The sequence below is a fragment of the Streptomyces sp. NPDC031210 genome (assembly GCF_055570395.1).
In genome coordinates this window covers 1-57,671 of record NZ_JBVIHH010000012.1, presented here as the reverse complement: position 1 = coordinate 57,671, position 57,671 = coordinate 1, and the positions used below count along the sequence as shown (strand labels likewise).

General features: G+C 70.0%; 48 protein-coding genes (1 of these 48 running past the window's edge). 20 read left to right on the top strand and 28 right to left on the bottom strand.

Annotated elements, in window-relative coordinates:
• The 8 genes from ACZ45Z_RS22095 to ACZ45Z_RS22060 all read right to left on the bottom strand — a co-directional run.
• Positions 1-1,193, bottom strand: partial view of an amino acid permease gene (locus ACZ45Z_RS22095; protein WP_468364953.1) — the 5' portion only. 340 nt of this gene lie to the left of the window's left edge; only the first 1,193 of its 1,533 coding nucleotides appear in the window; it begins with the start codon at positions 1,191-1,193; its stop codon lies beyond the left edge, outside the window.
• 275 nt (positions 1,194-1,468) lie between these two features.
• The gene (gene argF, locus ACZ45Z_RS22090) at positions 1,469-2,473 is read right to left on the bottom strand and encodes an ornithine carbamoyltransferase (RefSeq protein ID WP_468364950.1); all 1,005 of its coding nucleotides are present in this window, start codon (positions 2,471-2,473) and stop codon (positions 1,469-1,471) included.
• Positions 2,474-2,609: 136 nt separating this feature from the next.
• Entirely contained in the window at positions 2,610-3,845 is a 1,236-nt protein-coding gene (locus tag ACZ45Z_RS22085; RefSeq protein WP_468364948.1) for an arginine deiminase, read from the bottom strand.
• 565 nt (positions 3,846-4,410) lie between these two features.
• Positions 4,411-5,334 (bottom strand): LLM class F420-dependent oxidoreductase, encoded by a 924-nt coding sequence (locus ACZ45Z_RS22080; RefSeq protein WP_468364945.1) that lies wholly within the window; start codon positions 5,332-5,334, stop codon positions 4,411-4,413.
• A 144-nt stretch (positions 5,335-5,478) separates the two neighbouring features.
• Positions 5,479-5,934 carry a DUF6099 family protein gene (locus tag ACZ45Z_RS22075; protein WP_468364943.1) on the bottom strand — a complete coding sequence of 152 codons (456 nt, stop codon included), beginning with the start codon at positions 5,932-5,934 and terminating at the stop codon, positions 5,479-5,481.
• A 351-nt stretch (positions 5,935-6,285) separates the two neighbouring features.
• Positions 6,286-6,702, bottom strand: coding sequence for a nucleotide pyrophosphohydrolase (locus ACZ45Z_RS22070; protein WP_468364940.1), 417 nt, complete (start codon positions 6,700-6,702; stop codon positions 6,286-6,288).
• On the bottom strand, positions 6,699-8,312 hold the full coding sequence (locus tag ACZ45Z_RS22065; RefSeq protein ID WP_468364938.1) for a biotin transporter BioY: 1,614 nt from the start codon (positions 8,310-8,312) through the stop codon (positions 6,699-6,701). The genes ACZ45Z_RS22070 and ACZ45Z_RS22065 overlap by 4 nt, the downstream gene beginning before the upstream one ends.
• Positions 8,313-8,367: 55 nt before the next feature.
• A complete protein-coding gene (locus ACZ45Z_RS22060) occupies positions 8,368-8,760 on the bottom strand; it encodes a cell division protein SepF (protein ID WP_468364936.1) in 393 nt (130 codons plus the stop codon).
• A 220-nt stretch (positions 8,761-8,980) separates the two neighbouring features.
• Here ACZ45Z_RS22060 and ACZ45Z_RS22055 point away from each other — a divergent pair, with 220 nt between their 5' ends.
• Positions 8,981-10,138, top strand: a complete 1,158-nt coding sequence (locus ACZ45Z_RS22055) for a magnesium and cobalt transport protein CorA (RefSeq protein ID WP_468364933.1) — start codon at positions 8,981-8,983, stop codon at positions 10,136-10,138.
• Positions 10,139-10,371: 233 nt separating this feature from the next.
• Positions 10,372-10,878, top strand: coding sequence for a hypothetical protein (locus ACZ45Z_RS22050; protein ID WP_468364931.1), 507 nt, complete (start codon positions 10,372-10,374; stop codon positions 10,876-10,878).
• Positions 10,879-10,949: 71 nt separating this feature from the next.
• On the opposite strand, the gene ACZ45Z_RS22045 is transcribed toward ACZ45Z_RS22050, so the two are convergent.
• Positions 10,950-11,534: a hypothetical protein gene (locus tag ACZ45Z_RS22045; RefSeq protein ID WP_468364928.1), complete on the bottom strand. Its 585-nt coding sequence runs from the start codon at positions 11,532-11,534 to the stop codon at positions 10,950-10,952.
• A gap of 417 nt (positions 11,535-11,951) precedes the next feature.
• Here ACZ45Z_RS22045 and ACZ45Z_RS22040 point away from each other — a divergent pair, with 417 nt between their 5' ends.
• The 3 genes from ACZ45Z_RS22040 to ACZ45Z_RS22030 all read left to right on the top strand — a co-directional run bounded on the left by ACZ45Z_RS22040 (position 11,952) and on the right by ACZ45Z_RS22030 (position 17,010).
• The gene (locus ACZ45Z_RS22040) at positions 11,952-12,500 is read left to right on the top strand and encodes a hypothetical protein (RefSeq protein WP_468364926.1); all 549 of its coding nucleotides are present in this window, start codon (positions 11,952-11,954) and stop codon (positions 12,498-12,500) included.
• A gap of 329 nt (positions 12,501-12,829) precedes the next feature.
• Positions 12,830-13,246, top strand: a complete 417-nt coding sequence (locus tag ACZ45Z_RS22035; protein ID WP_468364923.1) for a hypothetical protein — start codon at positions 12,830-12,832, stop codon at positions 13,244-13,246.
• Complete coding sequence (locus tag ACZ45Z_RS22030; protein WP_468364920.1) at positions 13,243-17,010, top strand: caspase, EACC1-associated type; 3,768 nt, start codon at positions 13,243-13,245, stop codon at positions 17,008-17,010. The genes ACZ45Z_RS22035 and ACZ45Z_RS22030 overlap by 4 nt, the downstream gene beginning before the upstream one ends.
• Before the next feature lie 409 nt (positions 17,011-17,419).
• On the opposite strand, the gene ACZ45Z_RS22025 is transcribed toward ACZ45Z_RS22030, so the two are convergent.
• From ACZ45Z_RS22025 to ACZ45Z_RS22005, 5 genes are all read right to left on the bottom strand, one after another.
• Entirely contained in the window at positions 17,420-17,572 is a 153-nt protein-coding gene (locus ACZ45Z_RS22025) for a hypothetical protein (protein WP_468364917.1), read from the bottom strand.
• On the bottom strand, positions 17,573-18,715 hold the full coding sequence (locus tag ACZ45Z_RS22020) for a hypothetical protein (RefSeq protein WP_468364914.1): 1,143 nt from the start codon (positions 18,713-18,715) through the stop codon (positions 17,573-17,575).
• 707 nt (positions 18,716-19,422) lie between these two features.
• Complete coding sequence (locus ACZ45Z_RS22015) at positions 19,423-19,857, bottom strand: hypothetical protein (protein ID WP_468364912.1); 435 nt, start codon at positions 19,855-19,857, stop codon at positions 19,423-19,425.
• Positions 19,858-20,088: 231 nt separating this feature from the next.
• On the bottom strand, positions 20,089-20,634 hold the full coding sequence (locus tag ACZ45Z_RS22010; protein WP_468365402.1) for a CHAT domain-containing protein: 546 nt from the start codon (positions 20,632-20,634) through the stop codon (positions 20,089-20,091).
• Positions 20,635-20,781: 147 nt separating this feature from the next.
• Positions 20,782-23,064 carry a hypothetical protein gene (locus ACZ45Z_RS22005; RefSeq protein ID WP_468364910.1) on the bottom strand — a complete coding sequence of 761 codons (2,283 nt, stop codon included), beginning with the start codon at positions 23,062-23,064 and terminating at the stop codon, positions 20,782-20,784.
• 752 nt (positions 23,065-23,816) lie between these two features.
• Between ACZ45Z_RS22005 and ACZ45Z_RS22000 the strand changes: the two genes are divergently transcribed.
• Complete coding sequence (locus ACZ45Z_RS22000) at positions 23,817-24,086, top strand: CorA family divalent cation transporter (RefSeq protein WP_468364907.1); 270 nt, start codon at positions 23,817-23,819, stop codon at positions 24,084-24,086.
• 22 nt (positions 24,087-24,108) lie between these two features.
• Here the strand turns inward: ACZ45Z_RS22000 and ACZ45Z_RS21995 are convergent, their stop codons facing one another.
• From ACZ45Z_RS21995 to ACZ45Z_RS21980, 4 genes are all read right to left on the bottom strand, one after another.
• Positions 24,109-24,348, bottom strand: coding sequence for a hypothetical protein (locus tag ACZ45Z_RS21995; protein ID WP_468364904.1), 240 nt, complete (start codon positions 24,346-24,348; stop codon positions 24,109-24,111).
• Positions 24,349-24,422: 74 nt separating this feature from the next.
• Positions 24,423-25,097, bottom strand: coding sequence for a DUF6766 family protein (locus tag ACZ45Z_RS21990; RefSeq protein ID WP_468364902.1), 675 nt, complete (start codon positions 25,095-25,097; stop codon positions 24,423-24,425).
• Between the two features lie 135 nt (positions 25,098-25,232).
• On the bottom strand, positions 25,233-25,589 hold the full coding sequence (locus tag ACZ45Z_RS21985; RefSeq protein ID WP_468364899.1) for a hypothetical protein: 357 nt from the start codon (positions 25,587-25,589) through the stop codon (positions 25,233-25,235).
• Between the two features lie 322 nt (positions 25,590-25,911).
• The gene (locus ACZ45Z_RS21980) at positions 25,912-26,322 is read right to left on the bottom strand and encodes an ATP-binding protein (RefSeq protein ID WP_468365399.1); all 411 of its coding nucleotides are present in this window, start codon (positions 26,320-26,322) and stop codon (positions 25,912-25,914) included.
• Between the two features lie 473 nt (positions 26,323-26,795).
• Between ACZ45Z_RS21980 and ACZ45Z_RS21975 the strand changes: the two genes are divergently transcribed.
• The 5 genes from ACZ45Z_RS21975 to ACZ45Z_RS21955 all read left to right on the top strand — a co-directional run bounded on the left by ACZ45Z_RS21975 (position 26,796) and on the right by ACZ45Z_RS21955 (position 33,824).
• Positions 26,796-28,889, top strand: a complete 2,094-nt coding sequence (locus tag ACZ45Z_RS21975) for a SpoIIE family protein phosphatase (protein ID WP_468364896.1) — start codon at positions 26,796-26,798, stop codon at positions 28,887-28,889.
• Between the two features lie 80 nt (positions 28,890-28,969).
• Positions 28,970-31,645 (top strand): SpoIIE family protein phosphatase, encoded by a 2,676-nt coding sequence (locus ACZ45Z_RS21970; protein ID WP_468365397.1) that lies wholly within the window; start codon positions 28,970-28,972, stop codon positions 31,643-31,645.
• Positions 31,646-31,738: 93 nt separating this feature from the next.
• Positions 31,739-32,356 (top strand): RNA polymerase sigma factor, encoded by a 618-nt coding sequence (locus ACZ45Z_RS21965; protein WP_468364894.1) that lies wholly within the window; start codon positions 31,739-31,741, stop codon positions 32,354-32,356.
• On the top strand, positions 32,353-33,159 hold the full coding sequence (locus ACZ45Z_RS21960; protein WP_468364892.1) for an MGMT family protein: 807 nt from the start codon (positions 32,353-32,355) through the stop codon (positions 33,157-33,159). Before ACZ45Z_RS21965 ends, ACZ45Z_RS21960 begins: the two co-directional genes overlap by 4 nt.
• Before the next feature lie 110 nt (positions 33,160-33,269).
• Positions 33,270-33,824 (top strand): methylated-DNA--[protein]-cysteine S-methyltransferase, encoded by a 555-nt coding sequence (locus tag ACZ45Z_RS21955; RefSeq protein WP_468364890.1) that lies wholly within the window; start codon positions 33,270-33,272, stop codon positions 33,822-33,824.
• Positions 33,825-33,841: 17 nt separating this feature from the next.
• Here ACZ45Z_RS21955 and ACZ45Z_RS21950 read toward each other — a convergent pair whose 3' ends face one another.
• The 7 genes from ACZ45Z_RS21950 to ACZ45Z_RS21920 all read right to left on the bottom strand — a co-directional run bounded on the left by ACZ45Z_RS21950 (position 33,842) and on the right by ACZ45Z_RS21920 (position 42,556).
• A complete protein-coding gene (locus ACZ45Z_RS21950) occupies positions 33,842-34,495 on the bottom strand; it encodes a LysE family translocator (RefSeq protein WP_468364887.1) in 654 nt (217 codons plus the stop codon).
• 121 nt (positions 34,496-34,616) lie between these two features.
• Complete coding sequence (locus ACZ45Z_RS21945; protein ID WP_468364885.1) at positions 34,617-35,891, bottom strand: ATP-grasp domain-containing protein; 1,275 nt, start codon at positions 35,889-35,891, stop codon at positions 34,617-34,619.
• Positions 35,892-35,989: 98 nt separating this feature from the next.
• Positions 35,990-36,319, bottom strand: coding sequence for a Rieske 2Fe-2S domain-containing protein (locus tag ACZ45Z_RS21940; RefSeq protein ID WP_468364883.1), 330 nt, complete (start codon positions 36,317-36,319; stop codon positions 35,990-35,992).
• Positions 36,310-37,728 (bottom strand): iron-containing redox enzyme family protein, encoded by a 1,419-nt coding sequence (locus ACZ45Z_RS21935; protein WP_468364879.1) that lies wholly within the window; start codon positions 37,726-37,728, stop codon positions 36,310-36,312. The genes ACZ45Z_RS21940 and ACZ45Z_RS21935 overlap by 10 nt, the downstream gene beginning before the upstream one ends.
• Before the next feature lie 39 nt (positions 37,729-37,767).
• On the bottom strand, positions 37,768-38,853 hold the full coding sequence (locus ACZ45Z_RS21930) for a 50S ribosomal protein L11 methyltransferase (RefSeq protein ID WP_468364876.1): 1,086 nt from the start codon (positions 38,851-38,853) through the stop codon (positions 37,768-37,770).
• A gap of 416 nt (positions 38,854-39,269) precedes the next feature.
• Positions 39,270-40,334, bottom strand: a complete 1,065-nt coding sequence (locus ACZ45Z_RS21925) for an IS701 family transposase (RefSeq protein ID WP_468365394.1) — start codon at positions 40,332-40,334, stop codon at positions 39,270-39,272.
• A gap of 1,025 nt (positions 40,335-41,359) precedes the next feature.
• Positions 41,360-42,556: an FAD-dependent monooxygenase gene (locus ACZ45Z_RS21920; RefSeq protein ID WP_468364874.1), complete on the bottom strand. Its 1,197-nt coding sequence runs from the start codon at positions 42,554-42,556 to the stop codon at positions 41,360-41,362.
• Between the two features lie 338 nt (positions 42,557-42,894).
• Here ACZ45Z_RS21920 and ACZ45Z_RS21915 point away from each other — a divergent pair, with 338 nt between their 5' ends.
• From ACZ45Z_RS21915 to ACZ45Z_RS21885, 7 genes are all read left to right on the top strand, one after another.
• The gene (locus ACZ45Z_RS21915) at positions 42,895-43,734 is read left to right on the top strand and encodes a 2-amino-3,7-dideoxy-D-threo-hept-6-ulosonate synthase (protein ID WP_468364872.1); all 840 of its coding nucleotides are present in this window, start codon (positions 42,895-42,897) and stop codon (positions 43,732-43,734) included.
• The gene (locus ACZ45Z_RS21910; protein WP_468364870.1) at positions 43,731-44,849 is read left to right on the top strand and encodes a 3-dehydroquinate synthase II family protein; all 1,119 of its coding nucleotides are present in this window, start codon (positions 43,731-43,733) and stop codon (positions 44,847-44,849) included. The genes ACZ45Z_RS21915 and ACZ45Z_RS21910 overlap by 4 nt, the downstream gene beginning before the upstream one ends.
• Positions 44,850-44,937: 88 nt before the next feature.
• A complete protein-coding gene (locus tag ACZ45Z_RS21905; RefSeq protein WP_468364868.1) occupies positions 44,938-46,416 on the top strand; it encodes an amidase in 1,479 nt (492 codons plus the stop codon).
• A 6-nt stretch (positions 46,417-46,422) separates the two neighbouring features.
• A complete protein-coding gene (locus ACZ45Z_RS21900) occupies positions 46,423-47,655 on the top strand; it encodes a class I adenylate-forming enzyme family protein (RefSeq protein ID WP_468364866.1) in 1,233 nt (410 codons plus the stop codon).
• A 174-nt stretch (positions 47,656-47,829) separates the two neighbouring features.
• The gene (locus tag ACZ45Z_RS21895; protein WP_468364864.1) at positions 47,830-48,354 is read left to right on the top strand and encodes a cupin domain-containing protein; all 525 of its coding nucleotides are present in this window, start codon (positions 47,830-47,832) and stop codon (positions 48,352-48,354) included.
• Positions 48,355-48,466: 112 nt separating this feature from the next.
• Positions 48,467-49,987: an MDR family MFS transporter gene (locus tag ACZ45Z_RS21890; protein ID WP_468364861.1), complete on the top strand. Its 1,521-nt coding sequence runs from the start codon at positions 48,467-48,469 to the stop codon at positions 49,985-49,987.
• Positions 49,988-50,056: 69 nt separating this feature from the next.
• A complete protein-coding gene (locus tag ACZ45Z_RS21885) occupies positions 50,057-50,800 on the top strand; it encodes an SDR family oxidoreductase (RefSeq protein WP_468364859.1) in 744 nt (247 codons plus the stop codon).
• An 81-nt stretch (positions 50,801-50,881) separates the two neighbouring features.
• On the opposite strand, the gene ACZ45Z_RS21880 is transcribed toward ACZ45Z_RS21885, so the two are convergent.
• The 3 genes from ACZ45Z_RS21880 to ACZ45Z_RS21870 all read right to left on the bottom strand — a co-directional run bounded on the left by ACZ45Z_RS21880 (position 50,882) and on the right by ACZ45Z_RS21870 (position 54,064).
• Positions 50,882-52,372 (bottom strand): FAD-binding oxidoreductase, encoded by a 1,491-nt coding sequence (locus tag ACZ45Z_RS21880; RefSeq protein ID WP_468364857.1) that lies wholly within the window; start codon positions 52,370-52,372, stop codon positions 50,882-50,884.
• A 637-nt stretch (positions 52,373-53,009) separates the two neighbouring features.
• Positions 53,010-53,591 (bottom strand): DNA-3-methyladenine glycosylase I, encoded by a 582-nt coding sequence (locus ACZ45Z_RS21875; protein WP_468364855.1) that lies wholly within the window; start codon positions 53,589-53,591, stop codon positions 53,010-53,012.
• Positions 53,592-53,776: 185 nt separating this feature from the next.
• Entirely contained in the window at positions 53,777-54,064 is a 288-nt protein-coding gene (locus ACZ45Z_RS21870) for a metal-binding protein (RefSeq protein ID WP_468364853.1), read from the bottom strand.
• 652 nt (positions 54,065-54,716) lie between these two features.
• Between ACZ45Z_RS21870 and ACZ45Z_RS21865 the strand changes: the two genes are divergently transcribed.
• Complete coding sequence (locus ACZ45Z_RS21865; RefSeq protein WP_468364850.1) at positions 54,717-55,610, top strand: hypothetical protein; 894 nt, start codon at positions 54,717-54,719, stop codon at positions 55,608-55,610.
• A 1,284-nt stretch (positions 55,611-56,894) separates the two neighbouring features.
• The gene (locus tag ACZ45Z_RS21860; protein ID WP_468364847.1) at positions 56,895-57,584 is read left to right on the top strand and encodes a transglycosylase family protein; all 690 of its coding nucleotides are present in this window, start codon (positions 56,895-56,897) and stop codon (positions 57,582-57,584) included.
• The last annotated feature ends 87 nt before the right edge of the window (positions 57,585-57,671 follow it).

The window sequence follows — 57,671 nt, the reverse complement described above, 5'->3', positions numbered from 1 at the left end:
ACCACGTCGAGGGGGACGACCGCGGCGGGGACCGCGAAGACGGCGGCGACGATCCAGGTGTTGGCGACAGGGGTGGCGGTCCGGGGCGAGATGCGCTCGAAGATCCGCGGGATCAGGCCGTCGCGGGACATCGACATCAGGATGCGGGTCTGGCCGTACATCACGGCGACGACGACGGAGGCGATGGCGACCACCGCGCCGAAGACGATCACACCCCCGCCGAAGGCCGAGCCGGTGACCCGGTTGACGATCAGGGACAGCGCGGCCGGCTGGTCGGCGACCTGGTCGGAGGAGAGCGCGCCGATGGCGGCGACGGCGACCAGGCAGTACAGGACGGTGACCACGCCGATGCAGATCATGATCGCCATGGGGACGTCGCGCCGCGGGTTCTTGACCTCCTCACCGGCCGTGGTGATCGCGTCGAACCCGATGTAGGAGAAGAACGCGAGCGAGGCACCGGAGGTGACGCCGGCGACGCTCTGCGGCGCGAACGGCGAGAGGTTTCCGTCGCGGAAGGCGGTGAAGGCGATGGCGCAGAAGAGGATCAGCACCGCGATCTTGAGCACGGCCATCGCGGCGGTCGCCCGGGCACTCTCCCGGATCCCGCGCACGAGCAGCAGCGCGGCGAGGAGCATCACGAGGACGGCCGGGATGTTGACGATGCCGCCCTCGTCGGGCGGGCTCGACAGCGCCGCGGGCAGTTCCCAGCCGAGAAGGCCGCCCAGCAGCTCGTTGAGGTACTGGCCCCAGCCGACGGCGACGGCCGAGGCGGAGACGCCGTATTCGAGGAGGAGGCACCAGCCGACGAGGAAGGCGGTGCGCTCGCCGAGGGTGGCGTAGGCGTAGGAGTAGGAGCTGCCGGAGACCGGTATCGCGCCGCCCAGTTCGGCGAAGGAGAAGGCGGTGAAGACGCAGGTGGCGGCGGCGAGCACGAAGGAGACGATGACGGCCGGGCCGGCTTCGGCGACGGTGTCGGAGAGGCCGACGAAGATGCCGGTGCCGACGATGGCGCCGATGCCGAAGCACACGAGCTGGAAGAGCCCCATGCTGCGCTTGAGGCCGTTGCCTTCGAGGTCCGCGCCGGATTCGGCGACGAGGAGGTCGGGGGACTTCACGCGCAGTCCGGACGGACCTGCGGGAGGTGCGGCGCGCAGCGCCTCCGTGGGGCGGTGGCGGGCGACGGGCGGGCGCATGCGGTGCTTCTCATCTCTGGTGGTGCGGTGCGCGCGGCGGGGGTGGGCCACACACAGCCGGGGCCGGACCGGTGGGTCCGACCCCGTGAGGCGGCTCGATGGTAGCCGCTTTGACCGCATGATCGCCCATTTGGGCGTATGGCTATGCGGTGGCGGGCTGCGCGGTGCGCGCGGGGCTGCCCGGTGCCGGCGGGCTTTTGCGGTGCCGGCGGGGCGTCGTGGTGTCCGCGCCGGGGCGCCGCGCCGGGGCCGGAGCGCGCCCGGGCCGCTTGACCTCAGCCCGCCATCGTCGCGACCAGCACCGCCTTGATCGTGTGCATCCGGTTCTCCGCCTCGTCGAAGACCACGGAATGCGCGGACTCGAAGACCTCGTCGGTGACCTCCAGCGACGACAGGCCGTGCCGCTCGTGGATCTCCCGGCCGATCGCCGTGCCCAGGTCGTGGTAGGCGGGCAGGCAGTGCAGGAACCTCACGTCCGGCTTCCCGGTGGCGCGCAGCACGTCCATCGTCACGGCGTACGGCGCGAGCAGCGCGATCCGCTCGTCCCAGACCTCCTTGGGTTCACCCATCGAGACCCAGACGTCGGTGGTGACGAAATCCGCGCCGCGCACCCCCTCGGCGACGTCCTCGGTCAGCGTGACGCGTGCGCCGCTCTTGTCGGCGAGCGCCCGTGCCTGGGCGACGACCGACTCGTCGGGCCACAGCTCGCGCGGCGCCACGATGCGTACATCCATGCCGAGCAGCGCACCGGTGACGAGGTAGGAGTTGCCCATGTTGTTGCGGGCGTCACCGAGGTAGGCGAAGGCCGTCTCCTCCAGGGCGCGGCCCGCTCCGTGCTCCACCATGGTCAGCACATCGGCGAGCATCTGGGTCGGGTGCCAGTCATCGGTCAGCCCGTTGAAGACGGGCACACCGGCGTGCGCGGCCAGCTCTTCCACATCCGACTGACTGCTGCCGCGGAACTCGATGCCGTCGAACATCCGGCCGAGCACCCGGGCGGTGTCCTTGACCGACTCCTTGTGCCCGATCTGAGAGCCCGAGGGGTCGAGGTAGGTGGTCGAGGCACCCTGGTCGGCGGCCGCGACCTCGAAGGAGCAGCGGGTGCGGGTCGAGGTCTTCTCGAAGATCAGGGCGATGTTCTTGCCCTTCAGCCGGGCGACCTCGGTTCCTGCGCGCTTGGCGGCCTTCAGCTCGGCCGCCAGGTCGATGAGTCGGCGGAATTCCTCGGCGCTGAAGTCCAGCTCCTTGAGGAAGTGGCGGCCCGTGAGGTCTATCGCCATGGTGGGCTCCTGATTCGCGGCTATCGGAAACGTACTCGAACCCTGGAAGCATATACGAGCTGACGCATTCCTATACGGATACCTGCCCGCCTCCCCTTCCTCACACTCCACTCCCTCCTCTCCCCCTCCCCCTTCCTCACTCCGCTCCAGGTACCGCGTCCCGCACCACCGGACAGCTCATACAGCGCGGCCCGCCGCGTCCCCGTCCCAGCTCACTCCCGGGAATCGTGATCACCTCGATGCCACGCTTCCGCAGGAACGTATTCGTCGTCACATTTCGCTCGTACGCCACGACCACGCCCGGCTCCACAGCCAGGACGTTGCACCCGTCGTCCCACTGCTCCCGCTCCGCCGAGTGCACGTCCTGCGTCGCGGTGAGCACACGGATCTCATCCAGCCCCAGCGCGGCCGCTATGGCCCGGTGCATGTGCTCCGGCGGATGGTCGGTGACCTTGAGATCCTGAACCCCCGACCCCGGCTCGATGGTGTACGAGCGGACCATGCCGAGCCCCGCGTACTGCGTGAAGGTGTCCCCGTCGATCATGGTCATGACGGTGTCCAGGTGCATGAAGGCCCGTCGTTTCGGCATGTCCAGCGCCACGATGCTCCGCGCGGAACCCGCCGCGAACAGCCCGCGCGCCAGCAGCTCCACGGCCTGCGGAGTGGTGCGCTCACTCATCCCGATGAGCACCGCCCCACTGCCCAGTACGAGGACATCGCCGCCCTCGATGGTCGAGGGAAAGTCCGCCTGCCCCTCGGACCAGACGTGGAAGCTCTCGCTGCGGAACAACGGGTGGTGCCGGTAGATCGCCTCGTAGTGCACGGTCTCGCGCTGCCGGGCGGGCCAGCGCATGGAGTTGATCGACACCCCGTCGTAGATCCAGGCGGAGGTGTCGCGGGTGAAGAGGTGGTTGGGCAGCGGTCCCAGCAGGAAGTCGTCCAGATCCATGACGTGGAAGCGGACGGAGGTGGGCTCGGGGTTGCGTTCGAGGAACTCGCGCTTGGTCATGCCGCCGACCAGCGCCTCGACAAGCTCGGGTACGGGCAGCTCCTCGAAGGCGGCCCGCAGGTGGTCCGTGGCCAGGGGGCCGTATTCCTTCTCGTCGAAGACCCGGTCCAGGATCAGCGTCCGGGCTTCCGGCACCTGCAGGCTCTCGGCCAGCAGATCACCGAAGAGGTGCACCTCCACACCACGGTCGCGCAGCACGTCCGCGAACCCGTCGTGCTCCGCGCGGGCCCGCCGCACCCACAGCACGTCATCGAAGAGCAACGCGTCCTTGTTGGTGGGCGTGAGCCGTTTCAGCTCCAGATCCGGGCGATGCAGGATGACCCGGCGCAGGCGCCCGGCCTCGGAGTCGACATGGAATCCCATCTCCCCATCTTGGCCGCTCCCGCCCCCCGACGAACGTCCTCACCCGATGTGGAGGAACATCGGCGGGATATCGGGGCGGGAAAGCGAGCCTAGTGGCCCAGACGGCCTCCCCGCAGGCACGAGGATCCCGGGGCCGGCTCACCCGTGACCGCAGATGATCCGCCAGGAACTCACCACCCCGGCCACCCCGGCATGCGAGGCCCGCTCCCACGAGCCCCGACCACCCCCACGAGCCGACCACCCTCCTGCCGCATCACCGCCCGCACCGGTCTCCCCACCCTGCCCGCACCCCTGTCGGCGGCCAGATCCAGCCACCACGCGACCCCCACCAAGACCGACGCCTCGCGTCGGGTGGCGTCGCCGAGCCGGGTGGGGGTGGGGCTGGCGGGAGGGAACCAGCGAGTGCGGGCCGGTGGGTACGGGCCGACGGGTGCGGCTCGTTGGCGTACTACCCGAGCGCCGGACCCTGCGCCTCGCCACCGGCTCCGCCCCGGCCCCGACGGACCAGGGCGATCGGATCGGCCTCCAACAGCAGGGCTGCTGCCGGGACCGCTTCCCCTCCGCGTTAGCTGAGCTGTGACTGCACCTGCGACGAGATCAGCTCCAGGTGGTCCAGGTCATCGAGGTCGAGCATCTGCAGATAGACGCGGGACGAGCCGAGGGCCGCGTACCGCCCGATCTTGTCCACGACCTCGGCGGGCGAGCCCGCGAGACCGTTGACCTTCAGCTCTTCCACTTCCCGCCCTATGGCCGCGGCCCGCCGCGCCACCTCGGCGTCGTCCTTGCCGACACAGGCCACGAGGGCGTTGGAGTACACCAGGTCGTCACCCTTGCGCCCGGCGGCTTCGGCGGCCGCCCGTACCCTGCCGAACTGGCGCTCACTGTCTTCGAGCGAGGCGAAGGGGATGTTGAACTCGTCGGCGTACTGTGCCGCCAGGCGCGGTGTACGTGTCGCGCCGTGTCCGCCGATCAGTACCGGAACCTTGCGCTGTGCCGGCTTGGGCAGCGCGGGCGAATTCTCCAGCCGATAGTAGGTGCCGTCGTAACTGAACTCCTTTCCCGGCTCGGTGGCCCAGAGGCCGGTGACGATCGCTAGCTGCTCTTCCAGCCGCGCGAACTTCTGCTTGGGGAAGGGAATGCCGTATGCCTTGTGCTCGTCCTCGAACCAGCCCGCGCCCAGTCCCAGCTCGACCCGGCCGCCGGACATCTGGTCGACCTGCGCCACCTGGATGGCCAGCACACCCGGGAGGCGGAAGGTGCCCGCCGTCATGAGGGTGCCGAGGCGGATGCGCTTGGTCTCGCGTGCCAGGCCGGCGAGCGTGATCCAGGCGTCTGTGGGGCCGGGCAACCCGTCGGCATGACCCATGGGCAGGTAGTGGTCGGACCGGAAGAATGCGTCAAAGCCGAGGTCGTCGGCGGCCTTTGCGACCGTGAGAAGCGTCTCGTAGGTGGCCCCCTGCTGAGGCTCCGTGAAGATTCGTAGATCCATACCTCCATCCTGCACTCTCGACGGCGGACGAACCGTCAGCGCGGGGCGGGGCACCGGGTGTCGGGTATCGCTGGTCTCTTACGCGCCGGCCGGCCGGCGGAAGAGACGGTGGGAGACGGTGAGGGCAGATTTCAGCGAGCCCGGTCAGGCGGGGTCCCGGTCGCGCACCTCCAACTTTTCGAGCATTCCTGTCACGCGGTCTCTCGATTCGTCGGCCGTGTCCATGGCCTCGACGCAAGTCCAGTACATCCCCTCCTCGTCAGCCGAGCACACGACGCTCACCAGCGCCTCGCACACTTCTCGCAGCAGTCGGCACAGGCCGGTTAAAGCGGCCTTGACGTCGCGCACTTCGGACAGTTGAGCCGCCCGCAGCCCACCGGTTGCCGGCGCCGAGCACAGCAGTCCCCCGCTGAACCGCCCGCCCGCGTCGCCCAACCCCCGCGCCCGGGACCGCACTTCGTATGGCCCGAATATCGCGAGGTGGCTCCCGATCGCCTCTGCCAAGGCTTGCGCCTGCCAAGCCTCGACGACCACGTCCTGCACCGTGCTCGCCTGGGCCAGGCCGCGCCGACTGGCCGCGATGATCCGCACCGCGTCCATCCGCGCCCCCTCCTTCCACCTCACTCACCGTCACCCTGCACTCTCTTCACTACCCAGAGTGAACTGTGACAGCCCAAAAGGCCAGGGGAATTCGCAAATCTGTGGACAAGTTTGGCGCTGTGAAAAGATCCATGACTCCGGAGAGTTACGGAGAGGCCGTCGGCACCCGCTTCACCCTCTCGGGTCACTTCCACCCCATGCGGCGCAGAGCCCACCAAGCGCCCTCGCGCTGCGTACGTCTCGCCCTTCCCCCGCCACGGGGAACGGGAGAAGGGCGAGAGGAGAAGGACGAAAGGGGAAGGGAGCACGGAGCGAGGAGCGGGAGGAGACCACCTGTTCCGCTCTCCTTCCCTACTCCCCGATCCCCCGAGGCCGCCGCTCCGCCTCATCCGCCCGGTCCGCCCGGTCCGACCGCTCCGCCTCATCCGCCCGGTCCGACCGTGCCTGCCGCACCGCCGGAAAGCGCGACTCGTTCCGCTCGATCTTCGCGGCGAGCGCGGTCAGGACGTCGATCCCCAGCGTCTCGCAGAACTGGAGCAGATACGCGAGCACATCCGCGACCTCGTCCTCGACCCGGCCGGCCCGCTTCGGGTCGGACATCACCTTCGCCGACTCCTCCGGCGTCAACCACTGGAAGATCTCGACGAGTTCGGCGGCCTCGACGCTGAGCGCCGCGGCCAGGTTCTTGGGAGTGTGGTACTGCTGCCAGTCCCTGGCCGCGGCGAATTCGGCCAGTCGCCGCTGCAGGGCATGAAGATCCTCGCTCATACCCCTAGGTGTAGCACCTGCACGCCGGGCAGCCCCTCGGCGACCGCCGGGTCCTGCACCGTCCCCAGCAGCCGGACGTGCCCGCGCTCGGCCATCCGTACGGCCAGCGACACCAGTTCGCGCGCCTGCCTGCGGTCCATGCAGCGGTCCATGCCGTCCGCCATGACCGTGAGCTGCTGCAGGGCCGACGGGATCTCCCCCACCGGGTCCATGGCCAGCACCCCGGGCCCGGTGAGCAGCACCAGCGCCAGCGCGAGAAAGCGCAGCTCACCGTCGCCGAGCTGTTCGACGGGCATCGCCCCCAGAGGCCCTCGGTCGACCACAGCCTGGACGCCGTACGCCCGACGTGCCCCCACCGCCGGCCATGCCACGCCGGCGCCCGGAGCGACCCGGACACCACTCGTCACGGCGTGCCCGGCACCTGCCACCGGCGAGCCGACGCCCGACGAGGCCCCCGAAGCACCCGGCCGACCACTCGGCCGCGCCCCAACCCCAACCCCGGCTCCGGCTCCGGCTCCGGCTCCGGCTCCGGCTCCGGCTCCGGCTGTCACGACATCCCCCACGCCCCCGTCCTCCGGGGAACCCGCCTGCCGCGGGATGGCGCGCAGCCCCTCGACCGGGCCGTTGTACGCGTCCCGGACGGCCGCGACCAGCACGGCATGGCGTCGCGCGCACTCGCGGCTGGTGCGCTCCAGCACCATGGGCAGGTTGTCGCAGGACGACCGCAGCCGCCCCTCGTCCACTTCGCCGTCGAGGTCGCGCCCCCAGCCGCCGGCCGCCCCACCGCTCCGCCCGCCCGCGCGCCCCCGCCCGGAATCCCCCGCCCCTGACGGCGGTCCACCCTGCCCTGCCCGGGCGCCGCCACGCCCTCCGCTTCTCCCGGCAGTCCCACGCGCCCCACCGCCCGCACCCTCCCGACCTCGCGCGGAGCCCCCACCCCCGCCGTCTCCGCCCGCCTCCGCTTCACCGTTCTCCGCCCCCGCCGCTCGCATGACCTCCGGTCGGGGATCGCACAAGAAGGCCGACCGGAGGGCGACGACCGCCTGTTCCGCCGCGGCCAGCACCAGTCGCTGCCCCGCCGTCTTGCCGGCCACGCGTAACGGCATCAGTGAGGTGCCCAGCCGGTCGTCGGGCAGCGGTGCGCGGGTCACGGGGGTGGCGCCGGCCGTGTACCAGGCCGCCTGGACGGTGGGGCGGGTGGGGTCGGTGAGGGCCGTGGTGAGCAGCGTCTCGCCGCCGCCGGTCAACCGCTCGCCGACGATGCGCAGTTCGGGCTCCGCCTGGACGGCGATATCGAGGGTGACGGGCCCGACCGGGCCGTCGATGGTGCAGCCGATGCGGAATCCGCGCCGCCCCTCCTCGTCGGGGCGCGCCCCCGCGGGAACGCAGGCCGGGCCGCCGCCGGCCACCACGCCCAGGGCGCTCGCCAGCGGCTCCCCGCTGCCGAGCCGGGCGAGGATCTCGTACGCCTGGAGTGCGCTGGACTTGCCGCTGCCGCTCTCGCCGCTCAGCAGCGTCACCGGGCCGAGCGGCAAGGTGACGCCGCGATGGGACTTGAAGGCGGAGAGCCGTAACTCCGTGACCGCCGGTCGTGCGCTGTCGGTATCCATACGCGGACGCTACGCAGCGCCTCGGACGGAGAACCGTTACGCCCGGCAGCTCTTCCTACGAACGGGGGACGGCGCCGGCCGCCGGCTCGGCGACCTCGGTGCCGACGGGCGCCAGGAGGAACACATTCGTGTCGACGCGGTGCATTCCGCTGCCGAGCCCGAAGACGACTCCGCTGGAGAAGTCCAGGATGCGCTTGGCCACGTCGGAATCGGCGCTGCTGAGGTCCAGGAGCACCGGGAGCTGCGCCATGAGGTACTCGGCGACCTCGCGGGCGTCCGCGAAGGTCTGGACGCGGATGACGATGAACCGCCGCGCCTCTTCCGCCGGTTCTTCCTCGGGCAGGGCGCGGTGGTCGGGCCAGGACGGCCATTCACTGCTGCTGCGGAGCGGGACGACCTCGGCGAGCCCTTCCCACTGCTCGTCGGTGGCATCGGGGCGGCCGTTCACCGAATCACCTCACTCAGAGGAGCGCTGGCTGTCTGCGATATCTGCATCGCACAATTGTAGGTATAAACATACAAAGCTTGTCGAACGCGACACACGCCGCGTCACATCCCTCCCCCATCCTGCACCATGGCCCCTGACCAGTGCTGACAGCGTCGGCAGATATCCTGCGTCGAGTTTCTGTGTGCCTGTTCATCCCCCCTTGTGAAGGAGGTCGGTTCTGTTGAGCACTGAACCTCCCGGCCGACGGCTGCGCGCCCTGCGCGGCCTGCGCAAACCCGCCAGGCAGCGGCTCGCCGTACCGCCGCCGGACGAGAGCGCGAACCGGCCCGACGCCCCGGATCCGCCCGCCGAGAACCGCAACAGCGTTCTCCACGCCGCGCTTTACCGCGACGGACACCGCGTCAGCACCCACGACACACTCGCCGACACCTTCCAGCAACTGCGCGCCACCCCGGACACCCTGGCATGGATCGGCCTGCACCGCCCGACGTCCGCCGAACTGGTCAGCCTGGCATCGGAGTTCGACCTCCATCCCCTCGCCGTCGAGGACGCGCTGGAGGCCCATCAGCGGCCGAAGCTGGAGCGGTACGGCGGCACGCTCTTCGTCGTGCTGCGTGCCGCGCGCTATCTGGACGACCCGGAGGAGGTGGACTTCGGCGAACTGCACCTCTTCGTCGGCCGGGACTTCGTCATCACGGTGCGGCACGGCGGCGCACCCGATCTGTCGACCGTACGGCGTCGCATGGAGGAAACCCCCGAACTCCTCAAGCGCGGCCCGGAAGCGGTCCTCTACGCGATTCTCGACGCCGTTGTCGACGGCTACGCGCCCGTCGTGTCGGGCGTCCAGAACGACATCGACGAAATCGAGACCGAGGTCTTCGGGGGCGATCCGCGCGTCTCGCGCCGCATCTACGAACTCTCCCGCGAGGTCGTCGAGTTCCAGCGCGCCACCCGCCCGTTGAACGGCATGCTGGAGAGCCTGACCGCGGGTTTCGAGAAGTACGCGATCGACGAGGAACTACGCCGCTATCTGCGCGACGTCGCCGACCACGCCCTGCACACCACGGACCGCGTGGACGGCTTCCGGCAGGCGTTGCAGGACATTCTCACCGTCAACGCGACGTTGGTGAACCAGCAGCAGAACGCCGAAATGCGGGCGCTGGCCGAGGCGGGATTCGAGCAGAACGAGGAGATCAAGAAGATCTCCTCCTGGGCGGCGATCCTCTTTGCACCCACACTGGTGGGAACCATCTACGGCATGAACTTCGAGAACATGCCGGAGCTGGGCTGGGGGTTCGGGTATCCGTTCGCGATTCTGCTGATGGCAGCGGTGTGCGTGAGCTTGTACTTCATCTTCAAGCGGCGGCATTGGCTGTAGGCGGCAGCGCAAACACGTTGAGCGATTTCGCAAATGCGAACACCATTGAAGGTTCCTTCAGGCCTCTGGGGAGAAGCTGGGGAGAATGCACAGCAGTGGGGAGCGGGGCGTCGCCGGGCGGTCCGGCGTTCGACACCCCCTGCTCGGCGTGCCCCTATCCAGCTCTCCCTTCGCGCACCGTCACTGACGGTGTTGACTGGGGCTCGGGGCAACCACTCACAGGGGAGGGCTCATTGAAACCGAGAAGTGCGGCGGCAGCGGGGAAGGACTTCCCTTACACCGCACGTACGACGTGCTACATCGAGGTACGCGAGGACGGGTCGGTGACGCACGGGAACGACCGCACCGCGTACGAGCGGGCCGTCGACGGCAAGTCCCGGCTGTTCGCGGTCTGGCCGGGCGAATGGTCGAGCCACTTGTTCGCGATCGACGACCTGGACGAGTACGCCAAGGCTCACGGAATCAAGCGCGACGAGGCACGCACCGGTCTCAAGGAGCACGTCCACGACATGCGTTGGGAGAAGGATTCCTACGGGAACGACAACCCCCGGAGTCCGTACGTCAGCGTCCGCGTCTCGTTGACATGCGGCTGCGCAATCCACGACCTGGACTCCTTTGCCGCGCAGATGAGAGACCAGCAGGGATGGGCCGTGGCCACGAGCGGCGGCTGGGGCAGCAGTAGTGGGCCTGAGGGAACGACGTACTCGCTGCGCGTTCGCCGCAAGAGCCTCACCGGCTGAGGCGGGCGGAGCACAATCAAGCTGGCACACCAGAAAACGGGTGGCACAGCGTGTGCTGTGCCACCCGTTGGTCAAGCTGCGACGACGTCGTCAGGGACGTAATCAGGTACTGGGCCGAGCAGTGCGTCGACCGCCGCGCGTCCCTTGCCGCCGGCCTCCGGCATGAAGTGGGCGTAATGGTCGAGGGTGATGGTCGGGCTGGAGTGGCCGAGCCATCGGGCCAGGTGACGACGGACTCGCCCGCTTCGAGGATGATCGAGGCGTAGGTGTGCCGGAGGACGTGGAATCCGTCCTAGCGTGATGCCTTCCAGCGCTCGCCCTTCTTCCGCATCGGGATGACCCCGGCGGCAGCGAGGGCAGGCTTCCAGACCATTGAACATGTTCCCCCGCAGCGCGTTGCCATACGTCGTGGTCAGGACGAGCGGGAACGTCCTCTTCTCGCGTTCCGGATCCGGCCCGCCCCACGGAAGCTCGACCTCGATTGCCGGGTACTGCAGGAAGTGCCCGGCCAGCTCGGCGGCGACGGCCCCGGGCATGTCGACGATGGGCGTCTTTCCGCCCTTGGGTAGGGCGAAGTACAAGCGGCCGTTGAGCAGTTGGATCTGCCGGCGTACTCGGGTGATCCCGCGCCGGAAGTCGGGCGAGAGGCCGAACACCTCCCCTGCCGCAGCCCGCAGCCGAGCGCGACCACGACCGCGATGCGGTAGCGCGCTTTGATCGCGTCCCGGACGCGCTGCGCGGTTTCCAGCGGCCATGCTTCCCGCTGGTCCTCCGGCATCTTGGGCCAGCGCACCGATTTGGCGCGCATTGGGTTGCGTACGAGGCGCTTGTCGTCGATGGCCGTCTCGAGGATGTTCGAGACGGTCGTGAGGATCTGCCGGGCGTAGCGCGGCGCGCACTCGCCTTCGAGTGTGGCGATGTAGCTGCGCAGGACGGTTGCCGAGATGTCCCTCAGGCCCACCGTGCCGAGGTGCGGAAGGATGTGGAGGCGTACGCGCTCGTCGAAGCGTTTGACCGTGCCCGGCGCGCCCCGCACGCCCTCCTTCCAGAAGCGGGTGACGTAGTCGGCCAGCGTGACGGAGCCGTCACCTGGGTCGACGAACTCGCCGCGTTCGCTGTCGGTTCCGGCCCTGCGCAGCCACGCCTTGGCGTCCTCCAGCGTGTCGGAATTCTCCTGGTTCGGTCAAGTGGTCGCCCGGGCCCACGCAGCCGGGCAGCTCTCACTGGCCGGCGGCGGAGGGACACTCGGCCAGTATCTGATCGATGAGCAGGGCGGCAAGCACTTCAGCGAAACAACCTTCGCCGGGACCGCCAGTGTTCACGGCGCGAAAGTCTCTTTCGGGAAGGAGTCATACGTCGGTACTGACCAGGTCTTCCGTATCAATGGCACACGCGTTGAAGCGTTCTCCGGCATGGTCACAGATCTCTACGATCTGCTCGCGGAGGGCAAAGTGGAGGAGTACCGCCGACGGGCGTACGAACGCCAAAAGGACTGGCCGGAACCGGACGACATCGACGACTGGGGTGCGAGTTCCTTCCGGCCGGACGGCACTGCGCTCGCGATACGGGTGGTGCCAAAGACGGCATCCCCCGACGACCGGTCCCCAGGGTCACCCACATGAGTTTGAGAGGCGGCGAGGTCGGACGATCCCACCTATGACTCTCCACCAAGCTTTGTAGCGGGGACTCGGGCGTCACCAGTCTGAAGGTACGTCGAAAGCCTCTGGCCGTGGTGGTCTCACTACAGGGCTCCTTGCTTCCGTCTCCACGAGCTGCTGGATCCTCGTAGGCGCTGATTCTCGACAGTCAGCTCGGACACGTCTCCTCCGATGCTCAGGGGTGGCCGGATGCTGTCCCTCCCGTGCGCCCCTGACTGACTCTTACAGAGGCCCGCGTGCCAAAGTCGCCGGACAGACTGGGCAAGCACATACGCGAACGCAAGGAGCAGCACATGCGCAACGGGGGAACACCGTGGACACTCGCCGTGCCCACAGGCGGAGACATCCTCCGGCAGGAGCGTCTCACCCGAAATTTGCACGACACCCTGAACAGGGCGGACGGCCTCGTCGTCGGTTTCCACGACGCCGACGAGCCTACCGAACCGGGCCATAAGGGTGCGGGTGTGGGTGAGGTAGCTCTCTGGGCTGCTGGCACCGCCGCCGTCGCCCGCCCTACGTCCCAGGTCCTGATCACTCTGATCAAGGAGTGGTGTGCCAAGGAACGGCACCGCAAGGTTGTGGTCACGGTGGGGGACGACTCCATCGAGATCACGGGGCGTCCGGACGCCGCACAGGAACGTATGGTCCGTGATTTCCAGGACAGGATCGCTGGCGAGGACGGTCCCGAACCGGATGACGGCGCAGCATGACCCGCCTCCACAAACGCCGGGCTCTCCTGATCGGCAACGAGAACTACGACGACGGCCGCTTCTCACCGCTGGCCTCCGTACGGGCAGACCTGTGGGGACTTGCCCAGGTGCTGAAGCACCGCAACATCGGCAACTTCGTCTCCGTCCAGACCGAGTCCGATCTCGCCGCCGATGACATGCGGGCGGTCATCGGCGAGTTTCTCCAAGAGCGCGACGAGGACGAACTAGCGCTCGTCTACGTCTCAGGCCACGGCGTGCGCACCGTACGCGACGGCGGCGAGTTCCACTTCGTCGCCAAGGACACCGACTACGACCGGGTGGCCACGACCAGCGTCAGCGCCGGGTTCCTCAACGACGCGCTGGAGGAGTGTGTCGCCCCTCAGAAGATCGTGATGATCGACTGCTGCCGCAGCGGCGGGTTCGCCATGGGCCTGCGCACGTCGGACCGGCGGGCCGATAATTCCGTGTCCAAATCGGGCGAGCAGCCGCCGCTGACCAGCAGGGGCGTGTACGTCCTGTCGTCCTCGCGGGCCGGGGAGGACTCTTACGCGGACACGGGCAGTGGCGACGACGTGAAGCCGTCGGCGTTCACCGGCGAAGTCGTCGAGGCGCTGCGCACGGGGAAGGTCAGCAAGGACGGTGGCAGCGCTGTGACGGTCAGCGACCTGTTCCACTACGTGAACCGACGCATGCGTGCCCAGGACGGCGGGCGCCAGGTGCCGGTGCACTCCGCGCTCGGCGTCGACGACCGCATCATCATCGCGGACAGCCCCTTCGGCCGAGCCCCCATCCTCGATCCTCTGAGCTCTCGGCCCCAGCCCATCGCCGGAGAAGCTGCACAGGCCCGTGTCGCGAAGTCCGTCCACTCGCAGCCCAGTTGGGCCAACTTGCTGGACTACTACCGCGAGTGCGTCCTGGCCGAGAGCGCCGAGACACCTCTGATGGACGTGAGCCGTCAGGACGCGTCGTACGTGTGCCTGGCCGGCGCGGAAAGACTCATCTCCGGCGACGTCGACGACGACGGCTGTATAACTCTCCCCGACGAAGCGGCCCCGCTGGTGGACTCGGCAGCCGAGGAGGACGCCGAGCTCTGGGCGGGGTACCCGGCCGTGGTCCTCACCGGGCCACGCACCGGACGCCCCTGGCGGCAGCCGAAGTTCGCACCCCTGCTGGTACGTCGGGTCGAGATCGTCCAGGACGAGGGCGAGGTGCGACTCAAGCCGTATGGCCCGGTCCAGCCGCATCCTCAGCTGGCACTCGACTGGCTGGGAGAGGACGAGGCCAACCAGCTCATCGACACTTTTCAGCCGTCCTGGCATCGAGGGCAGCACGACCGTATGGCGGTGGAGGTGCGCAATCTCCTCACGCAGGAGTTCGAGCTACCGTGCGTGCAGGAGCTCCGTCCCGACCAGCTCGCCGACCGCATCGACGTCCGCACACCCGGACACGGGGCCCGCAACACTGCAGTCCTGTTCGCGTCGCGCCCCCAGACGGGCTTCACAAAGGGGCTTCTCAACGACTTCGCCGGCATCGCCGACCAGACAGACCAGATCGGGCAGACCGCCCTCGGTGCACTAGCGCCCGATGCCGCGCAGCGAGCCGGGTCCCACGCCCACACGAGCCCCGAACCGACGCACCTCGTGACGCCGCTGCCCTGCAACGAAGCTCAGACGGCGGTTCTCCGGTCTGCCATGACACGCCGCCTCACAGTGGCCACGGGCCCGCCCGGCACCGGCAAGAGTCAGCTGGTCGCCAATCTCGTGGCCACGGCGATCGCGGCAGGTCAGACGGTACTGGTCGCGTCCACCAACAACGACGCCGTGGACGAGGTCTGGCGCCGCTGCGACAAGCTGGTGCCCGGCAGCGTCGTGCGCACCGGCTCGGCGCGGAAGAACGGCAAGAGCAACGCGGAGCACGAGGCCGCCGCGCTGCACGCGCTACGTACCGGCCCGGAGCCGCCCACCACCGTGGCCACGGCGTCCATGGCCACGGCGCTGGCTACCGACCGCCTGGTAGAAGTACGGCAAGGTCTGGCGCACCTCGCGGAGACCGAAGCGCGGCTTCGTCAGGCAGGCGAAGCCCGTGCCCACCACTCGGAACAGCTCGGGAGCACCGTCACCGAACTCCAACACCTGCTCGCTGGCACACCTCGGCCAAGGGAGCTGGAGAACAAGGCACGCCGCCTCGCCCACGCGCGCTTCCTCGGATCGTGGCGCCGATCCCGATTCCTGCGCACGACCGGGCTGGAGGGGCACGCCGGTGATCCCGCCGCGGCATGCCTCGCGCTTGCCGGCTTCGCCGCGGCCGAGGCGGAATGGCGTGACGGGCACGAGCAAGCGGCGGCCGTTGACGACATCGCACTCACGCGGACTCTCCGTGAGGCGGAGAGCACCGCTCAGGACGCATCACGCACGCTCCTCGCCACCACGGTCCAAGCAGCCGCCTGGGCCGGACGCCGCCGCATTCTCGACCTGCTGGCGGCTCGGGACGGCAAACGGAGCGACTGGCCGCAGATGCGGAGAGTTTTGGGTCGCTCGAACGGTTCTCCGGACACGCCCGCCGTGGCCGGATGGGCCGTCACCAGTCTTTCCGCCCGGCGGTTCCCGCTGGGCCCGGCACTGTTCGATCTCGTCGTGGTCGACGAGGCCAGTCAGTGCGCCATCCCCCATGTTCTGCCACTGTTGTTCCGGGCGCAGCGCGCCCTGGTCATCGGTGACCCCATGCAGCTAACGCACATCACTCAGACCAGCCCACACCGTGAGGCTCTCATCCGGCGCGGGAACGGGCTGCGGTCCGATTGGTTGGAGAAGCACCACCTCGCGTACCGGCGCCACTCGGCCTTCCACGCGGCCGAGCAGTCCGCGGGCGGCACATTGCTTCTCGACGAACACTTCCGCTGTCATCCGCAAATCGCCAGTATCTCCAACGACTTCTTCTACGACGGCGTGCTGACAGTCCTCACCGACACCCGCGGCCGGCCTGCTCTGGCGCATCGCTCGGCTGTCATCTGGACAGATGTGACTGGGCGGGCCGCCCGCCCGCCGTTCGGCGGCTCCTGGATCAATGAGGACGAGATCCGCAAAGTGCAGGACAGCGTCCGCTATCTACTAACGCAGCTCCCGCCCGAGGCCACCGTAGGCGTTGTTACTCCCTTCACAGCGCAGGCCGAGACACTGCGCAAGCGGCTGCAGCCGTACGACGAGGAGCGCCTTCGCGTCGGTACGGTGCACACCTTCCAGGGTGGAGAGCGCGATGTCATGGTGTTCTCACTCGTCGCCGGCGAAGGCATGCATCCTGGAGCCGTCGAGTGGATCGGTGGACAGCTGAACCTGTGGAACGTCGCCATCACTCGGGCACGCGGCCACCTCATCGTGGTGGGGGACAAGGAACTCTGGCGGAAGCGGGGTGGCGTGGGCACAGCGCTGCTGGAGGCCGCGGACCGGAACGGTGTACCCCTCGGTGGCGGAAATGACGATGTGCTACTCAAACGCCTGTACCGGATCCTCTCCCTGGGAGAGGGGGCCACCGTCACGCTGGGCGAGACCGTTCACGGACATCCGGTGGACGCTCTGGTGGGTGGCACCAGTGCCACCACTTCGAGGGCTGTATTGCTCGACAGGGGAATCGAGGAGGGCTCCGACGCGGCCCGCCACCTTCGGCTCATGCTGCACCGACGCAACATGCTGGGCAGTGAGGATGGAAAAGTCGAAGCCGTTCGATGGCCTGCGTGGAGGCTGTACGAGACAGGCGAACGGCGAGAGTGAGTTCTGGTTCGTGCCATGATCCGGGCGGCGCTCGCTCTCCACACGCCCGCCCCACTGAGCCCACCCACCCTGTGGCTGGGCACAACGAAGGACCGCGCCAATCCAGCGCTTCGGGTCACCTGGCAGGACAGACCGACCTGACTTGCCACAGCGGCTACGCAGGTTCTTGGGAGCCAACCCACTCCCTAACTCCATTCCAGACCACCCGGGACCGCTCACCTCCAACGCTCTGACCAGAAAAACACCAAACCACCTGGCTGCAACCCCTGCCGAACCTCATTCGGGACGTAGAAGTCGTGGGTTCAAATCTCACGGTCCCGACAGTCTGAAGTACGAAGACAGGGGCCTGAACCGCATCACGGGTCAGGCCCCTGTCGGCTTAACGCCAGCCGGCAGCGGCCGACCACTGTTAGTCAGGACCTGCCCCGTACAGCGTCAGCATCAGTGTCACAACGGCAACGCCGACCAAAAACGCAGCGCCCAGCCGTTCGTCGCGCCGAGATTCGCGCACAACGAAGCAGCCGACCATGGCGATTAAGGCGAGAGTCAACGCGTCAGGCATTCACGCCTCCCGCGCTTCCGCTGCACGGTCATCAGCTCGACCGCCAGCAGGCGACTGGGCCGCTCGGAAACGGGACGGTTCCTCGCCGTCCCAACCGTGGTGGGCACGACGACCGAGCCGCTTGAGTTTGCGGCGTACTCGCTCACCTAGAGCCTCGGCGACACCCTGCGCGTAAGCCTGCGAGGTGAGGGCCAACACCGTGACGGCCGCTTCGGTCCAACTTGACGTCCCTGAACGGGACCAAGCGAGCGCGACGGCCCTCTCAATCGGCAACATCTGCTCAAGCACGGCGAGCACACGCGGATCGTCAGGCAGCACCCCCGTAAGGGTGTCGGCCGGGTCGGGCCCTCCTGCGACGAGGTCAGCGAGAGTCAGCCCATTCTCCAGAACGGGGACATCGAGGCTGAGCAGTCGCTCTCCCGCGCAGCGCCGGCGCCACAGTGGCGTGAGCTGTCGGTGGATCTCGCGCACCTCACGCATCAGCCGGGAGAGAGCCCCTCGGCGAATGGTGCCGTGCGTGTACAGGGTGCTCGCCCAATCGCCAAGGAGAGCTGTGGACACCGGCTCCTGCCAGCGGGCACCCCGCCACAGGCCGAGGTCGACGGCCATGAACTTCTCGATGAGCTCGGTGTTGCCGAGCGCCGCCTCATTCCGTGCTTCCACGGCCCGTGCCGCGAGCCTGGCCTCACGGGCCTCCGCGCGAACCTCTGGAGACCTGGGCCTCGCGGGGTTCGCCGCTCCGACCCATGGGTCGTTGACCTCCCCCTCCGTCCAGGTGTGAACGATTTGCCCCGGTTCGAGTTTGGAGTTGTTCCGGAACAGGCGCCCTGCCAGCAGGCGCCCACCGTCCCTTTCGTTGCCGAAATAGAAGTAGGAGCTGTCGCGGACTCCTCCATCGCCCCCGTACGCGATGAGGTCGCCCTCATCCAGCACGGGGAGGCCGTGAGCGGACTGTGGATCAATGGGTACAGGCTTCGGCTCAGGAAGCACCCGCCACCGCCTGACCAGACCGTAGCTCGCGTAAAGGGCGTCAAGATCCTCGGCTTCTCCCGCCTCAGGCACGCCCGCCTCACGGGGCAGGACGGTCGCAGGCGATGCCTCCGCTTCCGGCGTCTGCGGTTCTTCGGGAGCTTCGGGCCTCATGGGTAGTCCTCCGGCAGATGATGGGTGAGCTTGTCTCCTCTCGGGCGCCGCAACGCCCCGAACCGGCAATTCGCACCCGGGAATTTAGAGTGATCCGCATCACAGCACCGGAGGTTGTGCTGAAGTCTCCGGCCCGCAGACATCGAGCCCCCGCTCCCGCGCCCCACCCCCTGATAGCCGTGCGAATAGGGCGTGTCACCTGGGAGCCGCCGGGGAGCCGATTCTCTCCTCGCACCCCCGCGAGACCACCCCACACCTCGCCGCACCGACGCCTTGACCAGGGGCAACACCATCAAGGCTGGTCGTGGCCTTCGTCGAACCTCATTCGGCACGAAGGGGTCGCGAGTTCAGAACGCGGAAGCGAGTGCGGCCTAGGTTCGGAGAGCCGCTCGCAGGCTGACCGCGCGTCCAGCAGTAGGAGGGACCAGCGGGGCCTCTTCCCGAGAACGCCGGAAAACTCACTGCCGACCGAGCAGTGCGGCACGCGGAGGCGTGGAAGAGATAGCCACACCCGGCGTCGTCTGAGGACTTGGCTCGGCAGGTGTCCCAACCGCAGCGAGGCGGGGGCAACCCGCCGCTGCATCTGTGTGCGCCCCTGCGTGCTCCGTCCACCTCGCCCGTACCTTCAAGCTCCGGTACGAGCCGAAGCCCCGACCAATCGTGATCCAGAGGCCGCCGTCCTTCCGAAAGCGGACCCCAGAACCCGGTTACTCCGCCAGCACGATGGAGTGCGGTGTCGGTGCGAGCTGTGCGCGGTAGCGGCGGACTCCCCAACTACGGTGCTCCAGCTCCGCCGCAACCAGCACCTCGGCCGTGTTCATACGGGCGGGCACGAGCTCCACCAGCGCAGCCACTGGGTGATCGCCAACCAACGGGAAACCCTTGACTCGGCGGAACTCCCACTGCGGGTTCGGCTGGGAAGCGCCGTGGCCCCGGACGATCCACTCCTCCCTCGCCGGTCCGGCTCCTGGCGCCTTCGCTACCCCCACATCCAGCACGCCGGTCGTGACCGTGAAGGTCACGCCAGTCCCAGGGCCGGCGACCGGGCGGGGGCGTTCACCGGGATCGATCAGGCGCGCGATCGGCTGTACATCACGCTCCGGTGTCGACAGCGCGACGCCCAAGGAAGCGTGGCGGAACACGCCTTTGCTTCTCCGGCGTCTCGGGGCGAAACGAGCACACCATCAGCAGTTGCCGGAACTGCCGGTCAGGTGTGGCCCTGAGGTAGGACGGCCAGCCCGACGGCGCGCCCTCGTGGTCAGCGGGCAGTAGGTCTCAGCCGAACGTGAGCCTGCCGCGCAGGGGTCCGTCATCCGCCGGGCTGCCGAGCGTACGCTCCGGCACGAGTTCGACATCGTGCAGCCGAATCTCGGTCATGCGGCGGCTCCCTTGTTCCGGCCGTGCACATAGGTGAACGCTCCCCAGTCACGGTAGTGGGGATACGCGGCACGCGTGGCGAGTTGGGCGCCTCGGAAGGCATGCTCCGGGTCCGCGCCGCGCGCGACTCCATGGTGCAGGTGGTGGTAGAAGTACGTGGCTGGCTCCGGACGCACGGCCCACAGGCACCCGACGACGGCCTGCGCTCCGGCGGTGATCAGTGCCGAACGGATGCCACGGATGTTGTCCCCGCGGTCGAATCGGCCAAGCGCTGACTCGCAAGCGGCGAGTGTGACAAGGCGAACGCCGCGCAGGTCGACCGGCAAGAAGTCGTAGGCGAATACGCGGCCGTCGTCGTCTCCGTCCGGCGTGAGGTAGAGGCAGTGCATCCACGGTGCGTCCTCGTCCAGCGTCCCGTGGACGGCAATGTGGACGACGTCCGCCGTGGACATCTCTGCGAGCAGCCTGTCGCGAGTGGCCGCAAGACCGGTGAGGGCATCGGCACCTACCGCCTCGGCAACCTTCCGCGCGTGCTCCTCCAGTGCCGGTTCGGCATGCAGACCGAAGGAACACCCCCGACAGCAGAGGCCAGTACAACGGTGCGAAGCTCACGCACAGCAACTTCGATGGGTGCCAGGGCTTCAAGGCCAGCGATCGTGGTGACCGTCCAGTCGTCGGCGATCAGGCGGCTACCCGTGCGGCAAAGCGGGATCGGCAGGTAGTGCAGAGCTCCGTGCGGCCAGGCCAGGATTCGGTCCTTGCCCTGGGCACGCCACTTGTCCCACTGATCGCTGCCGCCGAGCGGCAGGCCCGCCGACTCCAGCAGCCGACTGCCCTCCGGCGTCACGGCGGCGAACAGCGGGTCGCGTTCGATTTCCGTCCGGATCGCCTCGACCCGGTCCGCGTCCGGGTGCCGGTCGTCGTTCTCGTCCGCGCCCTCGCCGAGGTGCACCGTAAGCTCCGGGCCCTGTCTGGTGACCGCGAGCAGCACGGCCGCGCCGCTCATCGCCGCGGGCAAGGAACCACGTCAACAACACCGTTCGGTCGTCCAGCAGTTCATGCGCCTTGGCCCACATGTGCTGGTCATCGATGAGCGGTGCCGAGCGGCGACGCAGCTCGTCATCGATGAACGACGAGATGCGCCACCGGAGGTTCCGGGCGATCTGCATGTTGTCGTGGCCGCCAGGACGATGGTCGGCGTCCACAACACTGAGCAGGTTCGGCAACGCACCGCCAGAGGCGGAAGGCTCCTCCAGGTCGCGCAGCTTGCCTATGAAATGCTGGATGTGGGCGGGCAAGTCGAGCGGGCCGTCGATGCGCCACCACGCGCCCAGATGGGAACCCTTGCCCGCCTGATGCAGGCCCAGTATCAGCCCCATCGGCAGCGTCTCGCTTTCCGCGGTGAGCTGCCACACCGCTGAGTGCACGAGGTCGCGCAGTATCCCGCCGAGTTCGGACGCGCCGCTCGGGTCAAAGTTCGGTACATCCACGATGATTGCGCGCAGCGCGTCCCGCAGGTCGTCGCCGTGGAGATTTCCCAGGTGCTGCACGAACGGCACCAGGCTCGCCCGCGCCAATTCCTCGAAGCCGAGCGACGCGTAGGCAAGTGCCGCGTACGTGTAGTAGCCCCATGGGAACGGGACAGAACTGGAGACCGGCTCACCTGCCTCCGCCGACTGGTAGTACAGATCCGCAGTGAGCAGCCGCGCTTCCTCGTCCTGGCTGTCGCCCGCCTGCCGTAGGAAGGTGAGTCCCAACGCCGGCTGCCGCCGGTCGCGGGCGTGTGCGGCCGCATGCAGCAGAGCCGCGGATCGCTGGGTTGGTGTCCAGGACTCCAGGAACGACACCGAGAGCACCCGGTTGGGACCTGGGCACTGGTTCGGGTCGTCGGGCAACACGTGCAGCCGAGCCTCGATCAGCTGCCTGCGGAGGGCAGAAGCCCACCGGATGTCGAGCTGCCCGGCCCATTCCAACACGGCGCGCAGCAACGGCTGGTCGGCACGCTCCCGGGCCAGGTTGATGCCCTGGCTGATCACCTTCGCGGTCACTGTACTGCCGTGGATCGCGACGAAATCGGCCGGTGGCGTCCCGAACACCCCCGTAAGCAACCCGTCGGCCGTCTCCGGGGGCACCCCGCCCACCGTCCTGAGGAGGAACAGCGCAAGGTCCGGCTCATCGCCGGCAGACGGGTCGCGCCATGCCGACAGCGCAGCGCCTGCAGCGCCACGATAAAGTCCGTCCTCGTCCGCGAGGATCTGCGCCAATATCGCCAGCAGCCGGGGCCTCCTCAACCCGCCGTCGAGCTCCAGCGCCCGCGCCACCAGGTGTCCCGCTTCCACCACCAGCCGGTGGGACTCCGTCTGAAAGGGCTCCTCTTTGGTGAACCACGTGCGGTACAGGTCCCCGGCCATCTGAGCGGACCAGATGGTCAGCAGCTCGCGAGCGTACTCGTCGGCGGCCAAGTCCTCCGGTCCCCGGGTGGCCAGACGTAACCGAGCGGCAACGAGCAGCGCGGCTTCCAGGTCGGCGGAGTCGCTCAGCCCATCGATCAGCCGAGCCATCACCGCTTCAGAATCCTCGAACACCGCGCGGTCGCACCGGTCCGCCACCAGTTGGACGCCCAACTCGACGGTCCGAAAAGCCGCGAACTGCCAAGCAGGCTCCATGGCGCAGGCATCAGCGACCTCAGCGACCAGTCGCCAGTAGACGTACATGCACTCCATCAGGCCACGGTGGTCAAAGAATTCGTCCCGGAACAGCAGATCCACCATCGTCTCTACGGACAACGCGTGGTACTCCGCCAGGGCCTGCCTCGTCTCCTCGACTTCGCGCGCCCGTCGCTTCGCCTCGTCCAACGACATGATCCGATCGCACACGTGTTGCGCCAGCTCCACGAGCTCACCGACGGGGTCGATGACGAACGTGGCTGTCGGTTGGGCATCCACCTCGTAAGCAAGCTCACCGAAGCGCACACCATTCCCCGCCGCGTTTCGAGGGCCAGCGCACCGAGCGGATCGTCTGTGGCAGGCAGCACGTGGGACACGGCCAGCATGACCAAGCCCGAGCTGTCCGCCGCCTCTCGCCACCCTGGCGGCACCTCTAGGTCGAGGGCGTGCACGAAGGGCCTACGGTCGGGACCGAGAACGGACAGCACACCCCCTTCGTCCTGCGAGACACACCACCGGGGAGCGACGGGGTGGCTAAACGGCAATTCGTCCAGTGACAGAAGCTCTGGGAGGCCCCACGCGTACGCACGAGCAAACAGGCTGCCTCCCGCCCCGCCTCCAGTGGTGAAAGGGCTGATGCTGGCCAGTCCGACAGCCAGACCAGCATGCCGGACCCCCTCCACATCGGCGATGAACGCCCACCCCGTGACCTCCCGTGACAGTCGCACGCCATCCCCCTTCGCGCCGTCGGTCATCGACAGGTGCAACGGTGGCACAGACAACAGCTGGACCAGCCCGCTTCCCGGACAGAGGATGGTGATATCAGGGCCGAGGAAGAGAATCCGATTCGTTCCTGCAGTCTTCGTCCACAAAACCGAACGCCATCGCTGCTCCGACTCGCTTCCAATACGTTGCGTAGCCCGTCCCGATACCTAGATCAGGCTCCTGGCCAGCGGTGACCCACTCTGCCCGGCAGCGGCACCCGGGGAGAATCTGGGGAGAACGAAGCCGCTCTGGGGAGCGCGTGGGGAGAATGGACCCTACAAATCGACGTCACGGTGAAAGCGCGGGAAACCCCATCTCCGCAGGTCAACATGCCACAGATCGAGATTCGCGCAGGTCAACTCCGTGAGGGTGACAACTTCAAGAAGATCTCCTCCTGGGCGGCGATCCTGTTCGCCCCGACGCTGGTCGGCACCATCTACGGCATGAACTTCGACCACATGCCGGAGTTGCACTGGGTATTCGGGTATCCCTTCGCGATCATTCTGATGGCCATTGTGTGTACGAGTCTGTATGTCATCTTCAAGCGACGGGACTGGCTCTGAGCGGCCGTTGAGCCCCGAGGGCTCAGCCGCCGTCTTCCGGTGAGACATAGAAGACGTAGACGGCGTCCGGCTTCGGGCCCTGCCGGTAGGCCGCCGATTCCAGCGGCTTGTAGGAGCCCTTGTAGTCGATCCATGGCTCCGGCCCCTCCGCTCGCAGCCCGTAGGCGTCGTGGAGGTGAAGGTGGCTGCTGACGGCGGTTACGCCGATCAGCCCCATCACCACGAGGAAGACGAGCCATGCCCCGCTCTGTGTGCGATCCATGGGGGTGATCATCCCATCTCGCCCGGCGGCGACGGCAGTTGGGCAGGGGGAAAGGGGCAATGACGGCCCCGAATTCAGCCTTCCACGCCCGTGGCGCTGTGGGCGGCGCCGACCGGCTTGGATTCCGGGGAGCCGCGCTGGCGCAGGTAGACGGACAGGATCGCCATGGATGCCACGGCCAGGAGTTCGGACTGCCAGTTCTGCAGGGTACGGCTCCAGAATTCGGCGGAGCTGAGGTACTCGGCCCAACTGATGGGTGCCTGCAACCGGCGCAGTTGCTGTTCGTTGTGGGCGGCGACGCCGGCGATGGACTGGGCCAGCCACGACAGCAGGAACAGGGCGGCCATGACGATTCCGAGGGAATGGGAATACAGGGGCCGGCGCCAGTCCTGGGCGGCGGCCCAGCGCGGTGAGTCGCCTGTCGCGTGCTTTCCCAGGCGCTGGTCCTCCTCCGACTCGGTGCCCGCCTTGTGCATTTCCTTGGATTCGGGTGAGCCGCGTTGCAGGAGCCAGACGGTGGCGAAGACGTAGAGGAAGAACTGCAGGTACTCCGACTGCCAGTTCTCGGTGACGTCGACGGCGAAGTCGGAGGACACGAGGTAGGCGCCGAAGCTGAGCGGTTGCATGCTGTCGCTGATGAGTTCGTTGTTGAACTCGGCGTGGCCGGCGATGGCCTGGCCGGCCAGGGTGAGGAGGAAGGCGGTTCCGAAAGCCAGGGTCAGTCCGTTGTCCCGGACGAATCGGCGCATCTCTTCAGGCACCTCCCGCGGGAGCGTTCCGTAAGGACGTCGAGGTCATCGGTGCATCAGTCCCAGGGCGATGAAGTAGGCCAGCCCGCCCGACACCATCACCAAAAGGGTGGTGAACAGCACGCGCACGGCCCGTCACCCGCCCTTGACCTGGCACTCGTACGGCTCGGCGGGGCGCGGTCGGCAGCCGGCGGCGGTGACCTTCCAGCCGTTGGGGAAGTGGGAGAGGAAGAGGGTGTCGTGCTCCAGCACCACCCGGGCCTGGCCGCCGTAGGCGTCCACTCGCCGTACCGCGCCCGCCGGAGGGAGGGACTGCTCGGTCACCGAGGTGTCGCAGGGCGATTTCTCGGACTGTTCGAGTTCCTCGCGGGTGCCGGGGGCCAGCGCGGCGCACGCCGAGGCCGCGGCGCCCGTGCGCAGCGCCTTCTCGAAGCCGGCCGCCGCGGCCGAGGCGCCCGCTTCGCGTTCGCTGCGGGTCCCGCAGCCGCTCAACAGCGACCCTCCCGTGGCCGCCGCCAGCAGGACGCATGACCACCGTCTCGACCTCACCGGCTCACCGACCGGCTCGGTTCCGGTCCGGTGTCCGCCGCCGCTCCACCGAGACGGAGCCAGTGGCCACGAGGTCGCCGAGCGGTCCAGCCATGGGTCCTCCTTTTGAGCGGCGGTGAGCGTCCGCACGCGCGGACAGCCGTTGGCCCTCTCTGGGATGTGGCTGTACCCCGGCGCGCCGTGCTCTTAGCGCACAGGCGCGGTTTCCGCCCTGATGGCGGCACCGGCGCCAGGAGGGAACGACGGTGCGTACGGCGGCATCGGGTCAGGCCGCGCAGAGGACCGCACGTACGGTCTTGCCGCCGGCCGGATCGCCGCGGACGGCGAGCTGCTCGGTCAGGGCGCGGACGAGCGTCATGCCGCGGCCGCTTTCCTCGGTCGTCGTCCGGGCGCGCGGGCGGGGCCGCAGCGGGCTGTCGTCGTGGACCTCGACGGTGAGCCGTCCGCTCGCGGCGCACAGGCGCAGGCGGCAGCCGCTGTGGGCGTGCCGGGTGGCGTTGGTGACCAGTTCGGAGACGACCAGGGTGGCGTCGTCGGCGTCGGCGCGGAAGCCGGTTCCGTCGCGGGCGAGGAACGCCCTGGCCAGGTGCCGGGCCCACCGGGCGGAGGTGTCCGCGTGGGGCAGGAGGTATTCGACCCGTACGGGGTGGCGGCGGGGGCGCCGGTGTACACACATGGTGCTCACTTCCCTCCATGGGGACGGGTCCGTGCCCTGTCGGGAGCGCCGGGACCGTCACGGTGGGACGACCGGTCCTGTTTCAGCCGCGTGCCCGGCTTCTGGACCATCAACCGCGGTGGGCGGTCCGGGCATGACGAAGCCCTGCGGTCGGGGGGATGCCGCAGGGCCTCGCAAATCAATATTCTACGGCTAAACGCCACATACGTCTCCATGGTGCGGGAGGTGTGCGCCCGGGGCGGTGCGGGCGCGGCGTGTGCGGCGGGTGGCGGCAAGTATGCGGCGGGGAAAGGGAGTTTCCACCGGACGGGGGTATCGGCTCCGCCGCCTGCCCCGCCCGGCCCGGCCGGGGCTGCGCTGCCGGGCCGGGCAGGGGAGCATGGAGAGACCTACCGAAGCGACCCGGGCGTATGCGCGGACCGAAGCCGGCAGAAGGCCGCATGTGGTGCTGGCGGGCGGAGGGAGTGCAGGGGATGACAGCCGAATCCTTCCGGGCCGGGGGCGGCCGGCTGTACGCCGGGCCGTCGCAGACCAGGGGCCTGCTGGACGTGCTGGGTGTCGCGGCGGTGGTGCTCGACGCGCGCGGGCGGATCGTGTTCTGGAGCCCGCAGGCGGAGGATCTGTTCGGTTACACCGCTCAGGAGGCGCTCGGGCAGTACGCGGCCCGTCTCCTGGTCGATGAGGAGAACCTGGATCTGGTGGTCGAGCTGTTCGCCGAGGTGCTGGCGTCGGGCCGGAGCTGGGCCGGCGCCTTCCCCATACGGCACAAGGACGGCAGCAGCCGGTTGCTGGAGTTCCGCAACATGCGGCTGCTGGACGATCTGGGGGACGTCTACGCCCTGGGCATCGCCGCCGACCACAGCACCGTCGAGCGGGTCGAGACGGACATGGCGCTGAGCGAACGCCTGGTGTCCCAGTCCCCGATCGGCCTGGCCCTGATGGACACCGACCTGCGCTACCGCCTGGTCAATCCGGCGCTGGAGCGGATCAACGGCATTCCCGCCGCCGACCACATCGGCCGGTCGCTGCGCGAGACGCTGCCGTTCCTCGACCTCGACACCATCGAGTCCGCACTGCGGCAGGTGCTGGCCACCGGTACGCCGCTGGTCGACCAGTACGCGGTGGGCCGTACCCGCGCCGACCCCGGTCAGGAGCGCGCCTGGTCCGTGTCGTTCTACCGGCTGGAGGGGCCCGGTGGGCGGATTCTCGGCGTGGCCATCTCCGTCGTCGACGTGACCGAGCGGCACCGGGCCACCACCGAGGCCGACCGGGCCCGGCGGCGCCTGGCGCTGATCGCCGACGCCTCCGCCCGCGTCGGCACCACCCTGGAGGTGGGTTGGACCGCTCATGAGCTTGCCGAGGTCGCCGTGGGCGAGCTCGCCGACATCGTGGCGGTGGACGTCCTGGAGTCGGTCATCGCCTTCCGCCGCACCGGGGCGCCGGAGACCGGCCCGGAGCTTTTCCGCGCCCTGGCGGTGAAGGCCGCCTACCCCACCGAAGCGCTCCGCGCGGCCGACCCGGTCGGCGGTCTGGCCACCTACGGCGCCGACCGCCTGGTCACCCTCTGCGTGCACACCGGCCGGCCGGTGCTGGTCTCCCACGTGGCCGAGGGTGACCTGGCGCGCATCGCCCGGGACGCCGACTCCGCCGCGCTCCTGGCGCGCGCCGGCGTGCACTCCTATCTCGCGGTGCCCCTGATCGCCCGCGGCGAGGTGCTGGGCGCCGTCGACCTGATGCGCGCCCGCAATCCGGTGCCCTTCGACCACGACGACATGGTCCTGGCCTGCGAACTGGCCTCGCGCGCGGCGGTCAGCATCGACAACGCCCGCTGGTACCAGAGCGTGCGCAATTCCGCCGTCACCCTCCAGCGCAGCCTGCTGCCGGACCACCCGTCCCACCACGCCGGCCTGGAGGTCGCCTCCCGTTACCAGCCCGCGCAGTCCACCAGCGAGGTCGGCGGCGACTGGTACGACGTCATCCCCCTGTCCGACGACAAAACGGCTCTCGTGGTGGGCGACGTGATGGGCAACGGCATCGACGCGGCCGCCACGATGGGCCGGCTGCGCACCGCCACCTGCGCCTTCGCCGACCTCGACCTCGCTCCCGACGACGTGCTCCGCCACCTCGACAAGATCACCGCGGGACTGGAGCACTACATCGCCACCTGCCTCTACGTGGTCTACGACCCGCACCGCGCGGAGTGCAGCGTCGCCAACGCCGGGCATATGCCGCCCGCGATGGTCCGCCCGGGCAGGGCACCGGAGCTCCTGGCCCTGCCCACCGGCGCGCCCCTGGGGGTGGGCGGGGTCGCCTTCGAGACCGCCACCGTCCCGTTCGACCCCGGCGACCAACTGATCCTCTACACCGACGGGCTGGTCGAAACCCGCGAGCACCCCATCGACGAGCGCCTGGATGCCCTCCTGCGGCTGTTGGAGGGCAGCACCGACCGCTCCCTGGAGGAGACGTGCGACCGGCTCCTCGGCGAGCTGCGCCATCCCGACCACCACGATGACGTGGCGTTGCTCGTCGCGCGGGCCATGCCCCACCGGCCGGCGGGTGCGTCGTGAGCCGGCGTGCGCGGCGCGCCCGGCACCGCGGCGGCGGCCAGGCGTCCGGGCCGCCGCGCCCGGACGGCCGGTGGCAGCGGATGCTGCTCGGGGTGCGCAGCGTCGCCGGTCAGGTGTTCACGTTGCAGGTGGTGGTCGTGGTGCTGCTGGTCACGGCGGCGGTGGTGGCGCTCCTACTCCAGGCGCGGTACGACAGCCTGCGCGATGCCCGCAACCGGTCGCTCGCCGCGGCGCAGGCCTTCGCGCACGCCCCCGGGATCGCGGCGGCCCTGCGGTCGCCCGATCCGACGGCCGAGCTCCAGGCGCGGGCCGAAGGCGCCCGGCGCGGCTCCGGGGTGGACTTCATCGCCGTGATGACCAAGGACGGGGTGCGGTACACCGACTCCCAGCCGGAACTGATCGGCAAGCGCGCCGCCGGCGACATCGCGCGGGCCGCGCGGGGCGAGGCGTTCACGGAGGTCTACCAAGGGGCGCCGAACGACGCGGTCCGCGCCCTGGTCCCGGTCACCGACGCGCGCGGCCGGGTGGTCGGCCTGGTGGGCTCCGGCATCGAGGTGGAGAACGTCACCGATGTGGTGGACCAGCAGTTGCCGGTGCTCCTGGGTGCCGCGGGGGGCGCGCTGGTGTTGGCGACCGGCGGCTCCGCGCTGGTCAGCCGGCGGCTGCGGCGGCAGACCCACGGTCTGGGGCCGTCCGAGATGACCCGGATGTACGAGCACCACGAGGCGGTGCTGCACGCCGTCCGGGAGGGCGTGCTCATCATCGGGGCGGACCGCCGGCTGCTGCTGGCCAACGACGAGGCGCGGCGGCTGCTGGACCTGCCCGCCGACGTCGAGCGGCGCCATGTCACCGAGCTGGGCCTGGAGCCGCCCACGGCCGAGCTGCTGGCCTCCGGGCGCGTCGCGACGGACGAGATCCACCTGGCCGGGGACCGCCTGCTGGCCATCAACGTGCGCACCACGCAGCCCTACGGGGGACCGCCCGGCAGCGTCGCCACCCTCCGGGACTCCACCGAGCTGCGGGCCCTGTACGGCACCGTCGAGGTGACCCGGGAACGCCTGCAACTGCTGTACGAGGCGGGCGTGCGGATCGGCACCACCTTGGACGTGGTGCGGACCGCGGAGGAACTGGCGGAGGTGGCGATCGGCCCCTTCGCCGACTTCGCCACGGTCGAGTTGCTCGATCCCGTGCTGCGCGGCGAGGAGCCGTCGGGCGCGCACACCGAGATGCGGCGGACGGCGATGCGCGGCATCCGGTCGGACCAGCCGCTGCAGCCGGTGGGCGATCTGATCAGCTTCGCCGTCCGCACCACGCCCATGGCGGCGGCCCTGGAGGGGGGTCACGCGGTGCTGGAGGCCGACCTGACCGTCGCCACCGGCTGGCGGGCCCAGGATCCCGAAGGGGCGGACCGGACGCTGGAGTACGGGATCCATTCGCTGCTGACGGTGCCGCTCCAGGCCCGCGGGATCGTGCTGGGCATGGCCAACTTCTGGCGGGCCGACACCCCGGAGCCGTTCGTGGAGGAGGACCTGTCGTTCGCGGAGGAGCTGGCGGCGCGCGCGGCGGTCTCCATCGACAACGCCCGCCGCTACGCCCGGGAGCACTCCCTGGCCGTGACCCTCCAGCGCAGCCTGCTGCCCAGGGTGCTGCCCGAGCAGAGCGCGCTGGAGGTCGCCTACCGGTATCTGCCGGCCCAGGCCGGGGTGGGCGGGGACTGGTTCGACGTGATCCCGCTGCCCGGTGCGCGGGTCGCGCTGGTGGTGGGCGACGTGGTGGGGCACGGCCTGCACGCGGCGGCGACGATGGGCCGCCTGCGTACCGCCGTCCACAACTTCGCGACGCTGGACCTGCCCCCCGACGAGTTGCTCGGGCACCTGGACGAGCTGGTCGACCGGATCGACCAGGACGAGGCTCCGCGCGGCGGCGGTGACGGCATCGTCGGCGCGACCTGCCTGTACGCCATCTACGACCCGGTGTCCGGGCACTGCACAGTGGCCAGGGCCGGGCACCCCGGGCCCGCGGTGGTCCGCCCCGACGGGAGCGTGGACTTCCCCGAGGTGCCGGCGTGCCTGCCGCTGGGCCTGGGCGGCATGCCGTTCGAGTCCGCCGACCTGCACCTGGCCGAGGGCAGCCGGCTGGTGCTGTTCACCGACGGCCTGGTCGAGGACCGCGAACGGGACATCGACACCGGGCTGGACCTCCTGGGCGGCGCGCTGGCCCGCGCGGACCGCAGCCCGGAGGAGACCTGCGCGGACGTCCTGGACGCCGTGCTCCCGCCCCGCCCCAGCGATGACATCGCCCTGCTGGTGGCCCGCACCCGCCTGCTGGAGCCGGAGCAGGTCGCCGACTGGGACGTGCCGGGCGACCCCGCCGCCATCGCCCGCGTACGCGCCGACGCCTCCCGGCGGCTGGCCGACTGGGGCCTGGAGGACGTCGCGTTCACCACCGAACTCATCCTCAGCGAACTGGTCACCAACGCCATCCGCTACGGCGGCGAACCGATCCGAGTGCGTCTCCTGCGCGACCGCGGCCTGATCTGCGAGGTCTCCGACAGCAGCAGCACCTCCCCGCACCTGCGCTACGCGGCCACCACCGACGAGGGCGGCCGCGGCCTGTTCCTCGTCGCGCAGTTCGCCGAACGCTGGGGCACCCGCTACACCCAGCGCGGCAAGGTCATCTGGGCCGAACTCCCGCTGGGCGGCGGGGAGCGCGAGCCGGCGGTGCCGGTGCTGGACCTCGATGACCTGGCGTGGTGACCGGTCCGGGAGTGCACGAGCGCAAGGGCGCGCCGTGTCGGCAGCCGTTGGGGCAGCCGTTGGGGCAGCCGTGCCCGAGCGGCCCGTGCAACCATGCGAAGCCCGTCGGTGTTTGTGTGGGTGATGAGCGAGACAGCCGAGCCACTCTGCGAACGTCTGGCGATGGATCTTGACGACGGTTTCACCGAACTGGTCAGGGTCCACGCCGGGGCGGTCCATGCCTTCTTGCTCCGGGTGACGGGATTCGCCGCGGAGGCAGACGACCTGGGCCAGGAGACGTTCCTGCGTGCCTACACGGCATTGCAGGGGTACTCCGCGCAGCGCCGCCGCGCGCTGCGTCCCCGCGCCTGGCTGATGACGATCGCCGCGAATGTATGGCGCAACCACGTGCGCACCTGCGTCCGAAGACCGGTCGCGGCGGCGCGGGTGGAGGACTCGTGCGAAGGCTGGCCGGCCGAGGGGCCGGGGCCGCAGGAGCGGGCCGACACGGCCGCCGACCGGGCCCTGCTCGTCGCGGCACTGGCCCGATTACCTGAGGCGGCGCGCGTCGCGGTGGTGCTGCGCCATGTGGTCGGGATGAGTTACGCCGAAGTGGCCGAGGCGCAGGGATGCCCGGTCGGTACGGTCAAGGCGCAGGTGTCGAGAGGGCTCGGCACCTTGCGTGAACTGCTGGAACCTGAAGTCGCGTTGCTGAGGGAGGTGACGAGGTGAACCGAGGTGAGGAAAGGACCGCGCAGCCGGACGGCGGCCTGGAGGCCGCTCTCGCGGGACTCGCGGGTCCCGCTCCGGCGGACTTCGCCGCACGGGTGCTGCGACGGGTGGGCGTCCCGAGAGATCGGTACGACATGTATCTGCACCTCGATGCGCCCGCCGGCGGGCTGTACGTCGCGTATGCGGCGGAAGCCGTGACGGGAGCGGCGCTCGGCAGGACGCTGCCCGGCCCCGAGGCGTTCGAGGAGCAGCACCTCGCCCGCACGGGCCGGAGCGCGATCCGTACGACCCGGTCCCTGCCGGGTCTGCGGACCGCTCTGCGCACCGGGCGCGCCAAGGGTCTGCGGATCGAGCTGCCGGAGCTCAGCGCGGCGGAGCGGGCCGCGCTCGACGCGGTGCGCACGATCCCGCGCGGTCAGTTGCGGCCGCTGGCCTGGGTCGCACGGGAGGCCGGGCTGTCCGGCAGTGCCGCGGTGACCGAGGCGCTGGTGGTCAATCCGGTGCCGTTGCTGATCCCCTGCCACCGGGTGACGTTCGACGACGGCGGGCCCTGCGACCTGCGGTACGGCCCGTTGGTGGGCGCGGTGCTGCGCGGCGCGGAGGGCATAGACGAGGAGTTGGTGGGCCGCGCCCGCCTGGGGATGGTGTTCCTCGGCAGCGACACCACCCGTATCTACTGCCATCCGACGTGTGCCCACGCGCGCCGGATCACGCCGGTCCACCAGGTGCCGTTCGGCTCGGCACGCGACGCCCGCGAGGCGGGATACCGCGCCTGCAAGAGCTGCCGGCCGATCGCGGCCTGAGGTCCTCGCGGCGCGCGGTTTCCCGCGCGCTCCGAGCGAAGCGGCGGCACGTTGCGGGCCGCCCGAGGAAGAGCCACATCAGCCATGCCGCCATCCGGGAGGAAGAGATCATGTACACCACACGTCGCAGCACAGTGACCGAAGCGGTGGGCACCGTGGTAGTCGCGGAGCACCCCACGCCCATCGGCCGCCTGACGCTCGCCGCCACCGAGGAAGCACTGCTCTACTGCGGTTTCTTCCCACCCGACGCCGTACGACAACGCCTCGCCACCCGGGCGCTGGAGTGTGTGGAGGAGTCGTGGGCCGGCCCCGGGCAGGTGGAGGTGGTGCGCCAGGCGCGCGATCAGCTCGACGCCTTCCTGGCGGGCAAGCGGTCGTCCTTCTCCCTGCCGCTGGACCCGAGCCTGGCCACCCCGTTCAGCAGGGAGGTCGTGCTCGCGGTCGGGGAACACGTCCCGTACGGCGGGACGGCGACGTACGGAGAGCTGGCCGCCGCGGTGCGCCGCCCCGGTTCGGCCCGGGCGGTGGGGAAGGCGCTGGGCGCCAACCCCCTGTGTGTCGTCCTGCCCTGCCACCGCATCATCGGCGCCTCGGGGCGGCTGACCGGCTACGCGGGCGGTGTCCAGGCCAAGAGATTCCTGCTCGACCTGGAAAGCCAGGGCTGACCCGGCGGCCCGGCCGCTCACCATCCGAGTCCCAGACGCACGGCGAAGCCGATGAACACGGTCCCCACCACCGCCTCGACCACGCGTCCCAGGCCGGCGCCCGCATCGGGCCGGCGCGCCGCAGCCCAGCGGCGCAGCAGATACACCGCGCCGCTCAAAAGAGCCAACCACAGCGCCGCCAGGGACAGATGGACGGCGGCCAGCACCGCCATCGTGCGCGCCGGGGGCTCCCCGGGCGGCACGAACTGCGGCAGGAACGCCAGCAGGAACAGCCCCACTTTGGGGTTGGTGCCGGTGCACAGCAAGCCCCGCAGCCAGCAGCGCCGCAAGGACACCGGGGCCGGCCGGCCGGATCCGTCGCCCGGCCCGTCCTGCGGAGGCGGGCCAGGCCGCAGAGCGGACCGCAGGGCGCGTACGCCCCACAGGAGCATCAGCGCCGCGCCGCACCAGCGGACGGCGGTGAACAGCTCCGGCCGGCCGGCCAGCACGAGGGAGACGCCGCTGATGGCGAGCGCCGCGTGGGCGGCGCCCGCCGTGAGCATGCCCGCCGACGCGGCGAGCGCGGGGGCGCGCCGCCCGGTGCGCAGCACCAATTGTGTGACCAGCGCCGCGTCCGGCCCGGGTGTCGTGATCACCAGCAGGGCGCTGCCCAGGAACCATGCGCTGATCATGAGCGGCTCGCGCGACGACCGCGCGGGGACGCCGGGAAAGAGGACGTCCGGAGAGAGGAGGTGCGCGGGCCGGACGCGCGAGGCCCGCGTGAGCAGGCGGTGGCCGCCGGTCCCGCGTCGCTCATGCCGCGTCCGCCTCCGGTTCCACCTTCAGCAGCGCCTCGATCCGGCGGATCGCGGCGTGGTCGGCGTCGAGCTGGGCTGGATCGTCGTGGGCGAGCACCACGAAGCCGAGAGAGAGGGTGCCCAGCAGGTCCTTGGTCGGGGCGATGCGGTCGCCGGTACGCACCGGCACCGTCGAGAAGTGATGGCTCGCCACCTCGGGTATGTCCGCCAGGACTTCGGCGTTGCGGACCACTCCGGCGGACCGGCTGATCAGGAACACCACGCGCACCTGCCGGAGCAGTGTGTAGCCGGTGGGCACCGGGCCCCGGCCGGTGAAGTGGGCCACCGCCCGGTCGACCTGGCTGTCGCCGGTGGCGACGCGGCAGAAGCCGGGCTGGCCGCCGCCGTGCGGACGGGCGTTGACCTCGATCAGCCGCGGCCCGTCGGCGGTCATCATCACCTCGACGTGCGCGGCTCCCCAGCGGAAGCCCACCGCGTCCAGCACGCCCCGGGTGTAACCGACCAGTTGCGACACCTCGGGATGGGTCTCGGGCAGCCAGTCCATGGATTCGTACACCGCCATCTGCCCGCCGCTGTCGACCTTGCGGTAGCGGCAGACGTCGGTGACGGTGTGGGTGCCCGCGTGGCTGAAGACGTCCACGACGTATTCGGTGCCGGTGGCGTACTCCTGCACGAGCATCTGGTCGTTGCGGATCTGCCACTGGTTCAGCTTCCCCAACTGGGCCTGGAATTCCTGGCGCCAGCCGCGGCCGCCGGCGATCCGGGTCACGCCGTCGGTGCTCGCGCTCTTCGGCGGCTTCACCACCAGGTCGCGGCCGGCCAGCCCTTCCCGGTCGATCCAGGCGGCGACCTCGTCCGGATCGTCGGAGCAGAGCTGCCGCAGCACGGGCAGCCCGGCAGCGGCGACGGCCCGCGCCATCGCGTACTTATGGCGGCGGGCGGCCGCCAGGGCGGGGACGTTCGCCACGTCGGGGACGACCTGCGCCGCCAGCCGGTCGGCGAGTTCCACGCCGATCTCGGCGCCCGGCAGGACGCAGCGCGGGCCCAGCGCGCGCAGCCGCGCCACCAGCGCGCTCTCGTCCGGGCTCCAGGTCAGGACCTCGTCGAAGTCCTCGGGGCGGAAGGAACCGGCATAGGCCGGCGGGATCTGGGGATAGGAGACGACCGCCACGGCCGGTACTCCCGCCGCGCGGAAGGCCGGGGCGTACAGGCCGCCGGAGGAGAACGGGTCGACGATGACGGCCGGGCCGCCGGAAGGAGAGGAGGACACAGCGTGTTCCTTGTCCGCTCGGTGGGGTGGGGGCGCGGTCGCGGGCCGGAGCGGTCGGCGGCGGCCGGGACGCTCGCCGTCCCGGCCGCGCCGGCCGGTCAGCCCGCCAGGTCCGCCGAGAGCGGCCGGTGTTCGAGGCCGACCTCGGCCCCGGGCGCGCCGGGCAGGACCGCGGTGACGGTGTCGCCGCTGCGTACGGCGGGGATCTCCTGCCGCAGGCGGGTCAGCGACGTCTTGCGGTCGTGCCAGGGGCACACCAGCCGGTTGCGTTCGGCGGAGAGTTCGGCCAGGTGCAGGGGGCCGCCGCGGTGCGGGCAGCGGGCCCGCATCACGAAGGACCCCTCGTCGGTCCGGGCGTATACGTACGGCTCGCCGGCCACCACCGCGCAGTTGTTGGTACCGGCCACGGAGAAGGTGACTACATGCACTTCTTGTAGTCCCCCACCGAGTGGATCTGGTAGACGCACTCCTCGGATTCGATGATCGCGCCGTGCAGGCGGTTGCGCTGGATGACGGTGCCCTCGCCCGCTTCGAGGATCTGGTGCGAGTCGAAGCCGGAGACGAACTTCATCGTCCCGGACACGATGTGGCACAGCTCGTCGCCGTCGTGGCAGTGGGTGTTGGACAGTTCGCCGTACGGCTCGACGATGTCGGCGACCGGGGCGGTGACCCGGCCGGACTCGATCGCCTCCCAGACCGGCGCGTGCAGCTTCTTGAACTCGGGGCCGTTGTCCATCCAGGCGATCTGGGTGGCGAAGTCCTCGTCGGCGAGTTCCTGGATGCGGCGGTACTCCTCGATGCCCCGGACGATCTCGGGGATGACCTGCTCGCCGTGTTCCTTGACGAGCGGGCGGATCAGCTTCTCCAGGGCCATCCGCCCGTGGTGCTGGTCGATGTGGACGTGCTCGGTGAAGTACTGCGTGTCGACGCGGTCGCCGAAGACGTCCTTGAGCAGGGCGGTGGCCCGGCGGCAGAAGTCGACGAGGGTGGCCTCGGTGTAGTAGAGCGCGCCCACGTACCGGAAGAACAGTTCGTGGTTCTTGCCCAGGTAGTGGAAGTAGTTGTTCATCAGCAGGCTGCTGTTGAGGTAGTACTGCCAGTACCGGTGGACATCGGTTTCGAGGCCGACGGATTCCATGGTGCGCTCGAAGAGCTGGCTGTGCTTGGTGTCATGGACGCCGTAGCCGTACTCATCGATGATGATCTTGAACCACTCGGACTGGGCGGCGCCGTAGTAGCCGAGGACGTTGCGGATCATCGGGGAGGCCTCGGAGAGGAAGTCCGGGGCGAACTGTATGAGCCACATGCGGGCCGCGCGCTCGCGGTCGGTGGAGTCGGCGATGGCCTTCTCCGTCAGGGACGCCGGCGCGGGGTCATGGGCGTGCAGCGACTCCAGGTACGTCTCCAGGCTCTCGGCCGTCCACGTCCCGGAGGTCTCCACCTCCTCGTCGAGGAAGCCGAAGGCGTACCGCTCCAGCGCGGGCCGGATCATCTCCCCCAGCACCCGGTTGGTGGGGCTGTAGAACCGCTGGAAGTCCTCCCACTTGCCCTTCAGGCCCGACTTGGGCAGGAAGACCAGGTCGGCTTCGTAGATGGTGGTCAGCAGCCGCTGCACGGCCAGGCTGGTGTAGTTGAGTATCTCCTCGCGCCCCGGCACGCGGTCGAGGTCGAGGTGGGCGAGCACCTGCGGGCGCAGTTGCCGCCGGTAGGGGTTGTCGCTGTTCTCCCACTCCTCGTTGTCGAGGTAAATGGGGTTGCTCGCGTAGCGCACGACCGCGTCGCGCAGTTCCTGGCCGTGCAGCGCGAACGGCTCGTAGGGGAACGGAGTGTGGCTCATCGGATCAGGTCGGCCTTCCTGTGAGGTGGGTGCGGACGCTCAGCGCGCGGAGAGGCTGTAGTCCGTCCAGTGCAGTTCCACGTCCAGCAGGTCGCCCGGGTTGACCGGGACGGGCTTGTCGAACGGGATCAGTGCCTGCATCCAGTGGGACCCGACGTTGTCGGGCGAGTTGCGCAGCACGACGCCGGAGCCGAGGTCCAGTTCGAACCAGGCGACCAGCGCGTGCGCCGGCCCGGCGGCGGTGACGGGCACCGGAACGACGCGGCTGCCGCCTTCCAGCGGGCCGGTCAGCAGGTCGAAGTCGAGCATTTCGACGGGACCGGAGAGGACCTCGTGCGGCCAGGTGTGCAGCCGTACGGGGAAGTGGCCGCTGGTCGACGCCACGTTCATCAGCGATACGTCGAATCCGCCGGCGTTGCCCACGCGGTTCAGGCCGCAGGCCACCTCGCTCTGGATGAGCTGGCCGTACAGCCGTGCGGCGCCCGGGATCAGGACTCCGCCGGGGGCGAGCAGCTCGGCACGGGCGTGCCGCATCGTGGGCAGCAGTCCCTCGCCGATGAGGCCGCAGTCGACGACCTCGGAGATGAGGACGTCGACGGGGCGTTCGAGGTCGCTGCCCATCACCAGGTCGGTGGAGCGCTTGTTGACCACGGTGATGACGTCGGACATGCCGTGCCCGGCGATGATCTGGCGGGCGATCTCGGCGAGCAGCGGGTTCTCCTCGCAGGTGACGACCCGTCCGGCGCCGGCGCGGGCTGCCGCCATGGCCAGCAGGCCGGTGCCGGTGCCGATGTCCAGGACGTGGGCACCGGCCGGGATCCGGCGCTCCAATGCCACGATCAGGGCGTCGTTGCGTTCGGTGTCGTTGAGCATCGCGAAGTGCCAGCGCGGGATCGTACGGGTGGCGATCTCGGCGAAGGCCGCGGAGTGGGGGGAGAAGGACTCCCGGGGCCGGGCGATGGCGTCGACCGTGGCGGTCACCAGCCGGTTCAGCTCCTGCGCCTGTGTCTGCAACGAGGCGAGCGCCAGACGCAGGCCGGGAGACCCGTTGGCGTCGAGCGCGACGAATTCCTCGTCCCGGAATTCTGTATTCCCGTTGGTCAGGGAGTTAGCGGAAATACTCATGGCAGTGTGTGCACACTCCTCCGGAATAAATTTCCGAAATGACGGCCGCTGGTATGTGCAATGCCCATGGGGGCGAAGCGGGTCGGTCTCCACTTAGAACACCATCCGGTGCGGGGCCGGGCAAGAGCCGGCGGTATACGCTTTCCGAGTGTGCTCCTACTGCGGTACTTGGAAATTCCGTGAACCTGCGCCTCCAGGATTCGACCGAACGCCCGGCGGGAAAAGGGGACTTAGCCGGGGCCGGGCGCAGGACGCCGTCGGCGGCGCGACGCGGCGGGCGTCGGACCGGGACGACGACGGAAAGCGCGGGGGACGACGGAAACCGCGAGGGGCGACGGGAACCGGCACGGGTGACGCCCCGGCACCTCGCCCGCGCGTGACGGGCTGACGGTGCCGGGGCGCCGGTCCGGCCGCGCTCAGCCGGCCAGGTCCATGGCGACCGTACGGGCGGCCAGGGCCAGGAGGCAGAGGGTGATGTGCCGGTACCAAGCGGTCCACGTACGGATCTCGTGCCGGTCCAGACCCGTGTGCAGCCGCGCGGTGTCCAGATAGCGCCGCGCCTGGTGAGTGGCCGAGGCGGCGCTCACCATGGCGTGAGGTGACGTTCCTTCAGGGGCGTGCACCAGGTAGCACTCGGTCCGCTGCGCGCCCGGTCCGCGGTGCAGCAGAACGGAGCGCGCGAATCCGTCGCAGGGGGGCGCGGCGGGTCCCCAGTGCGGGGCACCCGGCGCCAGCACGCGTGCCCATCTGCCGGGAGCGGCGCCCGTGTCGCCCGGCTCTCCCGGGGAGGTCCACCAGCGTTGCTTGGGCAGTGCGGCGGCGGTCGACGCGGCGTCGAGGCGTCCGGCCGGCACGGCGAGCACATAGCCGATGCCGTTCTCCTCCAGCCAGGCGCGCAGCGCCTCGTCGCGGCCGTAGTCCTGCCCCCCGCACACCCACCGGAAGGGCACGGACGCCCTCCTGGCGCGCTCGATCATGGTGCGGGCCAGCTCGGGTTCGGGCCGGTAGGCGAGGCGTTCCTCGGGGACTCCGGCCTTGACGCACCGCTGCGGGTCGTCGGTCCAGGACTCGGGAAGGTGCAGCTCACGGTCGATCAGGGCGCGGCCGTGCGGCGAGAGGTAGGCGGTCATGACGGCGGTCTGGCAGTTCTCCACCCGGTGGGTGACCTCGGTGTACTGGCGGGCCGCGGCGACGGTCTTCGCGCCCTTCTTCAGGGCGTCGCTCCGGCCCAGGACGAGCATCCCGTCGGGATGGCCCAGGCGCTCTGAGAGGTAGCCGCGGACGATGTCCTGCACCGCGTCCGCGTCCCACCGGGCGCGGGTGAGCAGGCGCTGCATGCGCCACGGCGACGCGTCCCCGACCCGCTGGGCAAGCTGCCAGGTGGTGCTGCGTCCGCCGTCGGCGAGCAGGCCGAGCGCGTACTGCATGGCCTGCGCGCGGGGTTCGGGGCGGGCGAAGAGCGGGCCGATCCGCTCCCCCAGCTCGGCGAGTGCGGCCAGCAGCCGGCGGTCGTCGGTGCAGGGGACCCGCTGTCCGGCGGTGGGCGGTGCCCCCCAGGCACCGACCGTGGACAGCGGGCCTGGTATGTGCCCGGTGGCGGCCTCGTCGGGCGCGGGTTTCCGGGTGGTGCCGGTGGCCGGCATTCCGGTCGGTAACGAGAGGTCAGGTTGTCTGGTGGCGCACTCGGTAGCGATCACTAGAGCTCCTCCGTTGGACGCGCGGCGGTAGGGCCGCGCGCCTGCTCTGGCGCGGTACGTGCTGGATTGCCGGTGGGAAGAATTCCGCTCACAGGGCGGGGCGAAAACGGATAGACGCCTTCCGGCGCGGTGAGTGCGCAGACGCAGTCATCCGAAACCGCTTCACTCCGGCCCTGGGCCCGGTCTTGAACCCCCCGTTACGTCGAACAGTCCGGCCGGCGATCAGAACAAGCTATTCGGCCAAGCTTGTTTCTTGATCGCGCGAAGGTGCCCCCGCACGTTTTCCGGACCCGGCCCCAGCGAACCTCAAGCGCCAAAGATCCGGCAACTAAAAGATAGGCAAATGGAAACTAAAGCGCGAGTCATGGATGGAAGTCTTCAATGACCGGTTGGTACGGCATACTCCCTGGTGGGCGAAGTGTCGGCGGCTGGTACGGGCCAGGGCGAGGGCAGATCGGCAAATGATCATTCCCGGTGGTTTGACTTGAATGGCGTCCCTGAAGCGAGCGGTCCGCAACCTTTCAGGCCACCGCGGTGTTCCATAGGCCAGGGAGGAGAATTGACAGCGGCGATCACCTCACGGGCGCGTGGGATCCGACCTCAGGGAACTCCCCGAAAACCTTGATCACCCGGCACGGGAGACCACCGAAGGCCGGTAAGGATTCCGGCCAAGCTTTCACCGCACGTACGATCATCCACGAGAGGAATTCGGACAGTCGCCGACATGAAACCGGTCCCCCGGAGCCAGGAGGCGTCCAGAGGACCGGAATCACGCCGGAAAGGGAATCCTCCCTTCCCGGTCTCGACGGTCAGACCGGCTGACGATCCGCCAGGGCCCGTTCGACGTCGTATCCGTAGAGCCAGTCCTGCCGGTCCGGAGCCGGAGTGCCCATCCGCGCGTCGCGCTCGCGCTGCGCGTCACCGTCGGGCAGGTGGAACGCCGTGCTGTTGCCCCGGGAGCTCTCCTGCACCCGGGTGGTCCGCGGGCGGCGTATCGCCTCGTAGCGCGCCAGCGCCGCCGACAGCGCCCCCGGGGCGGCGTCCCGCAGACAGGCCGCCAGGGCCACGGCGTCCTCGACGGCCTGATTGGCGCCCTGCCCGAGGAACGGCAGCATCGGATGCGCCGAGTCGCCCAGCAGCGTGAGGCGTTCGGTGCTCCACCGCTCGATCGGGGCCCGGTCGTGCAGCGCCCAGAGACTGACCTCGTCCGCCGCGCCGATGACGGACGTGACGTCCGCGCACCACCCCTCGTACGCCGCCGCCAGCTCCTCGGTCCGGCCCCGCCGCGACCACGACTCGTCCCCCGAGCCGTCGGCGGGCACCGTGGCCACGAAGTTGACCAGATTGCCCTCCGACACCGGATAACAGACGAAGTGCCGCCCAGGGCCCAGCCACAGCAGCACCCGCTGCTCCGCCACCAGAGCGGGCACCCGCCCGCTGTCGACAAGTCCCCGGTAGACGGCCTGGCCGGAAAAACGCGGCTGATCGGCCACCAGGGCACCGCGCAGCACCGAGTGGATGCCGTCCGCCCCGACCGCGGCGTCCGCGACGGCCTGCGAGCCGTCCGCGAACCGCAGCACGACGCCGTCCGTGCCCTCCTCCACGCCGGTGCACCGCGCGCCGAGCCGCACCGTGCCGGGCGGCAGCGCGTCGGCCAGTATCCGGTGCAGGTCGGCGCGGTGCAGCGCGTAGTACGGGGCGCCGTAGCGCTCTTCGCAGCGCGCGCCCAGCGGTCCGCGGCTGATCACCGAACTGTCCGCCCAGCGGCGGAACTCCATGGCCGCCGGCACCACGGCCCGCGCCCGCAGCGCGGACTCCAGCCCCAGGCGGTGCAGCAGCCTGGTCGCGCTCGGCCCTAGCTGTACGCCCGCCCCCACCTCGCCCAACTGGGGCGCCTGCTCGTACACCCGGCACTCCAGCCCGGCTCGGTGCAGCGCGAGCGCGAGCGTCAGACCCGCCAGCCCTCCTCCGACCACAGCGATGCGCGGCGGCGTGTCGTTCGTCATCGGCCCCTCCTTCACAGGCGCGGTGCCCCTTCGGACACGGACACCCGCAGAACACCGGCGAGACCCAACGGGTTGCCTTTTCCCGGGAATTGGTGCCGCCCGTCCGACGAAGTACCGCTGTAGCCGCCGACTTGTCCGCTGCGGGGCACCCGAGCCCTCAGGATCTTGCCCAGGGCGCCGCCGGGCCTTAAGAATCTGTATCCGGCGGGAGGGAACCCGGGCCGAAACCGCAGCGCCGGGAAATCATTTCCCCGGCCGGCGTGGCCCGTTTCCGATGAATTCACCTTCTCCGGATCTTTATCAATCCGCAGTTCCGACTGACGGTTCCCGTATCACCCGTGCTGACGGAGGGTGCTGTGCCCCTACTACCTCTGAGCGGAAAATCCTTACGTCTCACCCGGCTCTCCAGGCCAGGCGACGGAAAGTTTCTCATCATCCCCATGGATCACTCCGTGGCCGACGGCCCCATCGCCGACGCCTCCCGGTTCAGCCGGATCGTCGGTGACGTGGTGGCCGCCGGCGCGGACGCCATCGTCGTCCACAAAGGGCGCGCCCGCTCCATCGAACCGGACCTGCTGACGGGCGCCGCCCTGATCGTCCACCTCAGCGCCAGCACACCGCACGCCCCCGACGCCGACGCCAAGGTCCTCGTCGGCGGGGTCGAGGAAGCGGTGCGCGCCGGGGCCGACGCCGTCAGCGTGCACATCAACGTCGGCTCCGACAGCGAGAAACGGCAGTTGGCCGACCTCGGTGCCGTCGCGGCGAGCTGCGACCGGTGGGGCATGCCGCTGCTGGCGATGATGTACGCCCGGGGGCCGCGCATCGAGGATCCGCGCGACCCCGCACTCCTGGCGCATGTGGTGAGCATCGCCGTCGACCTCGGCGCCGACCTGGTCAAGACCGTCGCGGCGGGCTCGGCGGAGGACATGGCCAACATCGTCGCCAAGACGCCGATCCCGGTCGTCGTGGCCGGCGGCCAGGCCGACAGCCGCGATCTCGCCGACTTCGCCCACTTCGCGATGACCGCCGGCTGCCGGGGCCTGGCCATCGGCCGCCGCGTCTTCCACAGTCCCGACCCGGCACAGGCGGTACGCACGCTCGCCGCCGCAGTCCACACCCCGCGACCCGAATCCGTCCCGAAGACACCCTCCCTACCCGAACTGGCAGGTGCGATGTGAAGTTCGCCTGGATTGACATCCGTTCCGTCCCCGCCGACCAGCGCACGGCGCTGGTCGAGGCGGCCGTGCACGCCCGCATCGACGGCATCGTCGACGACGGACCGGAGATCCTGGCCACCCTCCCCCCGACCGTGCGCAAGGTGCTGGTCGCCGCGGCGCCCGGTGACGGGGGCGACGAAGGCTGGGACGGCTACGACGTACAGCTCACCGACGTCACCGATGACCGCGGCCTCGCCGCACTGCAGGGCAGGGCCCACGCCGGGCAGGACTCCGTCGCCGCCCATGTCCCGGTCGTCGACGACGCCTCGCTCACCCTGGCGTGCTCGGCCGCCCGTGCCCTGCCCTACACCGTGGTCACCTTCAAGGACCCCACCAAGATCCCGCTGGAGATCGTGATCGCGGCGGCCGACAAGGCTCCCGGCCAGCTCATCTGCCGGGCGGACACGCTTGAGGAAGCGAAGATCATCCTCGATGTGCTGGAGAAGGGCTCCGAAGGCGTCCTCCTCGCGCCCGGCTCCGTCGCCGAGGTGCTCGAACTCGCCGAGCTCCTCCAGACCGACACCCCGCCGCTCGAACTCACCCAGCTCACCGTGGAGTCCATCGAGCACAGCGGCCTGGGCGACCGGGTCTGCGTCGACACCTGCAGCTATCTGCACAAGGACGAGGGCATCCTCGTCGGCTCCTACTCGCACGGCTTCATCCTGTGCTCCAGTGAGACGCACCCGCTGCCCTACATGCCGACCCGGCCGTTCCGCGTCAACGCCGGCGCCCTGCAGTCCTACGTCCTGGGCACCGACAACCGCACCAACTACCTGAGCGAACTCGGCGCCGGTGCCACCGTCCTGGCCGTCAGCACCACCGGGCGCACCCGGCGCGTCGTCGTCGGACGCGTCAAGCTCGAATCGCGCCCGCTGCTCACCATCAAGACCCGCGCCGACGACGGCACCCTCGTCAGCCTCGCCGTCCAGGACGACTGGCACGTACGGGTACTGGGCCCCGGTGACGCGGTGCGCAACGTCACCGAACTCCAGAAGGGTGACCAGCTCATCGGCTACCTGGCCACCGACCAGCGCCATGTCGGCTGGCCCGTGGGCGAGTTCTGCGTCGAGAAGTAGGACCGGTGCGCCGGCTCGTGTGCCCCGTACGCCCGGCCCATACGGGGCGCGCGAGCCGTCCGCGCTCGAACTGGAGGGATGTCGAACCATGGATGAACTCGCCTATCAGCCGGCCACCCGCCTCGCCGGGATGATCCGCCGCCGGGAGCTGTCCCCGGTGGAACTGGTCGAGGCGTGCCTCGACCGCATCGAGCGCCGCAACCCCGCCGTCAACGCCTTCGTCACCGTCTGCGCCGACCAGGCCCTGGACGCCGCGCGGCGCGCCGAACGCGAGGTGCTCACCGGCAACCCCCTGCCCCCGCTGCACGGACTGCCCGTGGGCATCAAAGACCTCGACCCGGTGGCGGGAATCCGCACCACGCAGGCCTCGTACGCCTTCGAGAACGAAGTGCCCAAGGCCAGCGGCGTGAGCGCCGAACGGCTCCTGCGGGCCGGCGCCATCGTCATCGGGAAGACCAACACCCCGGAATTCGGCCACAAGGCCATCACCGACAACTTCCTGTTCGGGCCGACCAGTACGCCCTTCGACCTGACCGCGAACGCCGGCGGCTCCTCCGGTGGCGCCGCCGCCGCCGTCGCCGAAGGGCTGGTGCCCCTCGCCCAAGGCTCCGACGCGGGCGGTTCGCTGCGCGTCCCGGGCGCGCTGTGCGGGGTGTTCGCCTTGATGGGCACCTTCGGACGGGTGCCCACCGTGGTGCGGCCCAACGCGTTCGGCCTGCTCAACCCCATGGTGTGCTACGGCCCGGTCACCCGCACCGTCGAGGACGGCGTGCTGATGTTCGAGGTGATGGCCGGCCCGCACCCCCGGGACCCCTACTCGCTCCCCGCGACACCCGAGCGCCTTTCGGACGCCCTGCACCGCCCGCTCACCGGCCTGCGCGTCGCCTACTCCCCCGACCTCGGCGGATTCCCCGTGGAACCGCAGGTGGCCGCGGTCGTCAAGGAGTCTCTCGGCGCCCTCATCGACGACGGCGCGGAGGTCGTCGAGGTCGACATCAAACTGCCCCGCCCGCACCAGGAGTTCACCGCGCTGTGGCGACGTCTCCAGGCCGTCCGCCAGGTCGAGTTCATCACACGGATGCGGCGGGCCGGCGTGGACGTGCTCGCCCACCGCGACCGCATGGCGCCCACCTATCTGGAACTCCTGGAGATGGGCGGACGCCCCTCGGCCGTCGACTACCGCCTCGAAGACATCCTGCGCACCGAGCTCCTGGACTCCCTGGAGGACGTCTTCGACCAGTACGACCTCATCGTCAGCCCGGTGACGTCGGTGGCGCGGATACCCAACGCCTCCGACCGCACCACTGTGGGCCCCTCCGAGGTCGCGGGACAGCGCGTCAACCCGCTCGTCGGCTGGTGCCTGACGGGCCTGTACAACTTCATCGGCAGCCCCGCCGCCACGGTCCCCGCCGGCTACACCCCGGCCGGGCTCCCGGTGGGCCTCCAGGTCGCCGCCCGCCGTTTCGACGAGCGGCGGGTCGTCGCCGCCTGCGCCGCGGTGGAACGCCGCCGCCCCTGGCACGAGGGCTACGAGCGCCTGGAGCTCAGGCGCGAGCGGGAAGGCTGAGCCACGGTGCCCCTCCACAACCGCCGGGACCCCGAATGGTGGGGTGCCCGGCTGCTCGCCCGGCACCCGCCCGACGCACCGTGGGCGTGCGCCCGCGGCACGGTCACCTACGGACAACTGCGCTCCCAGGTGGACTCCCTGCGCCACACCCTCCAGTCGTACGGCATCGGGGAGGGCAACACCGTCGCGCTCCAGGGCGCCCGCAGTTTCACCCAGATGTGGGCGCTCCTGGCGCTGTGGTCGTGCGGCGCTCAGGTCCTGCTGATGGGGCCCGGCCTGCGCGGCCGGGAACTGGGCATCCTCCTGGACCGCTGCCGTCCGCAGTTCCACCTCTCCTTCGACGCCCCCGGCTGGGCCGACGGCACCTTCCACGACGAGTGCGAGGTCCTCGTCCGCCGTCTCATCGGCGGCCGCCCGGCCCAGACCGCGCACTGCCTGGTCCAGTTCACGTCGGGCAGCACCGGAACCGCCAAGGCCATCGGCCGGACGCCGCGTTCCCTGACCACCGAACTCGGCCGGTTCCGGGCGATCGGCGGCATGCCCCGCGAGGGCGAGAAAGCGCTGCTCCTCACTCCGCCGGAGCACTCCTTCGGGCTCATCGGCGGTCTGCTGCACGCCATGAACACCGGGGCCGTCGCCGTCTTCGCCCCGAACACCGGCGGCCCCGCGGTCCTCGGCGCCTGCCGGGCCCATGACGTCGCCGCCGTCCTCGGGGCGCCCGCCCATTTCGCGGCCCTCGCCGCGCAGGACGACCCACCGGAACTGCCAAGGCTGCGGATGGCCCTGTCCGCCGGCGACGTGCTGGACCGGCGGGTCCACACGCGTTTCGCGGAACGCTTCGGCATTCGGATCGGCCAGGCGTACGGAACGACCGAGACGGGCATCATCGCCGTCGACGCGGACGGCAGGCACGGGCCCGGCACGGTCGGCGTTCCGGCGCCCGGCGTGCAGGTCCGGCTGGTCTCGGGGGAACTTCAGGTACGGCTGCCCGGCTCCCCGTATCTGGCCCCGGAGGAGCCTCCCGCGCGGTTCCTCGCGGACGGCGGACGCGACCCGGGCGGCTGGCTGTGCACCCGCGACCTCGTCGAAATAGATCCGGCCGGCGGGGCGCTGCGGCTGCTGGGGCGCCTCGATCCGCTGGCCGATCGCGGCGGCCTGAGCGCCGCCGCCACCCAGCGGCAGATCACCAGCCGCACCGTCGTCCGGCGCCTGGGCCGGGACGGCTGGCTCGCCCGCTGAGACACGTCGCGGGGCCCGCCGGCCGGACCCCGCGACGCACCCCTCGCGCACCACCGCTCGGCCCGCGATGCAACCCATCCGGGCCGAGTGGTGTTTCCCCTGTGAATCGCACTGAACCGGCCGCTCCGCAGAGTGCCGGCTCCCTTTCCGCACCTCACCCGAGCTGGAGGCTCCATGACCGAGGCAACGATGACGCACGGGAAGGAAGACCGGCCGGAGCGCCCCAAAGGCGTGCTCCATGTGCCCGCCGGACAGGGCCCCACGGTCTGGGTCGACGGCGACACGTACACCGTCAAGGCGAGCCACGCCAACACCGGTGGCGCGCTGGCCTTCCTGGAGGCGTCCGTGCCTCCCGGCTGCGGCCCCGCCGCGCATGTCCACACCCGCGAGGACGAGGCGTACTACCTGCTCTCGGGCGAGCTCGAAGTCCTCGACTCCGGCCGCACCTTCACCGCCCACCAGGGCGACTTCGTCTTCATACCGCGGGGGATAACGCACCGCTTCAAGAACACCGGCCTGCATGTGGCCCGGATGGTGTTCCTGTTCACCCCCGCGGGCTTTGACCAGTTCTTCCTGGAGGCCGGCGACCAGGCCAGGCCCGGCGAGCAGGCCCAGCCGTGGACGCCGGACCGGTTCGGGCCCGTGGTGGACGCCGCCGCGCGCTACGGCTGGGAGCCCGGCGAGGAACCAGCCGGCTGACGAGGCGGCCCACGCCCCGGGAACGCACCCGCCCGCACCACCCTCCCCGCCGGCCGCGAGCACACCTGAGCTGCCCACGGCACGGAACGCACTGACAGCACGGAAGGTAACGATGGAAGAGACCGCGGCGAAACGACCGCCGGAAGCCGACAGCACGCCGATCGCAGAGCGGCCCGAGGGAGGTGAGCAGGCGGAGACGGGCCTGCTGCCCATCGGCTCGACACTGGCCCTGGGCGCCGTCCTGGCCCTGCTCAGCACCACGATCGTGTCGGTGGGCATGGGACGCCTCTCCGAGGTGTTCTCGGTGCCGCTGTCCACCGTGCAATGGGTGAGCACCGCCTACCTCCTGGCGCTCGCGGTCGCCATCCCGATCGCCGGCTGGGCGATGGACCGCTTCGGGGAGAAGACGCTCTGGCAGGCGTCACTCGTCGTCTACCTCACCGGCTGCGTCCTGGCCGCCGTCGCCACGTCCGTCGGCACCCTGATCTGCTCCCGGGTGGTCCAGGGCATCGGCGCCGCCATGTTCGAGCCGATCATGCTCACGATGCTGGCCCGCGCGGCCGGCCCGAAACGCGCCACGACGGTGCTCAGCCTCATCCAGATCCCCATCACGCTCGCCCCGGTCTTCGGCCCCATGGTCGGCGGCGTCCTCATGGACAGCCTGGACTGGCGCTGGCTGTTCTGGTTCAACGTCCCCCTGGGCCTGCTGTGCGCGGTGATGGCGCAGCGCATCCTGCCCACCGACCCGCCCCGCGCCGAGCGCCCCGTCTCCCAGCTCGACGTGACCGGACTCGCGCTGCTGCCCGCGGCTCTGGCCGGGCTGCTGCTGGGCTTCTCCCAGGTGGCCGCGGGCGGAGGTATCGGCGCACCGGTCGTGTGGGTCTCCTTCACCGTCGGCGCCGTGCTGTTGGTGGCGTACGTACTGCACGCTCTGCGGATGCGGGGCGTTCCCCTCATCGATGTGCGGCTGTTCGCCACCGGCCGGTTCACCGCCGCCGCGCTCGGCTCGTTCCTGTTCGGCGCCTCGGTGTACGGCATGATGTTCCTGCTGCCGCTCTTCTTCCAGCAGGCCGGCGGCTTCGACGCGTGGACCTCGGGCCTGTTGCTCGCCCCGCAGGGCATCGGCACGGTCCTGATCCTGCCGGCCGTGGGCCGTCTCGTCGCCCGGTACGGCCCCCGTGCCGTCGTCCTCGCGGGCATGGCACTCGCGGCGGTCAGCACCCTGGCGTACACCCAGCTCGATCCTGGTGACGACACCGCGCTGCTCGTCATCGCGCTCCTGGTTCGCGGCGTCGGCCTGGGCACGACCCTGGCCCCGGCGCTGTCCACGGGCTTCACCAGCATCGCCCCGGAGAACACCGGTCGCGCCAGCAGTGCTCTGATCGCCTCTATCCAACTGGGCGGCTCCGTCGGCACCGCGCTGCTGGCCGTCGTCGTCCAGCAGCAGCTCACCAGCCGTCTGGGCCCGTCCGGCTCCTCGGCGTCGGTCGCATCCGCACCTCATCTCGCCGGGCCGATCACCGATGCCTTCGGCGGAGCCTTCTGGTGGACGCTGGGAATCTGTGCGGCCGGCGCGGTCGTCGCCCTCTTCCTGCCACCCGCCGAGCGCGGCACCACGCCCGCGAAATCCTGAGCCGCACACAGCAGCGGTCAGCCACCCCTCACACCCACATGCTCACGCACCTTTGAGAGGACACTTCACATGACGGACCAGCTCAACGGGAAGGTCGCCCTGGTCACCGGGGCATCCCGAGGCATCGGGGCGGCCATCGCCCAGCGATTATCGGCCGACGGCGCCGCCGTGGCGCTGACCTACTCCCACTCCAAGGACCGCGCCGAGGAGGTCGCCGCCGGCATCCGCACCGCGGGCGGGCGGGTGACGGTCATCCGGGCCGACAGCGGCAAGGACGAGGACATCGCGGCCGCCGTCACCGAGACCGTACGAAGCCTCGGCGGCCTGGACATCCTGGTGAACAACGCCGGGGGCGGCACGTTCGCTCCCGTGGACCAGATGCCCCTCGAAGACATCGACACGATGATCAACGTCAACGTCCGCGGGGTGGTCGTCGGCATCCGCGAGGCGCTCCGGCATCTCCCGGAAGGCGGCCGCATCATCACGATCGGCAGTATCAACGCCGACCGCATCCCCTTCCCCGGGGGTTCCGTCTACGGCATGACCAAGGCGGCGATAGCGGGGCTGACCCGCGGCCTGGCCCGTGAGTTGGGCCCGCGCGGCATCACCGTCAACAACGTCCAGCCCGGCCCGACCGACACGGACGCGAACCCCTCGGACGGCCCCATGGCCAGCAGCATGCTCGGCTGGATGGCTCTGGACCGGTTCGGCAAGTCGGAGGAAATCGCCGCGATGGTCTCGTATCTCGCGGGCCCCGAGGCGGCGTTCGTCACCGGCGCGAGCCTGGACATCGACGGCGGCTTCGGCGCCTGACCCTCCCGGCCGCCCTCTCGCCGCGGTCCCGCCCGGGGCAACCAGCCCCGGGCGGGACGCGTGACGGCAGGGCCGACCGGGCTACGGCAGTCGCACCGACTGCCCGTGGCTGAAGTGGTTGCCCGGGTCCCACTTCGCCTTGACCTGCTGGAGACGCGGATAGTTGGCCCCGAAGTACAGCGTGTACCAAGGCACCCCGGAGGTGTTGTGCCGCGGATCGTTGAGATCGATGTCGGCGTAGTTGACGTAGCAGCCGTCGGTGACGTCGTCGAGGACCGGGACCCCGCCCGTCTCCTTGTACACGTCCTCGTAGAAGTCCCGCAGCCAGGAGATGTTCGCGGCATCGTCGGCCGGGTTGTTCCAGTACGTCTGGTAGAGCAGCTTGAAGCGCGAGTCGCGGTGCACGCTCGCGGTGGCCGCCGGCTTCACCGCGTTCACCGCGCAGCCGAAGGAACTGAACTGCACCATGGCACGCGGATTGTTGAGGTCCGTCTGCGCCAGATGCTTGTACATCGCCTCGATTTGCGCGTCGGTGACATTCCGCTTGTTGTAGGTGGACTTGTAGTCCGCCCGCAGAGTCGGGTCGACGAGCGTGTTGTTCGTGGTGCCCATGTAGCGCGTGGCCTGCAACCACGGCATCCGCTGCGGCCTGTGGTATTGCGGCATCGGCTTGTGTTCACCCATCGTATTGGTGACGGGTTCATGCGTGAGATCGACGCCCTCGGTGACCGCGGCGATATAGGCCTCCAGCAGCTTTTCCGCGTGCGGAGCTGTGGCGTCCATTTGGGACACGAGCCCAATCTGGCCGTTCGACCGGTGATTGAGCAGCAGCGAACTCATCAATCCGCTGTAGGGGCTTCCCGGCGCGGCGTTCTCCTCCGCCTCGTGCCACGCCCCGTAATTCCGCGCGAGCCTGATGAACGCTTCCTTGGTCATGTCTTGCCAGGACCAGGCGACCGCGCTGAGCAACACCTCGCTCGGCGGCTTGATGAGAGCCTGTTCGGCCTGGCGGCCGGTGGCTTGCGGGGACCGGAACCAATAGCGGGTGATCACCCCGAAGTTGCCGCCGCCGGCGCCGGTGTGGGCCCACCACAGTTCCCGGTTGGGGTCGGACTCCTCACGCGTGGCGACCACCGTGCGGGCGTGGCCCTTGGCATCGACCACGACGACCTCGACCGCGTACAGGTGATCGACGATCAAGCCGTGCTGGCGGGCGAGCATGCCCCATCCGCCACCGCTGACGTGGCCGCCGACGCCCACCGAGTAGCACATTCCGCCGGGGAGGGTGACGCCCCACACCTTGTACAGCCGCTCGTAGACGTCGAGCAGCGTCGCTCCGGCCTCGATCGCGAAGGCGGAGAACCGGTCGTCGTAGTAGATCGACGTCATCTCCGACATGTCGAGCACGATCTGGGTGTCGGCGTTGAAGACGAAGTCCTCATAGCAGTGTCCGCCACCACGGACCGTCAGTTTCTTGCCCTCCCGCACGGCCTCTTGTACGACGGCCACGACCTGCTGGGTGGAGTCGACCACCCGCACGGATTCCGGCCGCCCGACCCATCGCTGGTTCACCCCGCGCACGAGATCCACGTACCGTGGATCGGCCTCCGCGATCCTCGCCGCACCGAACTCGGCGGCGGGAGCCTTTTGGGGCCCACACCCGTGCGGCTTCCCGTTGCGCTCCACATTCTCGTGATCATTCGTCATGGCTGGTGTCGAGCCCTTCCTGAGTTAAATGCCCTGGGCTTACCCGTTCCCGCGAGATCAGGAATCCGGGTCTTTCCGCGAAGCAGCAGCGGACGTCGGCGCGTACGCCATCAGGGCCGAAGGTGCGATCGCCACGATCAATATTTGTCGCGGACAGACAGAGCGCATGGCGCACCAAAGAAAAGATCTCCCCCCGGATCCTGGACTCCCCCGGCACGGGTGCTCAATGACCCAGCGCGAATGAGAGTCACCGCGATAATGAATCCTGCGCCACAGGATTTCAAGCCGATTGGGAAAATCCCCGAGGTTTTCTGTCGGGCCGGCAGCCCGTCACGCAAAGCGGAACCTGGAAAACCGCCCACCCGGCCGACCGGAGACCGTATACGCGGACGCTTCCACTCCTCCGAAGAAGACCGCCACCCGCCCTCAAGCACCGGCCGGCCGCGAGCCCCCAGCCCCTCGATGACTCACTGACTCACTCGCCCGTGCCTGCTGGGCGGGCCTACGGGGCGTGCTGTCCGGAGGATCCGCGCCGATGGCACCCCACCAGGTGCGTGTCGACCAGGCCGATGGCCTCCATGAGGGCGTAGCTGGTCGTCGGTCCGACGAACCGGAAGCCGTGGGAGCGCAGTTCGGCGGCGAGCGCCTTCGACTCGGCGGTACGCGTCGGGACCTCGGAGACGGTCCGGGGCACCGGGGTGCGTTCGGGTTTGTGTGACCAGATCAGCCGATCGAGTCCGCCGTGCTCGCGGAGAGCCACCACGGCCCGGGCGTTGGTACGCGCCGCCTCGATCTTCGCGCGATGACGCACGATGCCGGCGTCGCCCATGAGGCGTTCGATGTCCCGGTCCGTATACGCCGCGACGGCGTCCGGGGCGAACCCGTCGAACGCCGCCCGGAAGGCCGGCCGTTTGGCGAGGATCGTCAGCCAACTCAGCCCGGCCTGGAACGCCTCAAGGCTGATCCGCTCGAACAGCGCCTGCTCACCGCGCACCGGAAGTCCCCACTCGGTGTCGTGATACCGCGTGTTGAGCGGATGCGAGACGGCCCAATGGCATCGCGCGAGCCCGTCCTCACCGACCACCGCCGTGGGATCCGGTGACTCGGGGGGCGACTGGGGCGACTGGGGCGACTGCGGCGCAACGGGCTGGCGAGGGGATGGTTGGACCGCCGCCGTGCTGCTGGATGTACTGCTCACGCGCTCAACTCACTTCGCTGGGACGGCACCGGCCGGGCGGGCTTCGGATGCCGTACTGACTCGGGGCCCGGTCACGGGCGAAGGCCGTCCTCGACCGCCCTTCTCCGGGCATTCCACCGGGCGTACTGACCGGCCATGCACACCGCGCAGGGCCGGTACCCCGCCGCGACGGCGGTCTCCTCATCGGCGAAGAAGACGCGTTGACGCACGTAGTGACCACGGGCGATGGCTCGTAGTGCGGAGGGACAGTCGAGGCGCCCGTAGAGCTTCCCCCGCCGGTAACCACCCAGCGTGCCCGGGGTGGCGCTGCGGTACGGCCGACCGTCACGCCCGATCAGTGTGTACATCGCGGATGCCATGGACATCGGGGATGCCACGCCGATTGCGGATGCCGTGCAGATTTCGGATGCCGGGCACATCGCGGATCCCGTATACCTCGCGGATCCCGTATCCGTCCGTTCCGGCGAGGTCCCTCCGTGCCGGTTGTTCTCATGCGCTTCCCCCAGGATGGAGCCGCGAAGACCGACCGACCTCGATGCGGCCACCACCGTGACACCGACTGCTGCACAACCCAGCCTGTACGCCTCCCGCCCAAAGCTCCGGCGGTATTCAGACATCGTGCTACCCCGCCCCCGTACACCCGGTACGCCCGCGCCGCTCAGCGCGCACCAAGGGCGCCAACCCGGCGCACCAACCGCCCAGTTACCGTCTTGACAGCCCCCTCCCCTGGGAGAAACCTGGTCCTTCCGGCGCAGCAGCCGGGTTCGGGGAAAACGGGGGAAAGTCATGAGGCACCCGTCTGTGCGCGTGACACAGGAGACACCTGGTACCGACGCCATCTGGGCGGCCGCCGCCCCACCACCCCGGCGTCACCCTTCAAACAGCGGATCAAACGGCGGATCGGCATCTCAAAGCCCCACGAGATCGCCATCTCACCGTCCCACGACAAGGCGTCGACGGACTCACCGGTCGCCCCTCCTCAGCGCCCTCCTCGTCGTCACCCTCTCTCCCTTGGCCGCCTGTTCGGCAGCGGACGGGGACGCCGCTGCCCCGCCAGACGGCTCCGGCAGTCCGACGGCCGTCTCGACACCGTCCGTCAGCCCGACACCGACCGTCGATCCCGCCGCCTACCGGCGCGCCCTGACCACCGCCCTCGGCCCCCTGAACTCCGCACTGCGAGCGGTCGACGGCGCGCGCGAGGGCGGACCACTGGACCAGGCGCTCCAAACGGCCGCCGACAAGGCCGTCGCCGCCGCCAACGCTCTCGACGCGGTCGCCGCACCGGTCGACGCCACCGCCGGCAACAGCCAACTCGCGGCGTCCCTTCGCGGCCTCGGCGATGACCTCAAGAGCGCCCGCGGCGACGGCGGCCGCTGCGCCACCTCCCCGCGCGTCGAACTGGGCACGGCCGACAGCCCGAAGAACGTGCGGGACGCGAGTCGCGCGCTGACCGCCCTCGGCTACGACGCCGCCCTGCGGCTGCCGCGCACCGAAAAGGCCCGGCATCGCCGCCTGGGCAACGGCACTTTCGTCCGCGACGGCAGCCGGGGCGGCCTCGGGCGCCTCACCATCAACAACGGCACCGGCACCGATGCCGTGGTCACCCTGACGCGGGGCGAGCGGACGGCGTTCTCCGTGTACGTCCGCAACGGTTCCCATGCCACCGTGCGCAGCGTCAACAGCGGTTCGTACACGGTGTACTTCACCACCGGGGAGGACTGGAACGGCGGCAGGCGGTCCTTCACGCGTCGGTGCGGTTTCGAGAAATTTGACGACCGGGCGAACTTTCGTACCGTCCGGGTCGCGGGCGGAACGCAGTACACAGTGCTGACCTTCACCCTGAACAAGGTGATCGGCGGCAACGCCAGCACGAGCACCGTGCCGCCGAGCGAATTCCCGTCGTAGCGAGGCGGGCGGTGCCGCCCGCAGCGGGCCGGATCGACGGGTAGGGGCACGGGCACCGGCGCGGGGCGCCCACCGCACCGGAACCGGCACCGGCACCGGCACTGGCAGACCGGGGTTCTATGCGGCCGGCGACGCCCACCACACCGCCACCGACCAATTCGTCCGCTCGCGTCATGGCCGCACTTCTTCGCCTCACCCCTCGCCTCGCTGCCTCCCTCCACCGCCGAATGCGATTACGGCACGCAATTGTTGATCTCCCCACCGCCGACTCTCCCTAACTCCCCACGCCTTGCGCGCTTCCGGATTCGCCATTCGGCTACGCCCCGCCACGTGCCGCTAATACGTGGCACGGCTGATACGTGGCACAGGTGATACGTCGCGCACGCGATACGTGGCGCACGTGAAACGCAGCGCCGCCTCGGTTCTCGACACCCCCGGCACCCCCGTCGGGCCCGACGTGCCCGACGTGCCCGACGTGCCCGACCATGGAGCGCGCCGGCCAAGGCAACGCGCCCCGCTCCTCCCGCTGCCCGCGACGGCATCCTTCCGTGCGCTCCGGGCATGCCCCTCGCCGTCCGACCGCCCCACCCCCGCCGCCCGCCGCTCGGGGGCGCATGATCCGGATACGGGACGGCGGCGCAGACGCTCCCCCTTGGGCCGCCCCTCCCGCGCCGGGAGTCGTACAGCGTCGCCAGAACGCGCGACCGGCACGCAGGTTGCCTCCCGATGCGGGCTCGGCCCCGGACTTGTACCCCAGCCCCGCACCCCGGCCGGCACCCCGAGTCTCCGCCCTTATCTGCCGCTCACCCTCGTCACACGCCCCGTACCCGGCACGCCGCCGCTCGCAAGTCGCCATCTCGGCCCGACGGCCATGTGCGCGGCGCGTGCGAACCCCCGCCGCGCACGTGCACCAACCCCGGCGGACGCGCACGGCAACCGCCCCCCACTCGAACATGCCATCGAAATGGCCCACCACTGTGTGCAGCCCACCGATGGCGGTGCGCCCCCACCCCTCAGGCGAGTACCCCCCGTGGAGGCACCCGCTCTCCACCGACGTCAAGGGGGCAGACCGGGGGTCGCCGGCGCTACCGCGCGCTCTGCCGATGCCGACTCCGAGCATGGTTGTCTCTCACTCGTCCAATTCATGGCGCCTCACGGAATTCGCTTCACGAAGCCGGACCCTGAAAGGAAAAGGCGAAGGCGAAGACGATCCACCGCCGAGGCGTCACGTTTCCTGAATGGCCGCCAGAAAACTGCGCGGCGGCGAGCGACGGGAGCTGGAGAATGGAATTTCCGCAGGTATCGGTATCGGTATCGACCGGCCGGGGCGAATGCCGGGGACGTGGGGTCCGGAGCATCACGGCGGCAGCGGTTCTGCTGGCGGCCGGCGCACTGAACTTGGCGACCGAGGGGTCGGCCGAGGCCCAGAGCGGCGGGACGTGGGACCGCCTGGCCGGGTGCGAAAGCGGGGGGAACTGGCGTATCGATACGGGAAACGGGTTCTCGGGAGGGCTCCAGTTCGCGCACACCACCTGGCGCTCGTACGGCGGCGGCACATACGCCCCGCGCGCTTCGCAGGCGACCCGGCAGCAGCAGATCCAGGTAGCCGAGCGGGTGTTGGCGCGGCAGGGGTGGGGCGCGTGGCCGGCCTGCTCGGCCTCGCTGGGGCTGAACGGGACGGCCTCACGCGGCAGCGGCCCCCGCGCCGCCGCGCCGCACCGGGAAGCGGCCGCGCCGACCCGCGACCGAATCCGGCGCCAGGTACCCCAGGAACGGCGCTACAAAGAAAAGCGGCACCGGCATTCCGGCCAGTCCGTCGTCGTCAATCCCGGAGATACGCTGAGCGGCATCGCGTACGCACACGGATGGGGCTGGAAGGATTTCTACCGCCTGAACCGTCAGGTGATCGGCGATAACCCCGATCTCATCTTCCCCGGCATGCGATTGTCCGTACGGAACTCCCGGGGCAACTGAACGAACCTCCGGCGGGGGGGGGGGGGCGGGGGGGGGGGGGGGGGGGGGGGGGGGGGGGGGGGGGGGGGGGGGGGGGGCGGGGGTGGG

Excerpts from the sequence above, each read along its gene's own strand:
- argF (WP_468364950.1), bottom strand. The coding sequence starts at position 2,473 with ATGGCGATAGACCTCACGGGCCGCCACTTCCTCAAGGAGCTGGACTTC.
- ACZ45Z_RS22085 (WP_468364948.1), bottom strand. The coding sequence starts at position 3,845 with ATGGGATTCCATGTCGACTCCGAGGCCGGGCGCCTGCGCCGGGTCATC.
- ACZ45Z_RS22080 (WP_468364945.1), bottom strand. The coding sequence starts at position 5,334 with ATGGATCTACGAATCTTCACGGAGCCTCAGCAGGGGGCCACCTACGAG.
- ACZ45Z_RS22075 (WP_468364943.1), bottom strand. The coding sequence starts at position 5,934 with ATGGACGCGGTGCGGATCATCGCGGCCAGTCGGCGCGGCCTGGCCCAG.
- ACZ45Z_RS22070 (WP_468364940.1), bottom strand. The coding sequence starts at position 6,702 with ATGAGCGAGGATCTTCATGCCCTGCAGCGGCGACTGGCCGAATTCGCC.
- ACZ45Z_RS22065 (WP_468364938.1), bottom strand. The coding sequence starts at position 8,312 with ATGGATACCGACAGCGCACGACCGGCGGTCACGGAGTTACGGCTCTCC.
- ACZ45Z_RS22035 (WP_468364923.1), top strand. The coding sequence starts at position 12,830 with ATGCGCAACGGGGGAACACCGTGGACACTCGCCGTGCCCACAGGCGGA.
- ACZ45Z_RS22030 (WP_468364920.1), top strand. The coding sequence starts at position 13,243 with ATGACCCGCCTCCACAAACGCCGGGCTCTCCTGATCGGCAACGAGAAC.
- ACZ45Z_RS22025 (WP_468364917.1), bottom strand. The coding sequence starts at position 17,572 with ATGCCTGACGCGTTGACTCTCGCCTTAATCGCCATGGTCGGCTGCTTC.
- ACZ45Z_RS22020 (WP_468364914.1), bottom strand. The coding sequence starts at position 18,715 with ATGAGGCCCGAAGCTCCCGAAGAACCGCAGACGCCGGAAGCGGAGGCA.
- ACZ45Z_RS21995 (WP_468364904.1), bottom strand. The coding sequence starts at position 24,348 with ATGGATCGCACACAGAGCGGGGCATGGCTCGTCTTCCTCGTGGTGATG.
- ACZ45Z_RS21990 (WP_468364902.1), bottom strand. The coding sequence starts at position 25,097 with ATGCGCCGATTCGTCCGGGACAACGGACTGACCCTGGCTTTCGGAACC.
- ACZ45Z_RS21980 (WP_468365399.1), bottom strand. The coding sequence starts at position 26,322 with ATGTGTGTACACCGGCGCCCCCGCCGCCACCCCGTACGGGTCGAATAC.
- ACZ45Z_RS21975 (WP_468364896.1), top strand. The coding sequence starts at position 26,796 with ATGACAGCCGAATCCTTCCGGGCCGGGGGCGGCCGGCTGTACGCCGGG.
- ACZ45Z_RS21970 (WP_468365397.1), top strand. The coding sequence starts at position 28,970 with ATGCTGCTCGGGGTGCGCAGCGTCGCCGGTCAGGTGTTCACGTTGCAG.
- ACZ45Z_RS21965 (WP_468364894.1), top strand. The coding sequence starts at position 31,739 with ATGCGAAGCCCGTCGGTGTTTGTGTGGGTGATGAGCGAGACAGCCGAG.
- ACZ45Z_RS21955 (WP_468364890.1), top strand. The coding sequence starts at position 33,270 with ATGTACACCACACGTCGCAGCACAGTGACCGAAGCGGTGGGCACCGTG.
- ACZ45Z_RS21950 (WP_468364887.1), bottom strand. The coding sequence starts at position 34,495 with ATGATCAGCGCATGGTTCCTGGGCAGCGCCCTGCTGGTGATCACGACA.
- ACZ45Z_RS21935 (WP_468364879.1), bottom strand. The coding sequence starts at position 37,728 with ATGAGCCACACTCCGTTCCCCTACGAGCCGTTCGCGCTGCACGGCCAG.
- ACZ45Z_RS21930 (WP_468364876.1), bottom strand. The coding sequence starts at position 38,853 with ATGAGTATTTCCGCTAACTCCCTGACCAACGGGAATACAGAATTCCGG.
- ACZ45Z_RS21920 (WP_468364874.1), bottom strand. The coding sequence starts at position 42,556 with ATGACGAACGACACGCCGCCGCGCATCGCTGTGGTCGGAGGAGGGCTG.
- ACZ45Z_RS21905 (WP_468364868.1), top strand. The coding sequence starts at position 44,938 with ATGGATGAACTCGCCTATCAGCCGGCCACCCGCCTCGCCGGGATGATC.
- ACZ45Z_RS21895 (WP_468364864.1), top strand. The coding sequence starts at position 47,830 with ATGACCGAGGCAACGATGACGCACGGGAAGGAAGACCGGCCGGAGCGC.
- ACZ45Z_RS21890 (WP_468364861.1), top strand. The coding sequence starts at position 48,467 with ATGGAAGAGACCGCGGCGAAACGACCGCCGGAAGCCGACAGCACGCCG.
- ACZ45Z_RS21885 (WP_468364859.1), top strand. The coding sequence starts at position 50,057 with ATGACGGACCAGCTCAACGGGAAGGTCGCCCTGGTCACCGGGGCATCC.
- ACZ45Z_RS21870 (WP_468364853.1), bottom strand. The coding sequence starts at position 54,064 with ATGGCATCCGCGATGTACACACTGATCGGGCGTGACGGTCGGCCGTAC.
- ACZ45Z_RS21860 (WP_468364847.1), top strand. The coding sequence starts at position 56,895 with ATGGAATTTCCGCAGGTATCGGTATCGGTATCGACCGGCCGGGGCGAA.